Raw genomic sequence first — 54,439 nt, forward strand, 5'->3', positions numbered from 1 at the left:
ATATATGGCAGTTGATGAAAGTCAAGCAATCACGCAACAGATTGTTGAATACTATGGAGATTTTTTAAGTTATGCAAAAAGTTATTATCAGGAAGTGAAAAAGATAGCTGATTATGATGAAGTAGATATTGTTGGACATGTTGATTTATTAACGAAGTTTAATGAAAATGAAGAGTTTATTGCTTTTGATCAAGAAGATTATTTAAAACTAGCCTATGAATGTATTGATTTATGTATTGAAAAAGGAAAAATCTTTGAAGTGAATACAGGAGCTATTGCTAGAGGACAAAGACAAACACCTTATCCACATCATCTTTTATTAAGCTATATTTATAAACATGGAGGAAAAATCTGTTTAAACAGTGATTGTCATCAAAAAGAGATGTTAGATTGTTATTATGAAAAATCAATAAAATTAATCAAAGCATGTGGTTTTACATCGATGATGTTGTTGACTCAAGATGATTTTGTAGAAACAGATATAAGTGATTTTGAATAAAATGAGAGAAGATTATAATATACATACACATACAACAAGATGTCATCATGCAGTGGGAAAAGATAAACAATACATTTTAGCAGCCATAGAAGCTGATATGAAAACAATAGGATTTAGTGAACATATAGCTTATCCTCATGTAGAAATACCAGAAGAACGTATGTCTAATAGTGATGTACAAGAATATTTAAAGACAATGTATCATTGAAAGAAAAATACAAAGATCAAATTGAAGTCCTTGTTGGTTTTGAAATAGAATATTATGAAGATCAAAAAGATTATTTACTAAAGATGAAAGAATGTTGTAATTATATGATTATTGGACAACACTTTCGTTATGTTCATGGTTATAATTATGATTATTTTAATAATGATGAATATTTAATCGTTTATGCCTAACATTTAGAAAGAGCATTAGAACTTGGTTTAACACGTTATATTATACATCCCAATTTCTTTATTTTGGGCAGAAGAAAATGGACACCAGCTTGTGATGAAGCATCACAAATCATCATGAATGCTGCTCAAAAATATCAAGCGGTCTTAGAAATCAATTTAAATGGAATTAGCTATGGTAAAATCAATTATGAAGATGATTTAGCTTATGCTTATCCACATCCACATTTTTTTAACATGTGACCAATAAACATAAAGTATGTTTTGGCTATGATTCTCACCATCCTACAGCACTATTAGAAAAACATCGTATTTCTCTTTGTTTAGAGTTATTCAATCATAAAAAATTGACATTTTTAGAAGATATTCATGAAATATTGTGACTTATTTTTATAAATAATAAGTCGAAAGGTATTAAAATCTGTTTTAAAGATTTATGTGATACACTTTTCTTTCTGTTTTTATGTTTTGAATAGTCTTGATTCATTGCTTATCTATAAAAAACATTTTATAATAGTTATAAGAGAAAATGGAGGATAAGAATATGAAAATATACTTAACATTAGATGTGGGTGGAAGTGCTATTAAATACGCCTTAATCCAAGAAGATTCAACTATCTTAGAAAAATCAAGTGTACCAACACCGATGGATACAATGGATCATTTTGTAGAAACAGTGGGACAAATCTATGATCAATACAAAGATAATATTGCAGGAATGGCTATTTCTATGCCAGGAATTATTGATCCAGAAATTGGTTATGCTTTTACAGGTGGGGCTTTAAAATATATTACAAAAATGAATATTGTTGATATATTAAAAGAAAGATGTCCTACAAACATTACAATTGGAAATGATGCTAAATGTGCAGCCAATGCTGAAATTGGATATGGTAATTTACAAGATATTCAAGATGGAGCTGTTGTTATTTTAGGTACTGGTATTGGAGGATGTTTGATTAAAGATCACAAAGTGCATACAGGAAAACATTTCAGTGCTGGTGAATTTTCTTTTATTAAAACAAATTGTTTAGATGGTATTAGTTGGAATTATGCATGGTCGACACGTAATGGAATTACTGGTTTATTAGAACGTGTCCAAGAACAGTTAGAAACAGATGAAAAATATACAGGTATTGAAATCTTTGATATGGCTAATCAAGGAAATGAAAAGGTTATTGCTGGTATTAGTGCTTTTTGTAAAGAAGTAGCTATTCAAATCTTTAATGTGCATATTATTTTTGATTGTGAAAAAGTAGCTATTGGTGGAGGAATCAGTGCTCAACCATTATTGATTGAACTCATTCAAAAACATTTCGATGATATTTTTGATCATCTAGGATTTGATGTTTATAAACCAGAAATTGTTCCTTGCTATTATCGTAATGATGCAAACTTAATTGGAGCTTTATATCAACATATTCAAACTTTCCAATAATCAAAAAAGGCAATGCTTTAAACACAATGTCATTAAGTTAAGCTTAAAGAACCTCAATATTGATATTTCTAAAATATTGAGGCTCTTTTTTTATTTTTCTATTGACAAACTGTAAGGTTTGTGGGGCTAAAAATTATAATGTTCTATAATTTTTAGCCCTTTTTAGTAGATGTGTTTTTTAGGAGGTACTTATCATGTTGAATCAATCAAAATCTAACATCTACTATTCACCAAGTATTATCAAAAACAACTTGGACAAATCCATTGATTTTACTCTTGAGGGCATCCAAAACTACTGCCCTGATCCCGTTTCCAATTTTACCGCAATCGCAAGATTACTGCCAGAACACTAATCGAATGCATTATGAACTTCTCCAGTCATTCCACTGTCTGTGAAATGTCACACTTCTTTTATGACATTAAGGATATGCCTTCTCCTTCTGCTCTCTGTCAGCGAAGAAGTTTGCTGGATCCTGTCATCTTTAAGCGTATCAATCAGCTGTTTCTGTCAAGTTTTGATAATTATGCCACCATCAATGGCTATCGCATACTGGCTCAGGATGGTTCTGACATCAACATCCCTTTTGAGGATGATGATACCAAAATTCTTTATAACTCTCTTGGCAGCCCCTGCTGTCAGTATCATATCAACGCTCTATATGACTGCCTGAATCACGTCTTTCTCGACTGGAGTATTGATTCGGCAACGAAAAAGCAGGAATGCGACGCCCTCATCTCCATCATCAATAATGGGCATTATCCTAGAAATGCTATATTTACTGCTGATCGTGGCTATGAGAATTACAATCTGTTTGCCCATTTCATTGAAAACAATCTCAAGTTCGCCATTCGTGTCAAGGATATCAATACAAAAAGTGGCATCATGACAAACATATCTACACCTGAAGGCTCTTTTGACATGACTGTCACACGCACATTGACAAGACTTCAGACAAAGGAAATAAAAGCCAACAAGGAAAAATATGTCTTTGTTCCTTCTACATCCAAATTTGATTTTTGGGTCCAACTCAGGATTATTATGAAATGACACTTCGCATCGTACGTTTCGAAGCCACTGAAAACAACTATGTGACAATCATCACGAACCTTAGCGAAGATGAATTTTCGCTTGATGACTTCAGGGAGCTGTACCACTTTCGCTGGAATGAGGAAACAGCCTTCAATAAGGTAAAGAATACACTTGGAATGATTTATTTCCACGCAAGAAAAAGACAGCTGATCCAGCAGGAAATCAATGCAACATTCCTGATGTATAATGTTTCTGAAATCATCATCAATAATATTGAGATGAAACAGAACTGCAGATACCGCTACAAGGCGAATTTTGCCAATGCAGTGACAAACATACGATTGTATCTCAGGGATCTATTGGAAGAAGATGTTCTTGTTTCAAGAATAAAAAAATTTCTGGTCCCTGAACGACCAGAAAGATCATATAAACGTTCTATAAAACCGAAATCAGTCAAACCGTTTAATAATAGAACGTCCTGACATGATTCATTATAGCACGTTATTTTAGAATAACAAGAAATTTTTTTGAGCTAAATGTTTAGTTCTTTTCGAGTGCGCATGAAATAGATAAAATAAGTTTATAGTTTCGACATATTCTAAAAGGTACCAACTCTCAATTGAATTGATACCTTAACTTAATCGTTATGATTGCATACTATCCTTTAACTTAATGACATTGGCTTTAAACATTGCCTTTTAAAATCTTATAAATCAAATAACCTAAACATAGACCTAAATCATTCATCATAATATCAGTAATATCAAAAGTCCTAAAACCAATACAAAATAATGATAACAATAATTGTATTATTTCAATGCTTATAATCATAGATAAACCAATAAAATGTGTTTTGATAAAAGAATAATGATAAATCAAAGGAAATAATAAACCAAAGGGAATAAATAATAAGATATTTAAGATGACATTATAGATAGCTCCTCGATAATGATAAAAAACATCACGAAAAGGAAAAAGAAAATTATGATTATAAATATGGTTCCAGTGTCCAAATTCAAAATATTGAAAATCTAAAGGAAGAATTGTTACAAATAGGATACCGATAACATAAAAATAAAAGAGAGTGTAATAAATGAATTGTTTATGCTGGTAACGTAAATATATATAATGGTAGTAGATTGCTATAAATATAATGATTTCTATAAGAAATTGAATAATAACAAATAAATTCCATTGTTGATGTGTTATAAGCAAAAGATCACCTCGTATAAAAGGAATATTGTATTATATGTTGAAATATGTAAAATTATGGCAACAATGTAGGAAAAATATAGTATAAAAATTTATATTTGATATAATTATAAGTATAAGGAGGGAAATATCATGAAGAAGATATTTAAATTAGTTGTATGTTTATTAATGGCTATGACAATGGTCGCTTGTGGAGGGTCATCAACTGATAAGCAGGAAACTGTTGTCAAAAACTTTTTTGATTATTTGAAAGCAGGGGATATTGAAAAATTATCAACTGTTTGTACGAAAGACAATAACGATGTTGAAGATTTGACATCTATGCTAGGTGATTTAGAAGAATATAGGGATGTGGAAACATATGGACAAACATTTGTAGATGAAGCTGATAAGTTTATTTCACATGTTTTCTCAAATTATGTAACATCATATGAAATTAACAGTGTCGAAGAAGATGGGGATAATTATCTTGTTATTGCTGATGTCAAGATGAAAGATTATGAAAATCTTGATATTACTGCTGATACAACAGAAATTATAACAAAATATCAAACAGATCATTTGAGTGAATTACAGGAAATCTATTTATCAGAAGGTATGGATGCTATGATGCAAAAAGTTTATAGTGATTTAGCAACTGAACTTTTTGATGTTATGAAAAAAGAGATTGATGGTGCTGAAATGATTGATACACAATTAAGATTTACTTTAACACCTGATGGTGATAATTGGTTAATTTCAACTATTGAACAAAAAGATAAATAATAAATATAAAAATTTGGGAAGAATGATAGTTCTTCCTTTTATTATGAAATACGATTAAGAGAAGTTATATAAATCCACTAATATTTAATAAATGAGAATAGTTTGAATGATCAAAAGTTAAGCGAGTAGTATAATCTCTTAGTATGACTTATATTTCATAATATTTTTTGATTTTCTTCAATAGAAAAATTGTTTCTCTTTATTAATGAAACTGATATAATACGACAATGAGGAGGAACTCAATATGATAAAATGTATTGTTTGTGATTTAGATGGAACTTTGATCAAGAAAGATGATTCAATTGAAGAAAGAACATATCAAATGCTTAAAAAATGTATAGATAAAGGAATAGAATTTATCATTGCAACAGGTAGAGATATTAATATGGTTATTGATTTTTTAAATCAATATCAATTAGATTGTGATTTGATTTTGAATAATGGAACACAGTATTGCGATAAAAATCAAACATTCAATGAAATATATCCAATGAACCCGAAAGCTTTTCGTCAAATAGCAACAATTTTATCTTCTTATGGTTATCTTTTAGCTATTCATACAGATCAAGGGAAATATTCCTTTGTGAGTGCTGATGAATTTTGGGATTATCATTATCAGTTATTATTGTCATCACATGGAAACAAGGAACCTTTACCAAAGAAAACTTTTACAACAAGAGAAGGTTATTTAAGAGATTTTCATTACACTAAGGATGCTGATGAAATCATTGGCAAAGGAATACAAGTCTTGAAGATTGATGCAAGACATTTAGATGCTTACTCAATTCAAGGAGTTAAAGAGCAGTTAAATATTGAAGGATTAGATATTTCATCTTCTTTTGAAGATAATATTGAAATTACAAGTAATGTGACAAATAAAGGAAAATTGTTAGAAAAAATTATGAAGGAAAAAGGATATGCTAATGATGAAGTTGCAGTCTTTGGTGATGGTGAAAATGATAAGCATATGTTGAAACTGTTCAAATATTCTTTTGCCCCGCAAAATGCTTCACAATCAGCTAAAGATGCAGCTCAGTTTATTTTAAATTCAACTAATGAAGATGGAGCAGTATTTAAGGGATTAAATTATTTAAAACAGTTAGGTCTTTTAGAAATATAAAAAAATGTGATAAGAACATTGACGAACAATAGAAAATTGATTATCATTAAATATGGATAAAATAATCCATAATGAATAGGAGGAATAATTATGGCAAAATTTGTATGCACAGTATGTGGTTATGTTTATGAAGGAGATGCTGCTCCAGAAAAATGTCCTGTATGTGGCGTTGGAGCAGATAAATTTATTGAACAAAGTGGAGAAATGACATGGGCAGCTGAACATGTTGTTGGTGTTGCACAAGGTGTAAGTGAAGATATTATTAAAGACTTACGTGCTAACTTTGAAGGTGAATGTTCAGAAGTTGGTATGTATTTAGCAATGGCTCGTGTAGCACATCGTGAAGGATACCCTGAAGTTGGTTTATATTATGAAAAAGCTGCTTGGGAAGAAGCAGAACATGCTGCTAAATTTGCAGAATTATTAGGAGAAGTTGTAACTGATTCAACTAAGAAAAATCTTCAAATGCGTGTAGAAGCTGAAAATGGAGCAACTGCTGGTAAAGTTGATTTAGCAAAACGTGCTAAAGAAGCTAACTTAGATGCAATCCATGATACAGTTCATGAAATGGCTAGAGATGAAGCTAGACATGGTAAAGCATTTGCTGGATTATTAAAAAGATATTTTGGTGAATAGAAAACAAGCCCGTTAATTGGGCTTGTTTTCATTTTAAATATTCATACTAGTATGAATATATTGACTTTAGTCAGTTGAGCATACAAAGTATGCGAAACAAAAAACCACCTGCTATGCGGGTGGAGCGATAAAAAGTTATACAAAATATCACCTTTCCATTATAATGAAAGTGTTCAAGCTATCATTATAGGAAAGGAAAGGTGATAAAGTATGGCTCAAAAAACAAATTCTTTGGCACATACGAAGTGGATGTGCAAATATCACATCGTCTTCACTCCAAAGTATAGACGAAAAGTGATTTATAATCAACTAAGAAATGATATAGGAGAGATATTAAGGACATTATGCCGATATAAAGGAGTAGAAATCATAGAAGGGCATCTGATGGCAGATCATGTCCATATATTAGTGATGATACCACCAAAATTAAGTGTATCATCATTCATGGGATACCTAAAAGGAAAATCGGCACTGATGATATTTGATCGACATGCAAATCTGAAATATAAATATGGAAACAGACATTTCTGGGCAGAAGGATATTATGTGAGCACAGTGGGATTGAATGATGCAACGGTCGCAAAATATATAAGGGAACAAGAGCGACATGACATAGCGATGGACAAACTCAGTGTGAAAGAATATCAAAATCCATTTGAAGACAGAGAAATAGAAAAAGAGAAGAAAAAACAGGAGAAAAAGAAAAAGACAGTTAAGAAAGAGAAATAATCCCTTTGAGGGATAGCGAGAGTCAAAAGCGATAGCTTGAACGAAGTGAAAGCAGCGCCTTTAGACGCGAGCAAGTAACAAAGGCTTATAGTCGCAGAGAAAACCACGCCTTTTAGGCGTGGTTTTTATTTAAATATTCATACTAGTATGAATATATTGACTTTAGTCAGTTGAGCATACAAAGTATGCGAAACAAAAAACCACCTGCTATGCGGGTGGAGCGATAAAAAGTTATACAAAATATCACCTTTCCATTATAATGAAAGTGTTCAAGCTATCATTATAGGAAAGGAAAGGTGATAAAGTATGGCTCAAAAAACAAATTCTTTGGCACATACGAAGTGGATGTGCAAATATCACATCGTCTTCACTCCAAAGTATAGACGAAAAGTGATTTATAATCAACTAAGAAATGACATAGGAGAGATATTAAGGACATTATGCCGATATAAAGGAGTAGAAATCATAGAAGGGCATCTGATGGCAGATCATGTCCATATATTAGTGATGATACCACCAAAATTAAGTGTATCATCATTCATGGGATACCTAATGTTAAACCGAAAACTCTACAAAATCAATTTAGATGAAAAACCGCAGATTAATATAATCAAAAGGATATAAGATTTGCCGTTAGAAACCGCAGTTCTTATATCCTTTATCTGTTTTTTGATTTATAATATTCTATGTGTTATTTATTTTGACTGATTTTTTTAATCTTAAGAAAGGAAAAAGAGAAAAGATAGGTTCAGTTTTGCAGGCTCAATCTCATCTTTTCTCCTGGGTTCATCTTTGATGAATCCACCCGCTACTATGGTACAATCATTTTCTGTTTTAATCAAGCATATTTTTCAAACTTGTCCTATTAATTTTAACCATTCTCTCTCTGCTAGTGAATTTCAGCTTCTCGAAACCTTTTTATTAAATCATCTGGAACTCTCTGCGTTTCATATCCATGATGATCATATATGTAAGTCACCTAATTTTAAATTCTTTATCTCTTATGATCGCTATTTTATTACTTTCCGTGATAATGCCGTTGTTGAGGAAACTGTTTCGATTCCCGTGCTTTACTGTGAAAACTGCAAACATTTTCATGCTGTCCTTCCTCATCTTTTCATTGTGCCTCATTGCCAATATTCTATTCCTTTTATATTATCTGTCCTTTTTGATAAATTTTATTCTTCATTGACTGTAAATGATGTTTCAAATAAATATGGAATATCTATTTCTACAATCTACAGATGGATCAAAAAATACATGTGCTATCTACGCTACTATATGCAGCTTAGAAACAGTTACCGCATGTCTTTTTTTGTTTCAATGATTTATCTTTATGAGGATGTCATGAATGATATCTACGATTTGAGTTCCCATGCTTTATTTCAATATGACCGCAAATTATTTGCTCCTTCGTGAAATGATGATCATTAGAATATAAAAATAAATAAGATGGAAATATCTTTATCATTTTCACTGTTCTATACTTTTTTGGGAGGTAAAAAGTTATGAACAAACAGAATACTGATCGTTACGAGTACAGAAAACTCGTTGCACAGGTCAAATTTTCACTTATTGCACCTGTCGTTTCGGCTACATTTACGGATATATCCGCTGAAGCCTATTTTAGGCGTGTTTCCAAGAATGAGGTCGATTGGCCCGATGGTACCAGAAGAAAGTTTTCTGCTGTAACTTTAAAGAATTGGCTTTATATTTATAGAAATTGTGGATTTGATGAACTGATGCCTAAAGATCGTCTGGATGCCGGAAGAGTCAGGAAGCTGGACAATCGCCATAAAGATTTTATTAGCGATATGATCAAGGAATTCCCTAAAGTGACAGGCGTCATGATCTATGAAAGAATGATTGAAAAGGGGCTCCTCAACGTAGGTGATGTATCGGTAGATACTGTTCAGAGGTACATTAAAAATTCAGGATTGCGTCATGGGTCAAAACCTGTCACAAAAGAAAGACGTACATGGGAATTTGCTCATTCATGTGATGGATATGAAGCGGATACCTGTCATACCTTTTATATTTTTGATGAAGCCGGTGAGTACAGAAAAACTTATCTGATTGCCATCATCGATAATCATTCAAGAATGATAGTTGGTGCTGAATTCTTTTTTAATGATAATGCCGTTAATTTTCAGAAGGTATGGCATGATGCAGTACTAAGATATGGGAGAAGTAAGATGATCATCCTTGACAATGGATCAAGCTACAAAAATAAAAGCACCAAGGAGATAGAAGCAAGGCTGGGCACAAAAATCATCTACAATCCACCTTATTCACCGGAAGGAAAGGCCGTTATTGAAAGGTTCTTTTCTACCATCAAGATGAGATGGATGAATGGGGATCATGGAAGCCATTATCATTCATTGACCGAGCTCAATATGAGATTAAAAAGTTGGATTAACGAATATAACCGTACCCCTCATTCTTCACTGAAGGATGACATTCACGACAATCACACTCCATTGGAAAGATACATGTACGATATGAAGGACGTGGAGGTATGTCAGCTATCCAATAAATCATCCGTTGAATACAGAGCCTGGCTTGACGATGTGTTCATGCATGAAACGACACGTAAGGTAAATGGAGATTCAACCGTATTGATTGAAAATGTTTTATTTGATGTTCCGTCCATTTATATCGGGATGAGGGTAATCATTCGATATGATCCAAGAACTTTTGAAAATACCTATCTGTATGATATATCCGAAAAAAGAAAGTTCCAATCAGTAGGACAGATAAGGTTGAAAACGGAAGGACAAGAAGAGAGGAGATTATTTATTAATGGAAATGACAACGTATTACGGAATGGACAGAAATCCATTTACTAAAGATACAATGATTAAAACATTATATGAATCTAATGATTTTAAACAGATGACGAACCGATTGGAATTTATCATCAAATCAAGAGGAATCGGTGTATTTTTAAGCAATCCTGGGATGGGAAAGACCACATGTCTGAGAAAAACATTGGAATCTCTCAACCCCAATCGATATGTAGTAATCTATATCTGTATGACAACGATTACAGCCATAGATTTTTACAGAATGCTTAATGATGCACTGGGGCTTGAAGAGATGACAAAAAAGTCGAAGATGTTTCAAGCTATCCAGGATGAACTGAGAAGATTGACAGTAGAAAACAAAATGGAAGTCATTATAGCGATAGATGAAGCACAATTTCTCAGAAAAGAAGTGCTTAGAGAATTCATCATGCTTATGAATTTTGATTATGATTCAAAAGATTACTGTACACTGATATTCGTAGGGCAGAATGAATTTATAAGAACACTGCGACTTAAAGTCCTGGAACCATTTAGACAACGTATCAATATGAATTATACGTTTACAGGATTCAATGAAGAAGAAGTAAAAAATTATGTGGAATCACGTTTGGAATCGGTCGGTTGCCGAACAGACCTGTTTACAAAAGAAAGCTATCATACACTTTATACACTGATGAATACCTCCGTCAGGATACTCAATCAGATCATCAGTAAGAGCCTGATATTAGGAATGCATTATAAAAAGGATATCATTGATAGCGAACTGATCATGGAAGCAGGCAAGGAATTAATGATAGGATAGGAAAGATGGATTATATATATAAAGATAGAGAAAATAAAAAACAGGTTGGGGAGATCGACTGCATAGAAATTAGACCATATTATACATTTAACATAAAAACAGAAAAAAGTATATATAGGTGTCAGATGCACGCAATAGCGGGGGAATGGGAATTGTTTATACATTACTACGATAAAATCATAAGAAAAAACCAGGATAGATTTATACCACTGGCATATCCAACAGATATCATGTGGAATACGGAATCTGTGTATGATAATATAGATGATGAATTAGAAAGCAGAAGGATTGCATACGCGATAAAAAGTATATTTGAACAATATAACTATGAGGATGTATCGATATGATATATCCTTTTTTCATTGATCACTTACTATCCATCAGCAGGTAGCAAATAATCTGCGGTTAAAAATAAAAGGACGTGATAAATCAGTATAAATTAATCTGCAGTTAACATTATCGCAGAATTTGTGGTTTAACATACCTAAAAGGAAAATCGGCACTGATGATATTTGATCGACATGCAAATCTGAAATATAAATATGGAAACAGACATTTCTGGGCAGAAGGATATTATGTGAGCACAGTGGGATTGAATGATGCAACGGTCGCAAAATATATAAGGGAACAAGAGCGACATGACATAGCGATGGACAAACTCAGTGTGAAAGAATATCAAAATCCATTTGAAGACAGAGAAATAGAAAAAGAGAAGAAAAAACAGGAGAAAAAGAAAAAGACAGTTAAGAAAGAGAAATAATCCCTTTGAGGGATAGCGAGAGTCAAAAGCGATAGCTTGAACGAAGTGAAAGCAGCGCCTTTAGACGCGAGCAAGTAACAAAGGCTTATAGTCACAGAGAAAACCACGCCTTTTAGGCGTGGTTTTTATTTTAAAATCAAAATGGACACATTTTGTCTTTATGTATTATTCAAAAATAAATAAATCAATATTACTAAATTGCTAACTTAATGATATGGGTTATGTAAAATTATATTACATTTGGAAAAGATGTTGTTTAAAAATAGAAGTCTCTTTATTTTTTGAAGGTAGTATTGCGATATTTACTATCACAAGTATTCAATCCATCAATGTGTTCAAACAAATCAGGTTTAATAGGTGCACCAAGAGGATCAAGAATAAAATCCATTCCTTCACGTCGTGCTAATTTTGCAGCCAAAACAAAATTACTATCACCAGATATAAGAACAATTTGATTGACTTGATGTTTATATGCTAAAGAAGCAATATCTAATCCGATTTTCATATCGACACCCTTTTGGTCAACATTTAAAACACAATCTTTTTCAGTTATATCATCAAATTTTAGTGTTCTATTACATAATTTTCTAAAAGCTCTTTCTGTGAGATTGAAATGAGCTTGAGCTTCGGCTAATTTTCCATATCTCAATGCAAATTTTCTTTTTTAAACAATCAAAAAATCATTAGACCAATTAAATGTATCAGATTTACTTAAATCTATTTGTTGCTTTGTCAATGGATTATATATTTTTTTACTGCTTGGTGGACAGTCATAATAAAAGATACGATATAGTTGATGTCTATATCCTTTTCTTTCACATAGATGCCTTTTACAATATTCTTCAAGTTCATCTGCTCTTTCTTGGGGAGTTTGTATGCACGCCTTCTGTAAAAACCTCCGTCTACTAGAATTGCAGTAATAGTTTTATCTTCACATCTTGACATGATAATATCCTCCTTTACTTTTTTATAAATTAAAAACCTTGGTGTCGCCGAACCCCTTATAACGGGCGGTTACTGCCAAGGCTTTGTTAACTTTAGTGTGACTCCTATCAGGAGATACACATTTCTATTATGCCCTTGTTATTAAAAAGTCAACACTATTTATGAATTGCATTATTAAAACTTGATGATATTTAGATTTTTTATTTCAATATGTTTTTTAGTAAAAGTTTGGTAAGGATTATCTTACTTTTCTTTAAAAAGTATTTATTTTATTCTTGTCTTTTAGGTGACTATTCTATATGGTTTCTTATCTAATTGGTTTATTTCTTTATATGTAATATTATTAGAAGCTAAAATAGGTAAGTAGGTTAATCCTAAGTTTTCTTAATAAATTATTGTTATAAGGTTAGAACTCTATATTACAACATCCCTATAACCTTACCAAAACAATTAACATTCATTTCATCTTCCAATTTAATGTCAGGCTTATCATTAAGAGAAATTAATTTGTTATTTCCTAGTTTTCTAATGTGCGTTTTACCATCAACTATAAAGATACCAATTTCTCAAATTTTTATAAGTTGGTTCCATATAATGACTATCAATAACCAAAACAAAATAAATATCTTTATAAGTAAGAAAAACTTCATCTTGATCAGCTGAATAATCATCACTGATATACATTCCTTTTTTATCATTCCATTCAAAATAGTAAATAGGTTTAAGAACTGTACCATGCTTTGTTGCAAACTTTTGCATACATCTTTCATATTCAGCATTAATGATATAATCAACAACATCTCTACCATGTTCATCTAAAAATCTATACTTAGTCATCAAATCTTCTTTAATAAATGTAATGAGAAATCTATTGTTTAATGCTTTTCCACTATGTTGATAGATTTCATTGAAAAATTCTATGGTACGCATAGTTTTATCAATCTTTTCTTGTTCAAGTTCTACATTTCTTTTTTCTTCTTTTAAATTAAAGTTCATTGTCATTACCTCATTTATCTATTTTCATTATACAATAACATATCAATATATTTCTAATCTAAAGATAAAATTTGTAATAAGTATATCATTTAATAAAATAAGATATTTTTTTCAAGATTTGTTGTTTAACTTGTGAAAACTATCTATTCTATTTTATAATATATTATATGTCAAAAATATTTTAAGGGAGGAAAAAATGTGAATAAAACAAGAATGTTAGATGTAAAATATGCGTTGACACAAGTTCTTTATTTTGCATCATTTAGTGCATTGATGGGGTATGCATCTGTTTACTTATTAGCTCAAAATGTATCTAATTCATTAATTGGAACAACCTTAGCATTAGTCAGTATTATTGCAGTCTTTACTCAACCAATGGTGGCATCAGCAGTTGACAAAAAAGTTATTAAATTACAAACATTAGTTAATATGATTTTAATAGCGACAGTTATTTTATCATTATGTTTGTATTTCTTTAAAATGCCAACAATGATGTTATTATGTGTCTTTGTAGGAATCGTCACATTTATGATGACAATTCAACCATTATTGAATTCAATGGCATTCCTTTTTGAAAAGTATGGTATTCAAATCAATTATGGTCTAGCAAGAGGTTTAGGAAGTGCTGCCTATGCTTTAGCATCAGCTGTATTAGGGTATCTTGTTGAAGATTTTGGTACAGGTGTGATTCCACTATTCTATATTATTGGAAATATCTTGTTGATACTTGTTGTTTATACATATGTTGTACCAAAAACACAACAAAACTTAGTAGAAGTAGAGCAAGAGGTTGAAGAAACAGAACAAAAACAATTATCATTCTTCCAATTTTGTGCTATTTATAAGAAATTTATGATTTTTGTGGTAGGTGTTGTTTTGGTTTTCTTTACGCATACGATTATCAATAATTTCTTTATTCAAGTCATTACACCAATTGGTGGAACAGAAAGCCAAATGGGAATCGCTGTTTTTATTGCTGCAATTGTTGAATTGCCAGCCATGGCTATGTTTAATGTAATGCGTAAAAAGATTGATTGTTCAACTCTTTTAAAACTATCCGTTGTGATGTTCGCCTTAAAGCATTTCATAACTTTTTTAGCAACCAATATTTTTATGATTTATGTAGCACAAGTTTTACAAATTGGGGCTTATGCGATATTTATTCCAGCCAGTGTTTATTATGTTAATGAAGTCATTTCTAAACAAGATCTTGTTAAAGGACAATCAATGGTCACAGTTGGTATTACAGCCAGTGGAATTATTGCGAATTTTGCAGGGGGAATTTTATTAGATGCTGTGGGTGTTTATGATTTATTAATGATTGGTGTGATTGTTTCTGTTGTCGGTGGATTGATTGTTTTCTGGTCTATTGGCAAGAAGAAAACAACAGTTTCATAGTCTATAGGGGTATAGAGAAATCTATACCTTTTTTATGCTTGTAAAGCATTATAATAGATGACTTATAAGTATTAGACATCATATGTTGTTGATTATATAATAATGGCAGGAAAGGAATGAGGGAAATGTTTTCAAATAAAGATTTAAAGACTATGATTGTTCCATTATTCTTTGAACAATTATTGGTTATGTTAGTAGGTATTGCTGATACATTTATCGTCAGCTTTGTTGGTGAAACAGCTGTTTCTGGTGTGTCATTAGTCAATATGTTTAATACTATTTTTATTTATCTCTTTACTGCTCTAGCATCAGGAGGAGCAGTGGTTATTAGTCAGTATATCGGCAGTGAGAATCAAAAAAGAACAGTTCGTTCATCAAGTCAGTTATTAATGTTTTCAACTGTTTTCTCATTTGTTTTAGGTATCCTTGTTTTGATTTTTAATCAACCACTCTTATCACTTTTATTTGGACGTGTAGAAAATTCAGTGATGGAAGCCTGTGTGACTTATTTAAGAATATCAGCTTATTCCTATCCAGCATTAGCGATTTATAATGCAGGAGCAGCTTTATATCGTAGTATTGGAAAAACCAGTACAACAATGTATATTTCATTAATTTCTAATGTGATTAATGTTGTAGGTAATATTTTAGGTGTCTTTGTTTTTGATGCTGGTGTAGCAGGTGTTGCTTATCCATCATTAATTGCTAGAGTCTTTTCAGCTATTGTGATAACAGTTTTATGTTTCCAAAAGAAACAATTTGTTCACTATGAACAAAAAGATATTTTATGTTGGGACTTTCCAATGTTAAAAAGAATTTTAAATATTGCTGTACCAAATGGATTAGAGAATGGTATTTTCCAGTTAGTTAAAGTTGCATTAAGTAGTGTGGTGGCATTGTTTGGAACTTATCAGATTGCAGCTAATGGGATTGCTCAAAGTATTTGGTCATTAGCGGCTTTAATTGGTTCAGCCATGGGACCAGTCTTTATTACTGTTATTGGACAATGTATGGGAGCCAATAAAGTTGATGAAGCTACATACTATTTTAAAAAACTCATGAAATTAACAGTGGTTTTATCCATTGCATGGAATGTTCTTATCTTTAGCTTTACGTCCATCTTTATGAAATTCTACAATGTTTCTCAAGAAACAAAACAACTTGTTATTATTCTTGTTTTCATTCATAATATTTTTAATACTGTTGCTTTTCCATTTTCTGGACCATTATCTAATGGTTTAAGAGCAGCTGGAGATGTCAAATATACAATGATTGTTTCAATTGCATCAACAGTATTAGGAAGATTAATTTTCTCATTTATCTTTGCTTTAGGATTCAATATGGGTGTCATTGGTATTGCATTTGCTATGTGTTTAGATTGGACAATAAGAGCAATTATTTTCTATGTTCGTTTCCGTTCAAACAAATGGACACAATTTAAAGTTATTTAAATCTTCTTGTGATAAGAAGATTTTTCTTATACAATAAAGCATAAGAAAAGAGGGATAATATGATTCGAGATATTATAAAAGATCAATTCTTTTTACAACAAAAATCAAAAGATGCAACCAAAGAAGATGCAGCGATTATTCAAGATTTATTAGATACGATAAAAGTTCATGAAACTTGTGTTGGTATGGCAGCTAATATGATTGGTCACTTAAAAAATATTATTGTTGTTAAGGATGGAAAAGATTATTTGGTACTTATCAATCCAATCATTATAAAAACAAGTGGTAAAAAATATACTTGTCAAGAAGGGTGTTTATGTCATCAAGGATTAAAAGAAACAAAACGTTATGAAAAAATAAAGGTTGAATATTTAGATCAGCATTTTCGTCGTAAAATGAAAACTTTTGATCAACAGATTGCTCAAATTATTCAACATGAAATAGATCATTGTCATGGTATATTAATTTAAAAAACATGTTATAACTTTAATAACATGTTTTTTATTTGAATGATTCAATATAATTTCATTGTCAATATTTGTATAATATTGCTGGCTTTAAAATAATAATGTTTCAAAAGCTATCATAGTTTCACCAAAGAAAGTATTTGGATGATTTAAATCATGAGAAAATGAATCATAATGTCCAATAATAATCGGTAATGAAGAATGATGTATAATAGGGGAATTTGGATTACCGATAAAACTAATAATAGGAACATGATTATGATAAGCCATATCAATAATTTCGTTTAAGCGTGGTGTTTTGCCTGAATAGGAAATCACAATAAAAATTGTATTATCAAAAAAATGAGGACTAAACATTTCCATATGAACAACACACATAGCTTGATAACCTAAAAGGGTTAAACGTTGTTGCATATATTCAGCAACCGGTGCAGAAAAACCTAAGCCAAAGACAACAATACGTTTAGAATGGTCTTGTAAAAAGATTTGAAATTGTTCATAAAAAGAACGATATTGCTGATGAAAGTCGATAGTTTGATTATCCTTGGTAGATGTCAGGTGATAAATCATATCACTATAACCATCAAAACCAAACTTATTACATAATTTATAGATGGTTGAAGTGCTTGTATAATTGTCTTTTGCCATTTGACGTATACCAATTGACTTGAGATCAGTTAAATGTTCTTGGATGTAATGAACAATTTGTTTTTCTAAATCATTGAGTTCAAATTTTTCTGATAAATGTTCAATATTCATAAAAACACCTCCAAAACAATTATGTCATATTCATAGGAAAGGAGCAAGAATTTCATGGCTAAAAAATGTATGACCCTTGGTCAAAAATTACAACAAGAAATGGTTATGCTGGTGATGAAGTGATTTCTGCTTTACAGAAATCTATTCGTAGAGGTTTAGAGGAACAAGCATGTATGTTTGCTTATGAATTATATATCTCATCACCACAATTAGAAGAAAAATTATGGCGCAGATTACTTACAATTTCAGTAGAGGATATTGGAATGGGTAATCCAATGGCAGCAATCGTTGTCAATAATTTATATCAAATGAGTAGAGAATTTGATTATGCTGATGGGGATAGACCTATTTACTTTATTCATGCGATTAGATATATGTGTCAATCTGAAAAAGATCGTTCAAGCGATTTATTAAAAAATATTTGTATAAAATCTTTCGCAATGGGGAAATTACCAGAAATCCCAGATTATGCATTAGATAAACATACACAACGTGGACAAGCAATGGGGAGAGATTCATTCCATTTCTTAAATGAAGCAAGTAAAGTTTATCCACAAAAAGAAATTGATAATGATTATAAAGAAAGATATGCAAAAATTTTAGAAGAATACAATCCAGATGATGTTGTTGATACAGCATTCCAATTTAATGGATGGCAATTTTAATAGGGGAGAAAAATCATGATTAGTCGTTTAGAAGAGTTTTTATCACCATTTGCAAATAAGCTAGGAAATCAAAGACATTTACAAGCTATTTCTAATGGGATGATGATGTCACTTGCATTAATTGTTGTGGGTTCAATCTTTTTGATTATTGCAAATCCACCAATTAATTTAGATATTGTTGATTTAAATACAGGAAATATCTTTTTAAAAGCAATGATTGCATGGAAACAATGGGCAGTTGCGAACTATAATACCATTACAATTCCTTATACAATGACAATGGGATTGATTGGTTTAGTCACATCATTTGGTGTTGCTTATTGTTTAGCTGAAAGCTATAAAATGAAGGCTGCGATTAATGGTATTATTTCAATGTGTGTGTTCTTGATGATTAGTGCACCAGTTGCAGATGGACAATTATCAATGGCATACTTAGGAGCTGATGGTTTATTCGTGGCTTTAATTGTTGGTTTAATTTCAGTAGAAATCTGTCGCTTAGTAGGAAATAAAGTTGTCTTTACATTCCCAAGCAGTGTTCCAACAGCAGTCACAAACTTTGTCAATTCATTGATGCCGCTAGCAGTCAATATTATTGTGATTTATGGATTAAACCTTATTTTAATGACAATGAGTGGTCAATCATTACCACAATTTGTGATGAGTATTTTAACACCAGCTATTTCAGGTGTAGATAATGTATGGGCATATATGGGAATCTTTGCTTTTTCAAATATCTTATGGTTATTTGGAATCAATGGTTCATCTATTATCTTCCCAATTGTCTTTACATTAGGAATTACAAATTCAGGATTAAACGCTGAATTAATTAATGCAGGACAAAGTGCTGATCATATTATGAACTTACAAATGTATCGTTATGCAGTTCTTGGTGGTGGAGGTAACACATTAGGGCTTGTCTTATTAATGTGTTTCTCACAAGTGAAACATTTAAAAACAATTGGACGTTTAAGTGTTGTGCCAGGTATCTGTGGTATTAATGAACCAGTTATCTTTGGTGGACCAATTGTCTTAAATCCAATTCTTGCAATTCCATTTGTTTTAATGCCTTGTATTTCAATTGGGCTTGGGTATTTAGTTCAAAGTATTGGTTTGGTTAATTTAGGATATATTGTTGATCCATCATTTACACCATTCTTTGCACAAGGTTTCTTATCAGCATTAGATTTTAGAAACGTTATCTTTATGTGTGTATTAATTGGTATAAGTATGGTTGTTTATTATCCATTCTTTAAAGTTTATGAAAAATCAATCGCAAAACAAGAAGGTGTTGAAGGGAAATAATCTTAGGGTTATTTTTCTTTTTTTGTTAAATATTTTAACAAACTTGTTTTATAAATATATGGTTAGTATTGCATGAAATAAAAAAGAGAGCATGATATAATAGCTACACAAACAATATTCTAAAGAAGGAAGGAAAATACAATGATTGATACATTAGAAAAAAATGAAGTTGTTCAATTTAAAGATGGCGATTTTGTATTGGATGTTACTATTTCTCCTGATGGTGAAACGGTTTGGTTAAATCAAAAGCAAATAGCTCGTTTATTTGGTATTGATAGAACGGTTGTAGCTAGACATATTAGAAATATTTTTAAATCAGGAGAACTTGATGAAAATAGCATGTGTGCAAATTTTGCACATATGGGTCAATTAGGTGTTCAAGAATACAATGTCAAATATTATAATTTAGATGTTGTTTTAGCAGTTGGGTATAGAACAAATTCTTCCAAAGGTATTCTTTTTAGAAAATGGGCTAATAATATATTAAAGCAGTATTTATTAAAAGGATATGTTGTAAATGATAGACACTTTAAAGAAATTGAATATGTTACAAAAATGTTGGAACAATACAAAAAAGCAGGAGGTCAGTTACCAACAAGTGATGAGATGTTAGAATTTTTAAAATCTTATCAAAGAGGATTTAAAATACTTGATGATTATGATCATCATACTCTTGAAATTCCAGAAGGTCAAAAAGATGTTTATGTGATTAAATATGAGGAATGTATAAATTTAATTCATTAAACAGTGTTTGCTGATAAAACGGATTTATTTGCTGTGGAAAGAGATGACTCGTTTAAAAGTAGTATATCAGCCATCTATCAAAGTTTTGCTGGTGTAGAACTTTATCCAACATTAGAAGATAAAGCAACAGCATTGTTATATTTTATTGTGAAGAATCATAGTTTTATTGATGGAAATAAAAGAATAGGTGCGACAATATTCTTATATTTTTTAGAAAAGAATAACTCATTATATAAAAATGGCAAAGAAAGAATTAATAATGATGCTTTAGCAACTTTAACCATTTTAATAGCAACTTCAAAACCAGAAGATAAAGATATTATGATGCAGCTTATTAAAACAATTATAAAATAATGATAATGTTACAAAAGTGTAGTATGAAGTGTTAAAGAGTAAATACAAAAATAGGGTATATCAGTACCCTCAATCTTTGTTCAAACTGAAAATATTGGTAGGAACAACAGAAATAAAGAAATGAAGTCCAATCATATTATCTTATATTTTTAAATGTTTGATTTTGTAATGTCTTGATAATTTGAAAAACTTGCGTCACTGATTCTTTTTTATCAGATAAAATCCAACAATAACAGATTTGAAAATAAGGAATTGTATAATAAATCATAAAATATTCTTTATATCGTTGAATAAAAGTATTATTGGCTTTTTCTAGTAAACAGTTAGTATTATATTGTGAAATATAAGGTAATAAGTCCCATTTGTTTAATGCTAATAAAAGTTCAGTATTATCATCAAAGAAATGAATGAAATCATAGATAGCTTCATCACTTGTATAATAATTCATATCTTTATATTTATCTTGAAAGATTTTTTGATGAGCTTGTCGATAGGCTTCTTTTAGAACATCTTCAATAGATGTATAGTTATTATAAGAGGCATTTCTAGAAACTTTAACTTTTGTAACTAAAGAAGTAATTGTAATTTGATCAATGGATGTTTTTTGCAGTAAGTCAATTAAAGCTTGTGTTATTTGTGTTTTAGAATAGTTTGCTTAGTTCATATTATCACCATCTGCATTATAACAAATACCAACAAAAATGATAAATTTGTTCTTATTTTGTGGAAAAAATTGATTAATTTATAAGAAAGATTTATAGTCATTGTAAGAAGGAAATTGGATATAAAAGATTATAATATTATTATCGCAAATGGTATTACTTTTATCTTTGCATCTATCATTTTAACATACAAAATATCTCTCAACTTTGCTTTAAGGTTATGATAAAATAAACAACATGGAGGGATTTCACAAGGGGATTTTTTAAAACGAGAAAGAATAACAAGGAATCTAAAAGAATACGAGATTTACCAGGAGAAAGGCTATATTATCGCTCATTACAACATGGAGATGATGAATTAAGTTTATTACAAGAAGCAGTTGCTTTAGGAAATAGTCATGCTATGAGTGGACTTGTACGTTATTATTTTGAACATTATCCTGATGATGAAGAAAAACGTTGTCAAGTTGTTGAACTTAATGAAAAAGCTGAAGCAACTGGATCAAAAATTGACTCTTTTCAATTTGCAATTGCATACCAACGTATCAATGAATATGAAAAGAGTGTTGAAAGATTAAAAATGAGTATTGAAGAAGATCATAATGAAAAAGCATATTACTATTATGCACGCGCTCTTGAACTGGGTAGAGGGGTAGATAAAGATATAAAAAAGGCTATGAAACTTTTGATAATCAAGAATGTGGTTACTATTATGCATTGTTAAATGATGAAGGGCGTGGTATTGAAAAAGATACTTATAAAGCCATACAAATATTAAAAAATATTTATTCTTCTGGCTATACGCAGGCAAAAAGCTCTTTAGATTCTATATCTCAAAAATGGGAAGAAGAATATCTTAAGGATCATCAAAATACTTCATCTTACATTTATGATGATCCTAATAAAGCTATTTCTCTTTTTCACGATATAAGGGAAAAATATCATTGTTCTATCTTGGATGAACTTGATCAATGTAAGGAGCGACTCATAGAGATGTCCGATATTCTTATGGATAAGGCGATTAAAAAAGATGACTTTAATAAAATCAAAGAACTTGCACACATAGGAAGTTCAAAAGTTTCTTCTTACTGCCTTGAAAAGTTATATACTCACTGTTGTTTAGAAACATATACTTGTAAAGATGAATATCTCTATGATGAAATCACTTATGATGACGGAATCTCTTATTACGAAAATTGTAAGGACACATCCTATGAATTTTCTAAAGATAAATGGAATGAACTTCTTAATATCTATGATGCAAAAGCCAAGCAATTGTCTAAAGTAGCTTTGATGCTTATGAAATCTGTTTATCGATATAAACATTTATTATGTATGACGACATAATGCCAGTTATTATTAGAAAAAAGGATTATGAGGACTGTCTAGATGTCTGTTCGGATATACTTTTTCATCCTGAAATTATAAATAATGATAATTTTCTTATTTTTAAGTATATATCTGAAGTAAGGTGCGATTGTAAGAAAGCTCTTGGAAAAAATAATAAAATCAGCATTATAATTAAGAATTTGAAAATGCTCATTTCTCTGATTTGAATGAAAAAGTTTATATAAATTATGATATGAATCAAGCAATTCATGAAGCTGTTGATTTTTTAAAAACGAATAGTTTTCAAACATATATTAAAGATCAAAAAAAGCGAAAATTTTTCGCTTTTAATTTAATAAAATACTTTGATAATATTGTTTGGTTTTTTGATCAAAAGCTTGATTGATTTTTTCTTGTTCCTCAAAAATATTAACATTTGTTTCATTAACAAGTTCTTCAATGCTTTTTCCTTCAGCTTTCACATTGACAGTAGAAATTTGCACATCACTAAATTGGACTGAAAGCTGGTTCAAGAGAAGATTAATGCCTTCATGAGCCTCATCTTGATGATAATGAATGACATCATCTAAAATACGTAAAATCATATGAGTAGCAGGATAATCTTTATCCAAAACAACGAAGGCACCAAGGGCTTGTTCTTGATTTAAAGAAAATAAATTCGATTGGCGTGATAAGTCCATTTTTTCTACAAAATAGAGTGGACTATAAAAGGTTTTAGGCTCTGGTTTTGTTGAAACAGGGTGCTCACTACCAACTTGGATACAAAGGACTTCTTTATACAATGAAAAAATAATATTATCATTGTAAGCAGGTGTCACTGTCTTTAATTCCTCTATGCCTTGTGATAGAGTAGAATACATCTTTTCATCGTATTGCATTTTTTCAATATAATTTTGAATATCTTCTTGATGGATGTCATCAAGATACTGACAAAGTCTTTTCATAACCTCACCTCTTTCATGGAGTATAGCATAAATCAAGCGAATAGAAAAGAAATCTTAAAGAAATTTAAAAAATAATAGTTGACTTTAAACCCTACTTTAGCGTTATGATAGAATAGTATAAGGAGGAATTTTCATGAAAACAAAAAAATTAACATTTGGCGCAATGTGTTTAGCTTTATCTTTATTATTGCCACAAGTCTTTCATATGATTGGTATGCAACAGGCGGGTTCTATCTTCTTGCCTATGCATTTGCCTGTTTTTATCGGTGGGATGTTGTTAGGTCCTATCTATGGTTTATTTTTAGGTATCTTTGCACCATTGACAAGTTTTGTTGTGACAGGGATGCCTGCAGCTGATCGTGTTTTATTTATGATGAGTGAATTAGCAACTTATGGAATGGTTAGTGGTCTATTATTTCATCAGTTCCATTTTTCTAAACAGAAATTCGGTTCATTGTCTGCCCTTGTCATTGCGATGATTGCCGGAAGAGTGATTTATGGTATTGTGATTTCAATCGCAACTTATCTCTTTGGGATTCCACTTGGAGGTATACCAGCTGTCATCACTGCTACTACAACAGGGATTCCAGGCATTATCATTCAATTAATCTTTGTACCAACAATTGTCATGGCAATTGTTAAGGGAGGATACTTTGATGAAGTTGTCACAGCTACAAATAAAGCTTAATGAAGAAAAGCTATCATTGATTGCTGATAGAAAGGGTAACATCTATACATCTAAGTTACATGGCATTGGACCAATCATCAATCCAATGAAAGAGGATATGAATTATTTTCAGAATGCTATGGTGGTTGATAAAGTAATAGGCAAAGCCACAGCCATGTTATTGATTTTATCAAAAGTTCAATACATCTATGCCTATGTTTTAAGTGAAAAAGCAAAAGAAATACTTGATTATTATCAGATTGATTATGACTATGAAACATTGGTACCTTATATCATCAACCGAACAAAAGATGGGATGTGCCCAATGGAAAAGACAGTTTATGATATGACAGATTTAAATGAAGCCTATCAGGCATTATTATCTAAACAACAGGAATTAATAAAACAATAAAAACATCCAGTAAGGATGTTTTTATATTAAATCTTTTTTCATGTAAATGACATCATTCATGGGATTATCATAATAAGCATCAATTTCATAAAACCCAAGCTGATGATAAAGATGGATTGCACTTTTTAAGGGTTCAATAGTATCTAAAACCATTTCCTGATAGCCATCTTGCTTGGCGAGAATGAGCAATCTTTGAATCAGTTCATAACCAATCTTATGAGCACGATATTCTTTTTTCACAAACAGTCTTTTCATTTCACATCGTGTATCACTATGTTTATGTAAAGCAATACAACCGATTGCCTGATGATTATCAAATGCCATAATGATATGTCCATAAGGTGGTAAATATTTATGTGATAAATCATTGAGTTCTTGTTGAATATCTTGAAATTTTAAATCACGATTTAATTCTTGCATATATTCTTGAATTAAATCAATCATTTCATCTAAATGTTCTTGAGTATCTTGTTTATAAATCATGGCTTTCACTCCTTCATTAAAAGTAATTATACTACAAAAAAGATTTTGATTAAAGGCAATCTATTATATAATAGAATTTAAGGAGTTGTATAACGTGAAAAAGAAATATCATTATCCTCGTCCACAATTATATCGAGAAAGTTTTCAATTATTAGATGGGACATGGCTTTTGAATCATCAACTTATTCAAGTGCCTTATCCCCCTCAAGCACCTTTATCGCAGTATCAAGGAGAAATTGGGGAACATCACCATTATGAAAAGACTTTTATTTTAGATAAGCAGATGTCGGGCAAAGAAAAAAGTGTTCATTTACATTTTGGAGCTGTTGATCAAATTGCGAAAGTTTATATGAATCATCAATGTGTCGGTGAACATCAAGGAGGTTATTTGCCATTTTGGTTTGATATTACAGCTTTTATTCAAGAAGGAGAGAATCTTTTAGAAGTCGAAGTAACAGACCAATTATCGACTCTTTATCCTTATGGAAAGCAAAAGAAAAAATCCGGGGGCATGTGGTATACACCCGTTTCAGGAATATGGCAAAGTGTCTGGCTTGAAGCTGTGAATAAGCATTATATCCAAGATCTAAGAATCACACCAACTTTAGAAAAAATACATCTTCATGTTGAAACAATGGCATCAAGCTATCAGGTCAAAATCAAAGGTGATACATTCTTTTTCAGGATACATTTGATCAAAAAGATATTGATATAGAAATACCTGAAGAATATCGTCATTATTGGAGTGAAGATAATCCTTATTTATATAAGTTAATAATTGATACAGATGATGATCATATTGAAAGCTATTTTGCTTTACGTACCATTGAAATTAAAAATGAAATGATTTTATTGAATCAAAAACCAATATTTTTACACGGTGTTTTAGATCAAGGTTATTTCCATGATGGACTCTTTCTGCCATCAGATATGGATGGGTATGAAAAAGATATTATAAAAATGAAAGAACTTGGTTTTAATTGTATTAGAAAACATATCAAAATAGAACCTGAAGCGTTTTATTATGCCTGTGATTGTTTAGGTATGTTAGTCATTCAAGATCATGTTAATAATGGTAAATATCATTATATAGGAGATACTGTTTTACCTAATTTAGGTTTTAAATATCGCCCTGACTTTATGATGGGAAAACAAGTACAAAAATATATTTTTCAAAAGCATATGATGGAAACATTAAAACATCTTTATAATCATCCTTGTATTATTGGTTATACTATCTTTAATGAAGGATGGGGACAGATTCAGGCTGATGAAATGTATCAAAAATGTAAAGACTATGATTCTACTCGTTTCTATGATGCTACGTCAGGATGGTTTCATCAAAAATTAAGTAATGTACAAAGTGAACATGTTTATTTTAGAAATAAAATCATAAAAAACAAACAAAAAAGACCTGTTTTGTTAAGTGAATGTGGTGGTTATACAAGAGCTATTAAAGATCATGTTTATGCAAAGAAACAATATGGTTATGGAAAAGCTCAAAGTGAAAAAGAATTAACCAATCGTATTATTAAATTATATGAAGAAATGGTGATTCCATCTATTCCTTATGGTTTATGTGGTTGTATTTATACACAATTATCAGATATTGAAGATGAAATTAATGGTTTATATACTTATGATCGCCAAATCTGTAAAGTCAATAAAGAGCGTTTATTAGAGATTCAAAAAAAGATTCATCAAGAATTTAACTTGATTCATGCAAAAAAGATTGTTGAATAACCCCAACAATCTTTTATAATTTTTGTTCCATCATGATTTTTAATGGTGTCATACCACAGCTTTCATAGAATTTCATAGCTGATTCATTTAAACACCAGACATTTAATGTAATATGATAGAAGTTATTTTGTTTTGCATAGTCTACGACATATTGATATAACTGTTTACCAATATGTTGACCACGACTTGTTTCATCTACACATAGATCATCAATATATAAAGTTTTCTTTTGTGGATAAAGTTCCTGATAAATACAAAAGGCATATCCTAATATTTGATGTTCTTCATTTTCATAGACAAAGATTGGTCTTTTTTCATCTTTGATGACTTTTAAAAGTTCTTCATCATTGTATTTTTTACCACCATGTGAAAATAAATCTGGTCTTCCATCCGCATGGACATTATTCACTTGATATAATAAATGATTAATTCCGTCTAAATCATATGTATTGGCTTCTCTAATCATTTCAAATTCCCCTTTTTTCTATTATATAGAAAAAGCAGATGTGATGGTAGTCAAAATGTGTTATAATGAATTCAATTTTTAAAGGAGGATTGCTTATGAAACACATTGGAACGAAAAATATTGAAACATCACGTCTATTGTTAAGAAGATTTCAAAGTGATGACGTCGATGATATGTTTGAAAATTGGGCAAACGATGAAGCTGTGACATATTTTCTCACATGGCCACCACATCAAAATAAAGAAGTGACACGTCAAATCATACAAGATTGGATTCAACAATATGAAAAATTAGATAATTATAACTGGGCAATTGTTTTAAAAGACAATCAAAAAGTCATTGGAAGTATTGCAGTGACTGAACAAAATGAAAAAGCACAGTTGGCTCAAATTGGCTATTGTTTATCAAGAACCTATTGGCATCAAGGAATCATGAGTGAAGCCTTAAATGCAGTGATTGATTTTCTATTCAATCAGGTTGAATTTGAATGTATTCAAGCTCGTCACGCTGCCAATAATCTTCATTCTGGTGGTGTGATGAAAAAATGTGGTATGACATATGAAGGCACATTAAGACATTCCGATTGGAATAATCAAGGAGTCTGTGATATCTGTTATTATTCAATATTAAGAAGTGAATATATCAAAAAAGAAGTTCTATGATGCATAAAACTTCTTTATTTTTGTTGATAAAGATAATCATGATAGTATAAATGAATATTGGCAGGTAAGGAATGTTCTAAAACTCTTTTGACATTGACACCATCAGAGTTTTGATAAAATTGTTTGGCTTGATGATATGGTGTACCACCCATCATTTTTCTTTCAATTAAATGTTTTTCTAATTCTTTGATTTGCGCACTGATAAAAACAGTATCATCAAATAAAAGATGAATATCTTGCCATAGTGGCTCATCTAATAAAAGATAATTTCCTTCAATCAAGACAATATCCTGATTGACATAAATCATATCTTCTTCAGGATTATGTAAAACACGATTATAAAAAGGAAAATAGGTGTTTTGGAATTGAACTTCTTTGATTTTTGGATGAGTTTTTCAACATCAAATGTTTCTGGGCAACCTTTCACATCTTTCATACAGATTGTTTTTCCATCTCTTTCAATAAAATGAGTATCAAGATAATTTTGATAACGATGAAAACCATCCATACCAATCGTTTGAATAGGGGTTAAAGTTGAATCTTGATGAGAAAGATATTCTAAAAATAATGATAGTGTTGATTTTCCCGCTCCTGGAGGAGCAGCTAATAAGACAAGTAAGCGTGATTGTTTTTCTTTTTGCATCTGTGTCCATCTTTGTAATAGAGGAATAAAGATGTCATTGATGTTTTGTTCGTGGTACTTTACAGTGATGGGATGCCCATTGACTTGTAAATGATATGTTTTCATAAAGACTCCTTAAGGTAATATGATTTTTCTTCTTTTTTTAGAGCATGTTTTTTCAAAGATTAATGATTGTAAATTCATTTTAATTAATACTTGTTTATCAAAAGATATATGTGTCAAATGTTGAGAGATAATATCAAAACAGTAGAGTTTTGTAAGAGTATTAATAAAAATATATTGATAAAAATCATGGGGAATATCTTTTTCAATCAGGAATTGTTTTAAATCTTCTTGGGTTAAATTATGACAATGAGAGAATATATAAAGCCCATTATGTAAATAACGCTCATAGTTTTTAGCTTTGTTGAGTTTACGATTAATCGCATCATCTATCTTTTCATAAACAAATGATAAATCTTGTTGATAATGGTCAAAAGGTGTTAAATCTAATGACATATAGAGAGGTTTTTTCTTATCTTGAACAGCTTCTTCAGGTGTTAAGGCTTGTGTAACTTCTATACCATATTGAATGGAAGGAATACGCAAATCTGGACGATCAGATTGCATAATGTCATCTTCATCAATTGAAAAAAATAGACAAAGCGTTAAAGCTGCATATTTTTCAAAATAATTTTTACTATACGTTTCTCTCATAAATAAGCTCTCTTTCCATGATTTTCTATACTTATTATCTCATAATCTAGAAAAGAAGAAAACAAGAAAAGAGAAGATATGTTATAATGGAAGAAAGTGGTAAAGGTGGTGAAATCATGTGTGGGAGATTTTATATCATGCGACAAATTTATCTTGTTTTAAAAGATATGGGCATTGATGTTAAACCTGAACAGATTCTTTTGGGAGATTGTTTTCCTAAACAAAAGATTCCAGTGATTGTGATGGAAAAAGGACAATATGTTGTGAAGAATATGCAATGGGGATATCATTTCCCTTATGATTCAAGGCTTGTGATTAATGCCAGAAGTGAAACGTTATTAGAAAAGAAGATGTTTCAAAAAGATATGAAAGTAAGACGTTGTCTCATTTTTGCAAGAGGTTTTTATGAGTGGGATCATCAAAAGCATATGCTGTCTTTTGAAAATGAAGATGATTCTATCATGATGATGGCTGGACTTTATAATGAAAATAAAGAAGTTGTCATTATTACCAAACAAGCCAATGATGTGATGCGACCGATTCATTCACGTATGCCCGTTATTATCAAACCAGAACATATGCATCAATGGTTTGATATGACTTCTTCATATTTTTATTTTGATGCCATAGAGAGTGCAATTAAAATAGTGAATGGATCCCATCAGCTTTCTTTATTTGGTTAGGAGCATCTTTATACAAAAAATATTTATTTTTGATATAATAAACAAAAAGGAGTGAGTCATTATGTTAGAAACAGGTTTAAAAGCCCCAGATTTTACATTATTGAATCAAGATGGAGAAAGTGTATCTTTAAGTCAATATCTTGGTCAAAAAGTGATTTTATATTTTTACCCTAAAGATAATACACCAGGTTGTAGTCAACAAGCTTGTGGTTTTGCCCAGCTTTATCCACAGTTTCAAGAAAAAGGTGCAATTATTTTAGGTGTCAGTAAAGATAGTGTGAAATCACATAAAAAATTCCAAGAAAAATATCAGTTACCTTTTACTCTTTTATCTGATCCAGAATTAGAAGTGATACAGGCTTATGATGTTTGGAAAGAAAAGAATATGTATGGTAAAAAGGTGATGGGTGTTGTCAGAACAACTTACCTTATTAATGAAGAAGGCATGATTGAAAAAGCCTATACAAAGGTGAAAGCCGCTAAAAATCCAGTTGATATGTTGGAAGTTTTAAACACGTCTTTATAGATGTGTTTTTTATATATAGACTAGAAACAATATGTGTTTTTCTTTATAATAAATGATATAGGGGGAAAAAGAAATGATTCAATTAATTGCGACAGATATGGATGGAACTTTTTTAAATTCAGAGAAAAAGTTTGATAAGGAATTTATAGATTTATTTTATAGAATGAAGGAAAAAAGATTAAATTTGTGATTGCCAGTGGTAATCAATATTATCGCTTATATCAAAAGTTTTTACCTTTAAGTGAACAGATGTATTTTATTGCTGAAAATGGTAGCTATATTGCTAAAGGCACAACAGAACTTTATTGCAATGTGATTCATAGTCAAAATGTGAAGAAAGTCTTAGAAATATTATCTCAATTTGAAGATATATTTAGTATTTTGGCAGGGAAAAAGGGGCTTATGCCTTGAAAGATTTCTTTGATTTCAAGGACGAGGTAAAAAAATATTATTGTGCTTATTCTTTTGTGAATAGTTTTGAAGATGTGCAAGATGAAATTATGAAAATAGCGATTTTTGATATGAAACATCAGGCTAAGCAACTCGAAGAAAAAATCAAAGATCAGTTACCAGAACATTTAAAGATTGTCACATCAGGGAATGAATGGGTGGATATTCAAAACAGTGATGCACATAAAGGTGTCGGGATTCAATTCTTACAGGCTGTTTATGATATTGAACCTGACGAGTGCGTGGCTTTTGGTGATCAGATGAATGATTATGAAATGTTTAAGCAGGTCAAATATGGCTATGCTATGTCAAATGCTGTTCAAGAGATTAAAGAGGTGGCTTATGAAGTCATTGGTTCTAATGATGAACAAGCTGTTTTAAAGAAAATTGAAGAAATTCTAGATAACGACGCCAAGTGATGAGGATGAAAAAGGTTGAGTTGTTGTTAAAGATGAGAGATTGTACATTGAGGATAACATCGTGAGTGAACAGATTATAGATAAACTTAATGAAAACTATCATTTAAGTGAAAATGATCGTGTGATTGCTTTATATATTCTTGAACATTTAGAAGAGATTCCACATCTTTCATCATGTGAATTTGCGAAAAGGACTTATACAAGTGCCACAATAATTATTCGTTTTATTAAAAAACTAGGTTATAAGAATTAAATCATTTTAAATATAATATTGTTTCAATGATGAAAAATATGAATGTTAAACAATATGATATTTTATCAGATGAAGATATTTTAACACTATCCAATAAACTTCATATGATTGAATAGGAAAGTATTTCACAAATGAAAGATATGTTGAATCTTGATGAGTTTCAAGAGTTTGTACAAACTTTATCCCAATCTCAATATATTGATATTTATGCGCATGATGCCAATGCGAAGATTGCACAATATGGAGGACATTTATTAAGTAATACAGGGAAATTTGTACAGATTTATCAAGATACAGAATTACAAATTAACCATTCATTAAATGTTTCTAAGGAACATGTGATTATCATTATCAGTAAACATTTAAAAAATATTTATTTATTAGATATTGCGAAAACTTTATCCAGAAGGCATATCCCTTTTACAGTCATTACGGGTTATGAAAAAATGCCTTATCTCAATATACATCATCAGTGATTCATACACCATTTCATCCAACATCTCAAAACCTAATAAAATTATTTTTTATACATCATTAAAATATATTTTTGATATGATTTATATTGTTTTATTTTCTAAATCTTATGTAAAGATTTTAAAATATGAAGAATTGTATAATCAAATTTTCTTTAAGAATCTGTAAAAATGTTACAGGTTTTTTGTGTTTTTATAGGCATTTGGTTGACAATGTACCTGAAAACATCCAAGCTATTGATTTCTATAATGAAAGAGGTTATATTAGAATTATCAAAAGAAGGAGGAATGAAAAATGATTAGAATTTTATTAGCGTGTGCAGGAGGTATGTCAACAAGTTTGTTGATGAATAAGATGAAAGATGAAGCCGATAAGAGAGGTATTGAAGTGAGTGTGGATGCTGTGGGTGAAAAAACAATCGGTGATCATTTAGGAGAATTTGATGTCTTATTATTAGGTCCACAAGTGAGATATGTTTTAAAAAATGTGCAAGATGTGGTTGGTGACAATGCACCATTGGATGTGATAGATATGCGTGATTATGGAACAATGAATGGTGCAAAAGTTCTAGATAAAGCTTTAAAAATGTATGAAGAATTCTACAATAAAAAAGTAGGTGAATAAGAAGGTATTACCTAAAGATTTCTTATGGGGTGGTACGACAGCTACTCACCAGTTTGAGGGTGGTTATGTTGCTGATGGAAAAGGATTATGTAGCGCAGACATTGTTACAAATGGTGATGGTAGAGCCAATATTCAAAGACGTGTGACTTATACTTTAACAGATGGAACAAAGGGTTCATAGACAGTTTTTCCTTATCGTGATTTGCCAGATGGTGCGATTTTAGAGATTCATGATGATGAATTTTATTCAACACATGAAGCCAGTGATTTCTATCATCACTACAAAGAAGATATTGCTTTAATGGCTGAGATGGGATTTAAATGTTATCGTATGTCAATCAACTGGGTAAGAATCTTACCTAAGGGTGATGATAAAGAACCTAACGAGACAGGTTTAAAATTTTATGATCAGGTGTTTGATGAATGTTTAAAATATGGGATTGAACCTGTTGTGACATTAATGTACTTTGAAACACCAATCTCTTTAATTAATCGTTATGGGGCTTGGCTTGATAAAAGATGTGTGGATGCTTTTGTGCATTACTGTGAAATTGTTTTTAACAGATACAAAGATAAAGTGAAGTATTGGATGACTTTTAATGAAATCAATAATATGGAAATCTTATCCCTTTATGCTGGGGGATTATTAAAAAATGATGATCAGTCTAAAGCCACAGGCACATATCATCAATTTATTGCTAGTGCCTTAGCTGTTCAAAAAGCTGATGAAATCAATCCTTATATGAAAGTGGGAATGATGATTGCTTATACAGCTGCTTATGCTTTGACTTGTCATCCTCGTGATGAATTAGAATTAATGAAAGATAATCATATCAGACATTTCTATTGTGATGTGCAATGTCGAGGACATTATCCAAACTATAAATTAAAAGAATATGAAAGAAAAGGGATTGTTTTACCTGTTTTAGAAGGTGATCAGGAAATCTTAAAAGCAAGAACTGTGGATTACATTGGTTTTAGTTATTATTCAAGTTCTTGTGTCAGTGGTGATGAGAATCAGGAAACAACATCTGGAAATATGACAACTTCTGTTTTAAATCCTTATTTAAAAACAAGTGAATGCGGATGGCTTGTAGATCCTGTTGGTTTAAGAATTGCTTTAAATCAATTATATGAAAGATATGAATTACCTTTATTTATTGTTGAAAATGGTTTAGGAGCTATTGATACTTTTGAAGATGGTGTAATTCATGATTCTTATCGTATTGATTATTTAAAAGAACATATCATCGAAATGAAAAAAGCCGTTGAAGAAGATGGTGTGGATTTAATGGGTTATACCCCTTGGGGATGTATTGATATCATTTCAGCAGGAACGGGAGAGATGAGAAAAAGATATGGTTTTGTTTATGTGGATAAAGATGATAAAGGACATGGGACATTAAATCGTTATCGTAAAGATTCATTCTATTGGTATCAAAAAGTCATTCAATCTCAAGGGGAAGATTTATAATAATAAAGAGAAAATGGTAAAGATGATTTCTGGCATATGTTGGATGGCAAATTTTGTAGTGAAGCATGGGATTGTGTGAGTCGTTATATTTATGCTGGATTGCAAGGTGGTTCCATCATGAAAGGCTGGATGAAAGAAGAAAATGAGATGATTGCCTGTTGTAATGATGGCACACGACCAGTTATCTTTAAAATTGAAAGAATTGATGAATAATAAGTGAAAAAGATTCTGTTGATTTGCAGAGCCTTTTTGAAATTTTGTTTTTAATGAAATTTTGTATCTAAAATTATAAAAATTCTAAAAATAATGGTTATGTTTTCATAATACGAAAAGGAAATATTATTGTTTTGATAGAAAACATATAAAAAAAGATTATAATATACTTAATAAAAAGGAGGTTGGTTATATGTTTAGTCTTTTTGATATTAATCATCATTTACAAAAATTAACGTTCAAGAGAATAAAACAAATGTGTACACATAATCAGACAGATATTGATGATAATAACTTGAAAGTTATTTTAAGAATTATTAAAGATAATCCACATGCTGTAATTGATGAAGATTATCACCCATTGTTATTGGTAGAGATTAGTAAAGAAACCAACCTAGAGGTTTCCAAACGATTTAAGCCAATATTAGAAAATTATATAATGCATGAAATTAAGGAATAAAGCTCAGAAAATAAATTCTGGGCTTTTCTTTGTGAATGTATCAAAACTATGTTAAAATGCAGAAAATGCTAAAGATAAGAATGAATAAAAATGTTAATCATAGAAAAACTTCATATGAAAGATAAAATGAGTGGGGGAGAGGAAAGCATTGCTGATTTTATTTTAACTCTAGGTAAAAGTTTAGCTAAGTATTCAACAAGAAATATTGCAGAAGCAACTTATACTTCTCTAGCTACTGTTGTGCGCTTATGCAAGAAATTAGATTTTAAAGGTTTTGAGGATTTTAAGGAACAGTTTTTAAAAGAAATAGATTATTTGGATCATCAATATGGTAAGATTGATGTCAATTTCCTTTTACTTCGCAAGATAATATGATGAAAGCTGCGAATAAAATATCACAATTATATGAAGATACGATTAAAGATAGTATGCAATTATTACACCATGACGATTTACAAAAAGCCTTAAGATTAATCAAATATAGTCAATCTATTCATATGTTCTCATTTGGGACATCATTAAATTTAGCTGAGTCTTTTCGTGAAAGAATGTTGAAGATTGGCAAAAATGTCATTATTTCTAATAATATGAATTATCAGTTATATGAAGTGAATTGTATTCCTCAAGGAGATATTGCGATTTTGATTTCTTATTCAGGGGAAACAAAGAAGATTTTACAGATTGCTAGAACGTGTCAGGAAAGAAAAATACCAATGATTGCCATCTCATCATTTGGTGAAAATGCTTTATCTCAAATGGCAACTTGTAAACTTGTCATGTCAACAAAAGAAAGTTTGTTTCAAAACTTAGGAGATTTTAGTACACATTTATCTGTTCATTTGATTTTAGATATTTTGTATGCGACTTATTTCTTGATGGATTATGATGATAATTATGAAAAGAAATTAAAAAATACAACACATTTAGAAAGTAAAAGACATTCTGATAATCCAATTATTATGGATCATGAAACACCGTTTCAGTAAATAAGCTTAAAAAGATATGTCAACAAGTAACACTGTTGAAACACAATTGACAAATATAGATATGAATCCTCTTTGCGTGTATAGAAACGTGCAAGGAGGTTTTTTATATGAAGATAAGAGAAGATTTCTTATGGGGAGGAGCAACTGCTGCTAATCAGTATGAAGGTGCTTACTTTGAAGATGGTAAAGGTCTAAGCATCGCAGATGTTGAAATGGGTTCTAGACATGGTGTGCCTAGAGAAATTCATGACCATGTCCATGAGGACTGTTACTATCCAAGTCATGAAGGTGTTGATTTCTATCATCACTATAAAGAGGACATTGCCTTATTTGCCAAGATGGGATTCAAGTGCTTTAGAATGTCCATCAACTGGCCAAGAATCTTTCCTCATGGTGATGAAGAATGTCCAAATGAAGAAGGACTCGCTTTCTATGATAAGGTCTTTGATGAACTGTTGAAACATAACATTCAGCCAGTCGTCACAATTCCTCACTATGAAACACTATTATATCTCGTTCAGAATTATGGATCATGGCGTAATCGTCAGTTGATTGATTTCTTTGAAAGATACTGTGAAGTCATCTTCAAAAGATACCACAAATTTAACAATGCCTTGTATGATTGTGGCATCAGTGATGACTTCCAACACAACATCTTTAGCATTGTTTGATATTATCAAAGCAGCAATGATTCTGGTTTTATTATTACCAGTAGTGGCTTATTTATGTGTGCGTTTCTTGCCTATATCACTTAAGGGATTGTATATGTTTATGATTATGTTCCCAAATGTTGGTTTTATGGGATTTCCATTAATGCAGGTGCTTTTTGGAAATAAAGCGATTTTAAGTACAGCCATCATTAATATGGGATTTAATTTATCTTTATTTACTTTAGGTGTTTTGGTTATGAACTATGTTCAAGGCGATGGGTATCAATTCAATTATAAGAGTTTATTATCACCTGGTGTCCTTGCCTCTTTGGCAGCGATTTTGATTTATATTTTCAAGATACCTTTTCCTGAAGTGATTACCAATCCACTTATCTTCATGTGTATTCAGGATGTAATGATACAGGGGATTGCATTGATCATTTTAGCAATGCCAGTTGCGAATGGGGCTGTCTTATTTGCAAAGAACTATCATCAAGATGAGTTTCTCGCAGCCAAAACAGTTTTTATATCTACATTTATGTCCATTGTGACAATACCGATACTTGTATATTTATTGTTAGTATAGAACAGAACATTGAGGTGTTCTGTTTTTAAATCTTGCTTTTTCATTGAATCATTGTAAAATAAAGGATAAAAGAGAGGTTGTTATGGAAAAGATAGAATTAATCGCAATGGATATGGATGGTACATTACTAACAAGTCATCAAAAAATATTACCTTATACAAAAGAAGTTTTAATGAATCTACAAAAACAAGGCGTTTCATTAGTACTTGCAAGTGGGAGAGATATTGAAAGTTTAGCGTTTTATGGAAAACAACTAGAAATAGAAAAGTATCCTCAAAGTGGATATATTGTTTTGAATGGTTTAGAAATCTACAATTCTCAAAAAGAATGTTTATATAAAGGAAAAAGATTGAATAAAGATGATGTTTATATTTTAAATGCATTAGCTAAAAAATATATGTTTGATATGGTTATCTTTTTTGAAAAATGTCTTTATATTTTAACATATGGAAAAACAGGAATTATGGAAAATCATTTTATTGATCGTGATAAATATGGCATTGATGATGTAAACAAAATACCTGATGATTTGTATCAAAGTGTAAAAAAGTTGCATTTATTCAAAGTGCAACAGTTATGGATAAGGTTTTACCAATTATTCAACTGGATATGAAATCACGTTTTGAAATCTGTCGTGTTGAAAGAGATTGGGTAGAAGTCAATCCTGCCATGGCTTCTAAAGGGAAGGCTTTGATGGAGTTATCCACAATAAAGAATATTCCTTTAAGTCATATGATAGCTTTTGGTAATGGTGAAAATGATATTGAAATGTTGAAAGTGGCAGGAAAAGGTGTTGCGATGGAAAACTCTTTTGCAACAGTTAAAAGCGCTGGGGACGATGTTTGTTTAGATAATGAACATGATGGAATTGGTGTTTATTTAGAAAATTTAAAAGTATAACTTGAGTGTTAGTTTTTGATAATACAAGTGATAAGGAGAAAAATAATGATAGTTAAAAATGATTACAACGAGTGTTTAACGAATCTTGCCTGCTCTATTAGAAAATATTTTGGTTTAGATTATAAACATCATACTTTAAGTTATATTAATAATCTATTGGATGAATATAAACCTAAAAATGTAGTGACTATTTTATGTGATGGAATGGGTTCAAATATTCTAGAGAGAACACTCAATGAACAGTCATTTTTTATCAGGAATAGATTAAAATCAATAACTACAGTATTTCCAGCAACAACTGTCGCTGCTACAACTTCTATGATGACAGGATTGAACCCAGTTGAAAGTGGTATGTTAGGCTGGGATATGTATTTTAAAGATATAGATAAAACAATTACGACTTTTTTTGGTATTGAAAAAGGTGATCTTTATCGTATCCCATTAAAAGAAGCTATAGATTTTACAAATAAGCATATGAAAAGAAAGACTATCATGGATGAAATCAATGAAAAGGGCATTGATAAAGGATATACGTTATTTCCATTTGGTCCTCGTCATTATAGTAATTTGGATGATATGTTAAGAATTATAGAAAAGAGATGTAAAGAAAAAGGAAAGAAATATATTTATGCGTATGATACTGAACCAGATAGCACGATGCATAAAACTGGATGTGATTCAAAGAAATCAAAGAGATTAATTATTGAACGAAACAATAAGATTGAACAGTTGTGTGAACGATTAGATGATACAATTGTTTTTGTTGTGGCAGATCATGGACATAAGAATGTAGTTAATATAGATTTGAAGAAATATCCTGATGTTGTGGATTGTCTGATGAGAAATACTTCGTTAGAGCCTAGAGCGGTTAATTTTTTTATCAAAGATCATAAAAAAGAGGAATTTGAAAAGTTATTTGCAAAATATTTTTCAAAAGACTTTGATTTACATACAAAAGATGAAGTTATTTCATCACAATTATTTGGTGATGGTGAAGAAAATGAAATTTTTAGAGATTCTTTAGGAGATTATTTAGCAATCGCAAAAACTGATAAGACTTTACTATACATCGGAAGTGAAGTGTTGAAGTCACAACATGCTGGTCATACCGATGATGAAATATATGTACCATTAATTGTAATAAATAAATGCAAATAAAAAATCAATGAGTTAACTTTCATTGATTTTTTTAAGTTCAATTATATCTAAATCGTATGGTACCCAAATATTTCCTTGGAAATAATTTTGCCCTTCTTGTATATATAGTGATTGACGATTTTCAATATTGTGATCTTCTGTATGATATAAAATAAGATTTTGAATATTTAAAGATTGAGCTAATTGACAAGCATCTTTAACTGTAGAATGATGTTTTTCATAAGGGTGAAAAATATCAACTTGACTATATAAACAAAAAGCTTCATGTAAGAGCCAAACACTATTTTCTACATATATCTGATTCTTGGGGTTATACGGTTCATCACCACAACATGTGATTTTTTGGTCATTTACTTGCATTGAAAAACCAAATTGTTTATCTTTGGTTGAATGAATATCAAAGAAAGTGACATCATGTCCAATAATAGAAAGTGTTTGACCATCTTCTACACTTATCATATGAATACGTTGATGCAACATTTGCGCCTGCTTTTTATTTAATACAAGTTTGACAATCTCTTCTATTGTTTCAATCAATTCTTGATGGGCATAAATACGGGCATCACCAACATAACTTCCTTGATTCATATATTGTGCAATCATACGAATCATCCAAATCACACCTAATAAATGATCAATATGTTTATGTGTTACAAAAATATCTTTGATATCCATCCAATTGATACGAGCTTTTTCAAGCTGTTGGAGGATTGTGTTTCCCCCACCACCATCTACTAAGAAATACTGATTATTTTCACTGAAAACAAAACAGGTATTATAACACTTTGTCACTAATGCATTGCCTGTTCCTAACATTGTCAGTTTCATGAAATTCCCTCCATTTCTTTTAGATTGTACAAAGAATAGAAAAGAGAATCAAGATATTTTCTTTGATTTTTATAGATTTAAAAACCGTGGTAATGTTATAATGATGCAAAGGAGTCGATACATATGAAAATGGTGGTTTTTGACATAGATGGGACATTAATCAATGCACAAAATGGAATGATGCAACCAGATGACAAAACAAAACAAGTTTTACGTTCTTTTCAACAACAGGGCAATAAAATTATTATTGCATCTGCAAGAGGTGAAATTCCAGAAGGATTAAGAGATGTTGATTTTGATGGGTATGTTTTAAGTGATGGGCATTATATTATTTATAATAATGAAATATTAGTTGATGATATGATGAGTGAGGCAGAAGTACAAAAGCAATTAGACGTTTATCAAAAATATCATGGACGAGCCATGTTTTATGGACATGATGATGAATGGTGTGATTGTTTAGATGATGAACTTGTGATTAAACATCGTGTCATGTTTCAAGGAAACAATCAAAGACCAGTTGGTGTCAATGAAAAATATCAGGCGAGTGATGTTCATGCAATGAGTTGTTGTGTTTTGTTTGATACAGTTGATGAGTTATGGGGTGCGTATCATGAACTCAAAGAGGATATGACCTTGGTTGTTTATGATACGGGGTTAATACGTATGGATGTTTATCATAAAGGATTTCATAAAGGTACAGGTTGTCAATATTTGTTTCAAAAATTAGGCATTGATAGACAAGATACCTATGCATTTGGTGATGGTGTGAATGATTATGAAATGTTTAAATTGGTTGGACATGGTATTGCAATGTCAAATGCAGTGGAATCATTAAAAGAAATCGCTGAATATGTGACGGATGATGTTGAACATCAGGGAATTGTCAAAGCATTTCAAAAATATTTTGATATGAAAGAATAGGAGGAGAAGTTATGGCATTAGTACAAGTGGATTTTGTATCACAAAAATTAAAACGCACAGTGACAATTAACGCAATTATTCCAGTTGATAAAGAAAGTGGAAAAAGAAAAGAAAAGTTTAAAACATTATATTTATTACATGGTATTTTTGGGAACTATACAGATTGGGTATGTGGAACACGTATTCAAAGATGGGCACAAGATCATGATTTGGCAGTCATCATGCCTTCAGGAGAAAATAAATTCTATGTAGATAATGACAATTCGCATGAATATTTTTCGCAATTTATTGGTGAAGAATTGATTGAAGTGACACGAGCCATGTTTCCATTATCACATCAAAGAGAAGATACATTTATTGCCGGTTTATCTATGGGTGGATATGGAGCTTTAACAAATGGTTTGAAATATCATCAGACTTTTGGCTATATTGCAGCTTTATCATCTGCCTTAATGATCGATACTTTTGTAGAAGCAAAAGATGGAAAAGATGTGCCTTATATGATGAAAAGAAGTTATTTAACTTCTGTTTTTGGTGATTTAACAAAGCTCAAAGGAAGTGATAAAGATTATAAGGCATTAATAGAAAAACTGGATGTCAAAGATGTACCAGCTATTTATATGGCATGTGGAACAGAAGATGCATTATTAACACAAAATAGAGATTATCGTGATTTCTTAAAAGCACATCATATCCCTTTGACTTATGAAGAAGGACCAGGAGGACATGAATGGGATTTCTGGGATCGATATATTAAACGTGTTTTAGAGTGGTTACCAATTAATGAAAAGAATGAAGGATTAAGCAGTGGTCATGTTGAAATGGATGAGAGAAAGGGTTAACCTTTCTTTTTCTTGACCTTAAGTTGGCTTTAAGGTGTATAATAGAAAAGAATAGGAGGAGAAATTATGGCTAAGAAATTAGGGTTTGGGTTAATGAGATTACCATCACTTGATGAAAATGATCCTTCAAAGATTGATATTGAACAAGTGAAAAAGATGGTAGATATTTTTATTGAAAATGGCTTTACTTATTTTGATACAGCTTGGATGTATTGTGGTTTCAATAGCGAAAATGCTGCAAGAGAAGCATTGGTTAATCGTTATCCAAGAGATGCTTATACACTTGCGACAAAATTACATTCAGGTTTTATTAAATTTGAAAGTGATCGTGACCGTGTTTTTAATGAACAGTTAAAGAAAACGGGTGTAGAATATTTTGATTATTATTTACTTCATGATATTAATGCACATAGTATTGAAACATATAATGATTTAGATTGTTTTGAATGGCTAAAAGAGAAAAAAGCACAAGGCTTAGTCAAAACAATTGGTTTTTCATATCATGATGGTCCAGAACTATTGGATCAGGTTTTAACTGAACATCCTGAATTTGAGTTTGTTCAATTACAAATTAACTATTTAGATTGGGATAGCATTGGTGTACAATCTCGTAAATGTTATGAAGTGGCAACAAAACATCATAAACCTGTCATTGTAATGGAACCAGTGAAAGGTGGAACACTTGCGAAAGTCCCTGAAACAGTGGAAAAGATGTATAAAGACTATGCTCCAGATATGTCTGTTCCTTCATGGGCCATTCGTTTTGCGGCAAGCTTGGATAATGTCATGATGGTGTTAAGTGGAATGTCTAATATTGCACAATTAGAAGATAATATTGGCTATATGAAAGATATGAAACCAATGAATGACGAAGAATATGCATTGGTCAAAAAAGCAGTTGACGCTATCAATTCCACAATTGCAATTCCATGTACTGGATGTTCATATTGTACAGATGGTTGTCCAATGGGTATAGCAATTCCTAAATATTTCTCATTATATAATGCAGATTTGCAGGAAGTAGAAGAAAAAAATGGACACCACAAGGAGAATATTATAACAATCTTACAAAAACATTTGGTAAAGCAAGCGAGTGTATTGGTTGTGGTCAATGTGAAAGTGTCTGTCCACAACATTTACCAATTATTGAAGATTTACAAAAAGTAGCTAAACATTTTGAAAAATAAAAAAATCGAGAGTCTTTTTGATTCTCTATTTTTTCATTTCATCTTAAATAACGAATAATATCTGTAAGCGTCAAATAATAAAGCCCTATAAATAATGCTGAAGAAACACTATAATAGGACTGTAATTATTTATTGGATTTCATTTAACGACTAAAAGATCGTATTTCTACGATTTTTTAGTCAGATATATGTTTTCTGGTAATGATTTTGACCATGGCACGATCTTTTCTAGTTCCTTGTCATCATTAATATCTATTTCAGTTAATGCTGTTAAAAGATATTCAAAATAATCATATGGCTTGAGATTATTAAGTTTTGCTGTTTCAAGGAGCGAATAGATTGCTGCACTTGCTTCTGCTCCTTTAACTGTGTTTGAAAACAGCCAGTTGCGACGACCTACGCAGAATGGACGAATTGAATTTTCTGCTCTATTGTTGGATATTTCAATACGACCTTCTTCAAGATACAATCTTAAGTTTTCTTCCTGGTTGATGCTGTATGTTAAGGCTTGGCTGAGTTTGGTCTTTTCAACTGCTACTTTTGCACATTCCTTGACATCCTTGAAGAAATCATCAATGATTGGCTTTGCTTCTTTTTGCCTTGTGTCTTTGATCTCTTCATAGCTTTTGCCTTTTAATTTCTTTTCAAGCGTAAAAAGCTTATTGATCTTATGAAGAAGTCTGTAACTTGCAGTACCTTTTAGATCTGTATCAGATGGTGCACCATCAAGTGCTTCTAAATACTTTCGACGACAATGTGCCCAGCATCCCATGTGTCGGATATCATCAAGTTTGTCATAGGCCTGATATCCATCTGTCTGAAGTATATTATGATATCCTTCAAGATGTTTCTTTGCATGTTCATGACCTCTTGTGTTTTCATAAATGAAATGAACAATTTGCTTGTCTTCACTTCGTCCTGTCTTGTATACCCACATATAGGATTTTGTTGTTGGTTTCTGGTCTGGAACATTCAAAACCTGATTTGTTGTTTCATCCGCATGCAGATATTCACTTTGAAGAAGTGTCTTATGCATATAATCAGTCATTCTTTTGAAATATTCATCATGAAGCTTGATCATCCAGTTGGCCATTGTCTGTCTTGATAGTTTCAATCCAATCTGATTGAACATCACTTCCTGTCTGTATAAAGGCAATGCCTTATTGAATTTATTATCAATAATATATGATAAAAGTGATGGTGATGCAAAACTCTTATAGATAACGGAAGCTTTCATATCTGCCTTGAATATTTTTGATTTTAATGAATCTTCCTCACATCTGTCACAGGTATAGACATATTGAACATGCTCAATAACTTCATACCTTGCAGGATAATAGACAAGTTCTTTTCTGATGTTTTCACCAATCTTTCTTAATGGCTCACCACAGTCAGGACAGTTCTTGTTTTCTAGATCATAAATCTTTGTTACAGCGGGTAATGATGAAATATCAATGCCACGTTTATTGTTTTTCTTTTTTCGTTTATATGTCACTTCTTCAAGTTTTGGTTCTGCTTTGATTGGAGTTGATTCAATTTCAATTTCATCAAAAGAGAAATCTGGTCAGGAAGAACAGTTTTTTCTGATGATGAACCAAAAGCTTCTTCTGCTGAAGTCTGATCTGCTGACTGTACCAGTTTAACTGTTCACTTAAAACATTGATCTCGTTATCCTGTCTTTTGATTCTTTCTTCAAGCATATTGATTTTTTTGATTAGTTCTTCCTGACTTAGATTTCTCAGATCCATTGTATAATTCACTCCATATCTTAATAATTCAACGAATAGTATTGTACCATACTTCAATATGAATTATTAGATGAGAAGCTGTTTTTCTTTGAATTTTTCTTCAAATTCAAGGCCTTCCAAAAGCCAGTTGAGCTGAGTGGAAGTTATTTTTCTTGTATTGGAATCATCATGTTCTTCAATCTTGAACCTGCCATGTTCAAGTCTTTTGATGAACAGCCAGAAACCATTGGATTCATAATAGAGTATCTTGATCCTGTTTCTGGCTTTGTTTGTAAAGATAAACAAACTATGATCAAGAACATTCATCTGAAACTGAAGATTCACGATCTGTGTCAAACCATCAATCGACTTTCGCATATCAACATAATGGCTTGAAACATATATATTCTTGATTTCATCGGTGTTAATGATCATTTTAATGCACCAATGACTTTATCAAGCAATGAAGAATCAAATTCAACAGTATGACCATCAATATTCATCGATACAAGAGCTGGCATGTCATCAATAACTCCAACAGGCAGAAAGATATCAGTAGAAACCGAATCCTTTTGAATCTTCCTTTTATTTTTATAGAAAGAGCTGAGAGCAAGATGATGTTTATCACAGTATTTATTAACAGTGAGTCCACTGTTCAGCTGATCATCAATGATCTTTTTCCAATCATATTTCATGTAGCCAAACCTCCTTTTCAATTGGTAGTTACATTTTATATGATTTGTTTTATAAATATCAGTGCTATTTCATTTGACGCTTACAATAGAATCTAAGTATGGCTAGATAAGTTTCCTAATTTTAGTAGGAGTTGTTTCATATGTGTTTTTCCTTGGTGCTCTTTTTATATATACAGAAAATTTTGATTTTTAAAGAAACTCTTTAGAAATTTTGTTGGTAAAGACATGAGAGTATAAACGATTGTTGAAAATGTATAGATAAAAAGTATTTTTCATCATTAACAAGCATTAAGGATTTTTATGAAGATTTTTTCTTATAGAAGTCATTTTTGATATTTTTCCATATAAAGAGTTATCGTTTCATGTCGTATATTTATGGTTAAAAAGTATTTTTTGTTATAAGGTGCAAAAAAGTAGCATAAAGTATATATAATAATTCATTTTTTGATATTATAATCAATATAGAATTATTGAAAAAGGAGATGTTGATATTGAAAAAAAGAATAGGAATAACATGTAGTGAAGAATTAAAAAATGATAAATATATCTTTTTTATTAATCAAGATTATGTAGAAGCAATAAAAAAGGCAGGTGGAGTGCCTATATTATTGCCTATTGTATCATCACAGGATATAGAGGAACAATTGGCGATGATAGATGGTTTAATGGTTATTGGAGGATGTGATGTCAATCCATTACTTTATAATCAAAATCCGTTACCACTGCTTGGAGAAACAGATTATCCAAGAGATCGTTATGAAATTTCCTTGATTCAAAAAGCAAGTCAAAAGAAAATACCGACTTTAGGTATTTGTCGAGGGATGCAAGTGATGAATGTTGCGTTTGGAGGTACATTATTTCAAGATTTATCTTACACGCCTCAAAAAACCTTTTTGCATATGCAAAAAGAAAGAAGGGAATGTGCAAGTCATTTGATTCATATAAGAGAGGAAAGTTTTTTATATTCTATTTTTAAGGAAAAAGCTTATGCGAATAGTTTTCATCATCAAGCTATTGATCAGTTAGGTGAAGGATTACAAACAATAGCTTTTAGTGAGGATCAAGTGATTGAAGCGATTGAACATGAATTTTTACCAATGTGGGGTATTCAATTTCATCCTGAAAGTATGAGTGCATCAGATCAGAAAATGCAGGAAATTTTTAATAAATTTGTAAAAAATATTAATGCTTAGAAAGCATAGTGTACAATGAAAAATAGGTATTAGATATTTTTAAAAGATGGATATATAATAAAGACAGAAAAGGAGGATGAAGTATGGAAGATGTGAAAACATTATTTCCCATTGGTGAAGAAAATATAGAATATGAAAAATTCTTTATAGGAAAAAGTTATTTGCAACCTTTAGCAAAGAGTTTACCAATCAGCAATGTGACTTTTGAACCAGGATGTCGTAACAATTGGCATATCCATCATAAAGGTGGACAGATTTTACTTGTAACAGATGGTAGAGGATGGTATCAAGAATGGGGACAACCAGCGAAAGAATTGAAACCAGGTGATACAGTTGATATTCCTCCAGAAGTGAAACATTGGCATGGAGCTGCAAAAGATAGCTGGTTTGCACATATCGCAATTGCTGTACCGGCTAAGGATACTTCTAATGAATGGTTAGAACCTGTCAGTGATGAAGAATACAATCAATTGAAATAGGCATGTAAAACTCTAAAGGGCATCTCTCTTTAGAGTTTTGATATTCATATTTTAAAAATATTTGACTTAAAGTTCACTTTAACTTTTATAATGAAATTGGAAAGGAGGAAAAAATATGTCATATTCTATTAGTCAAGTCGCAAAGATGATGGGTGTGACACCTTCAACTTTAAGATATTATGATCAAGAAGGGTTGCTACCACATATTAAAAGAGTGAATGGAATAAGATTTTTTGAAGATGAAGATTTTCGATGGTTGAGAGTTTTGAAATGTTTAAAAAATACGAATATGCCTATTAAAAAGATTAGAAAATATGTTGAATTAGCACAACAAGGTGATGAAACTTTAGAGGAAAGATACCAATTAATCTTAGAACAAAAACAAAACATTCTTCATCAAATTCAAGAATATCAATATTATCTTCAAGAGATTGAATATAAAGAATGGTATTATCAACAAGCCATTGCCATAGGAAGTGAAAATGATATTAAAAAACAAGTATCACATCAGGCCACTTTGGAAGTGGATCAAATACCAGAAAATCAAAAATTTTATAGCCAAGTAAAGGAGGGGTGCATGAATAAAAAATGGATAAGTGTAATTATAGTGTTAGTGTTAGCAGTGGCAGGAATTGGTTTTTTCTAGTTTTAAAGTCAACCTCAAGAAATCATGGAAACACCAACTATCAAAGAACCAATAACTTCTCATCAAAATCAAGAAGAAAAAGTAGCGATTGTTTATTTTTCAGCAACTGGCAATACCAAACAAGTGGCTGAGTATATTCAAGAAGCAACTTAGGGAACATTGATTGAAATTGTCCCCGAAGAACCTTATAGTGATGATGATTTAAATTATAGTAATGACCAAAGTCGTACATCTTTAGAACAGAATGATGAAACATCACGTCCTGGCATTGCTAATAGTATTGATGTCTCATCTTATGATACGATTTATCTTGGTTTTCCTATTTGGTGGAACGATGTTCCAAAAATTATTTTAACGTTTTTAGATGAATGTGATTTAAGTGGAAAGACACTTATTCCATTTTGTACATCAGGTGGAACGGATATGAGTGGTTGTGAAAAAGATTTAAGAAATAGCTATCCACAATATCAATGGAAAAAAGGAAAACGTTTGATAGGACATGAGGATGCTTCACAAATTCAAAATTGGATACTTGATTAATGAAAAACCATAAGATCAATGACTTTATGGTTTTTATAAATGATATAATAATGATTTGAGTTTTATTTCATTTTCCTTTAAATACCAACAATAGAAAGTAGCTTTGGCTTCTTTATCTTCAATAGGTATAATATGACGATTTTGTGGCATGGTTTCTGTTTTCATAACATAATCTGAAGTAAAAGAAGGTAATGATGATAATTCTACAAGATCATAGAAAATAGAACGGTCATTTTGAATAATGAATTTAGTATGAGGCATAGTTCTTTGATGCATTTCATGCCAAAATCCAATATTAGACATCAATAACATTCTTTCACCATCCATTTCTTTTAATGAAATGGATTTTCTATTCGCAAAACGATGTGATAAAGGTAATGAGAAAAATAATTGTTCTTCCATGAAAGGAATGCTTTCAATATCGTAATCTTCAATATTATAAGGCATAATAATGATTATATAATCTTTTTCTTTTAATCCTTTCATCAAAATAGACATATCTTTAATTTCTGTAAGTAAGGCTTTTTGTGGATAGTATTGTGATACTTTTTGTCCCATATATAGAAGTGGGGCAGGAGCACATGAACCAATCGCAAAAGTATGCAGTTTACGTTCAAAATCTTGTAGTTGTTTTTTCATATCTTTAGTATCTTCTAATAGACGAGAAGCCAGCGAAGCAGCGAGTAGTCCTGTTTCATTAAATGAAATCTTATTTTTGGTTCTGGTAAATAATGATACTTCCAGTTCTTCTTCTAATTTTTGCATAGAGCGTGTTAAAACTGGTTGAGAGATATGTAATTGTTTGGCAGCTTTCGATAATGTTTCACATTCTTGAAATGTGATTAAGTGTTGAAGTTGTTCTAATTCTATCATTTATGACACCTCACTATTCTATTTCATTATAGCAGATTTCATTATTAATATTGTACAAAAACATGAAAAATATATACAATATCATTGAAAAGAGATGAGAACATGCTATTTTATTATACAACTACTGGAAACTGTTTGTATGTGTCAAGAAAGATTGAAAGTCAGCCATTGAGTATTCCGTAGGAATTAAAGAAAGGCCAAATGGATTATCGTGATGAAACAATTGGTATTGTCGCACCGATATATGCTGGCGAATTACCTCATACAGTCAGGTGTTTTATCGCTCAAATGAAGTTTCATACCCCTTATTTTAACTTATGGAAATGAAGCAAGTGTAGCTGGAGTATGGAGTGAAAACTTTTGTGAACAATATCATATTCATGTGAATTTGATTCAAATGGTTGATAATTATTTGCCGTCATTTGATATGGATGAACAAAAGATGGTAATAAACATGAAGAACAATAAATTCAAGAAGTTTTCAAAAAGCTATCTTTAAGAGAAAAAGAGATTCCTCAACCGACAAAAACAGGTGAGGAGATATATGATAAAGTTCAAAAAAGATTTCAAAAACATCCTGAATTCATGAATGGAGAAATGATTTGTATAATGACATCCAAGTGTATTGGGTGTACAATATGTAAGCAGGTCTGTTCAACTGGAAATATTCAAATTGTGGATGGAAAGGCTCAAAGAATAGCTGCAACATGTGATTTTTGTTTAGCTTGTGTTCATCATTGTCCTTTTCATGCGATTGGTTTAAAAACGGAAAAAATCCAAAAGCAAGATACCGTCACCCCAAAGTGACATTAAAAGATATTGTAAAAGCAAATAATTGGGAGGAATAAGAAAATGAAAAAAACACTTTATTTAATGCGTCATGGACAAACTTTATTTAACGTTCAACATAAGATTCAAGGATGGTGCGATGCTCCATTAACAGAACTTGGTATCAAACAAGCCAAGATGGCTGGAGAATATTTTAAAGAACATCAAATGACTTTTGATCATGCATATTCATCAACATCTGAAAGAGCTTGTGATACTTTAGAAATTGTGACTGACTATCAAATGCCTTATACCAGAGTCAAAGGTTTAAAAGAATGGAATTTTGGTGTTTTTGAGGGAAAAGATGAATGTTTAAATCCACCACTACCTTATGGAGATTTCTTTAAAGGTTTCGGTGGTGAAAGTGAAATGGAATTACGAGAAAGAATAAGTAAAACATTAACAGAAATCATGGAAAAAGAAGATCATCAGGTTGTTTTAGCTGTTTCACATGGGGCAGCATGTGCACAGTTCTATCGTGCTTGGGAAAAATATGCAAAAGTGAAAAAGACAGAAAGATTATATAATTGTTGTGTTTTAAAATATGAATATGAAGATGGTATTTTTACTTTAGTGGAAATTATTAATCGTAATATTACTGAATAGGAAAAAGTATGGAACAAACAAAGAAAAGACATTTTTTTCAAGCAGATGTAGATCTTATACATGGTCCTATTTTTAAATCATTAGTCACTTTTGCTTTGCCTCTACTCATTTCTAATATCTTTCAACAATTATACAATACTGTTGATACTATGGTTGTAGGAAATTATCTAGGCGATATATCACTAGCAGCGATTGGTTCATGTACTTCCATCTATGACTTGTTAGTTGGTTTTGCACTAGGAATTGGTAATGGACTAGCCATTGTCACAGCCAGAAGTTTTGGTTCACAAGATAGAGAACTTCTTAAAAAGTCAGTTGCTAGTTCTCTTGTGATTGGTATCATTGTATCCATCGCACTCACAACAATTGGGATGCTTTGTTTACATCCTTTGTTAGAACTTTTGAATACACCAGTTGATATTATTCAAGAAGCATATAGTTATATTTCTGTAATTGTTCTCTTTATCATTGTTATGTTTGCCTATAATTTATGCGCTGGATTAATGAGAGCAATTGGAAATAGTTTTATGCCACTTGTTTTCTTGATTGTTTCATCTGTGCTAAATGTTATTTTAGATATTTTATTTATTACACAACTTAATATGGGTATTCAAGGTGCAGCTATTGCAACAGTGATTTCTCAAGGAATATCAGTTGTTTTATGTATTCTCTATATTTTTAAGAAAACACAAATCTTATTACCATCAAAACAACATTTTGTAGTGGATAAAGATTTATACAAAGAGTTGTTAGGACAAGGTTTTTCAATGGGGTTTATGAGTAGTATCGTTTCAGCTGGTTCAGTGATTTTACAATATGGTATTAATAATTTGGGCTATTTGATTATTGCGGGACATACAGCCGCCAGAAAACTCTATATGTTCTTTAATATGCCTTTTACAGCAATGGCTCTTGCGATTTCAACATTTGTCTCTCAAAATAGAGGAGCTAATCAAAGAGAAAGAATCAAAAAGCAATGAAATACGCATATATTTATGATGTGATTATGGCTGCAGTAGTCACTGTGATTATCTTGATTTTTGGTTCTTCACTTGTAAAATTAATTTCAGGTTCAAGTGAAAGTGTTGTTTTAAATAATGGAACTTTATATTTAATGATAGTTGGCCCATTTTATGCCATACTTGGTATTTTGATGCAGACACGTTATGCTTTGCAGGGATTAGGTCAAAAATTGTTGCCACTTGTATCAAGTGTGATTGAATTTGTAGGAAAAATTATTTTTGTTTTTGTATTCATTCCACAATTTCAATATATGGCAGTTATTTTCTGTGAACCAGTCATCTGGTGTGTCATGTGTGTTCAATTGGTTTATTCACTCTATACAAATGCTTATATGCAAAACAAAGAAGAATCATGAATTTAAAAATGTCGAATTGATTATGTCAATTCGACATTTGCTTTAAGTGAGAAAATAGATTCATTATTTATAAATGCAATATTCTGATTTTGAAATCTATTGAAATAAAACAAGAATATTTTTATATTTATGAGCATATCAAAAAGGTATTTTTAATTTTTTGTAAAAAGTTGGAAATAAAAAAAGAAAAATGGAAAAAAATTGCATATATAAATAATAGGAGGGTTCTTATTAAAGATGAATATATTTACAATAAGCAAATATTGTTGTATAATGTCTATGAACCCTCCTGAAATATATAGAAAGGAGGTTGTGATAATGAGCATGCAAACAGATCACATCATTAAGGATTTCTTCAAGGACACCAGTCGTTTTGCTGACTTGATGAATGCTATTTTATATGGTGGTCAGGATGTCATTAAACCTGATGAACTACAAGTCATGGATTCCAATGAGATCTTTGTAGGCAATTATATCTCCAAGGAACGTAGACGTGATACCATTATGTTGTGGAAAGGAAAAGAGGCACAGGCTATTCTTGCGTTGGAGGCACAGAATCAGGTTGACTTTACAATGGTGTCAAGAACACTTCTCTATGATGCATTGACTTATAATATGCAGGATAAAAAATCCAAGAACCATATGCTTCCATATGTCATGAGTATTGTCTTGTTTCATGGTGAAGGAAAATGGACAGCCAAGACATCCTTGTTGGAAAGAGTCAATATTCCTGAAGGCATCAAGCATGAAAGCAATGACTGGAAGATGAATGTGATTGACATCAAGGACTTGGATTATCACCTACTCAAAAATGAGGACAATCATAATGTTGTCAAAGCAGTAGGGAAGATATGGAGAAAAGAGAAAGAAGATTTTAAAGGAATGAAAGTATCAAAAGCGGCTCCAAGAGTGATAGCGATACTTACAGAAAAATTTGATATTTTGGATTTAGTGGAGGGAGATGAAGAAACAGTGGCAATGTGGTCATTTTGGCAGGACATTGAAGATTCGGGATTTCAAAAAGGAAAACAAGAAGGTATTCAAGAAGGTAAATTGGGATTAGTTATTTCACTACTTAAAAATGCATTAGGAAAACTTAGTCCTGAATTAACAGTAAGAATAGAAAAAAGTACTGAGGAAGAATTGTTTAATATTGCAATACACATATCAGATATACATAATGAAAATGATGTTTATCAAATGCTTAGTTAGTCAAAAAAAGGAATTTCGTAAAAATAAACGAAATTCCTTTTATAATAATTTTATAATTTCATCTTCGATTTCATACGGTGTCACCAGTGGTTCAAATCTTTCTATCACATGTCCATCTCTATCTAATAAGAATTTTGTAAAATTCCATTCAATTCGTTTTGATAATTGAGGATTTTGATGTTCTTTAAGATATGTGTATACTGGAGATTCCAAAGAACCATTAACATCAATCTTGGCAAATTGAGGGAAACTGACGCCATAAGTATCAGCGCAAAAAGACATGATTTCTTCCATCGTGCCTGGTGCTTGTTCACCAAATTGATTACATGGGAAATCAAGAATCGTGAATCCTTGATCATGATATTTTTCATATAAATCTTCTAAATGATCATATTGTTCAGTAAATTCACATTCTGTAGCTGTATTCACGATTAAAAGAACTTGACCTTTGTATTGAGATAAAGATTCTTTTTGATGATGACTATTCATCACTTCTATATCATATAAATTCATTATTATCACCATTACCACTATAACAATTTACTTATCAAAAGTCAAAGAATGTGCAAAAAACACCATCCATAAGTATGATATCTAACTACCATCATCGTTTTGAAAGAGT

74 protein-coding genes and 8 pseudogenes (1 of these 82 only partly in view) are annotated in these 54,439 nt (G+C 30.9%); 63 read left to right on the forward strand and 19 right to left on the reverse strand.

Annotation, left to right across the window (positions count from 1 at the left end; all coding sequences use genetic code 11):
* From NMU03_RS07170 to NMU03_RS07205, 8 genes are all read left to right on the forward strand, one after another.
* A protein-coding gene (locus NMU03_RS07170; protein WP_290141951.1) for a histidinol-phosphatase HisJ family protein crosses the window boundary here: on the forward strand, nt 1-499 show its 3' portion. It extends 326 nt beyond the left edge of the window; only the last 499 of its 825 coding nucleotides appear in the window; its start codon lies beyond the left edge, outside the window; it ends in the stop codon at nt 497-499.
* Nucleotide 500: 1 nt separating this feature from the next.
* Nucleotides 501-707 carry a PHP domain-containing protein gene (locus NMU03_RS07175; protein ID WP_290141953.1) on the forward strand — a complete coding sequence of 69 codons (207 nt, stop codon included), beginning with the start codon at nt 501-503 and terminating at the stop codon, nt 705-707.
* Nucleotides 704-898, forward strand: a complete 195-nt coding sequence (locus NMU03_RS07180) for a PHP domain-containing protein (protein WP_290141955.1) — start codon at nt 704-706, stop codon at nt 896-898. The genes NMU03_RS07175 and NMU03_RS07180 overlap by 4 nt, the downstream gene beginning before the upstream one ends.
* 63 nt (nt 899-961) lie before the next feature.
* A complete protein-coding gene (locus NMU03_RS07185) occupies nt 962-1,138 on the forward strand; it encodes a PHP domain-containing protein (RefSeq protein WP_290141956.1) in 177 nt (58 codons plus the stop codon).
* Between the two features lie 301 nt (nt 1,139-1,439).
* A complete protein-coding gene (locus tag NMU03_RS07190) occupies nt 1,440-2,333 on the forward strand; it encodes an ROK family protein (protein ID WP_290141957.1) in 894 nt (297 codons plus the stop codon).
* 194 nt (nt 2,334-2,527) lie between these two features.
* A complete protein-coding gene (locus NMU03_RS07195) occupies nt 2,528-2,686 on the forward strand; it encodes a hypothetical protein (protein ID WP_290138942.1) in 159 nt (52 codons plus the stop codon).
* 110 nt (nt 2,687-2,796) lie between these two features.
* Nucleotides 2,797-3,381 (forward strand): transposase, encoded by a 585-nt coding sequence (locus NMU03_RS07200; RefSeq protein WP_290138940.1) that lies wholly within the window; start codon nt 2,797-2,799, stop codon nt 3,379-3,381.
* On the forward strand, nt 3,378-3,845 hold the full coding sequence (locus NMU03_RS07205; protein ID WP_290138938.1) for a transposase: 468 nt from the start codon (nt 3,378-3,380) through the stop codon (nt 3,843-3,845). The genes NMU03_RS07200 and NMU03_RS07205 overlap by 4 nt, the downstream gene beginning before the upstream one ends.
* A gap of 202 nt (nt 3,846-4,047) precedes the next feature.
* On the opposite strand, the gene NMU03_RS07210 is transcribed toward NMU03_RS07205, so the two are convergent.
* Nucleotides 4,048-4,578 (reverse strand): VanZ family protein, encoded by a 531-nt coding sequence (locus NMU03_RS07210; RefSeq protein WP_290141958.1) that lies wholly within the window; start codon nt 4,576-4,578, stop codon nt 4,048-4,050.
* 129 nt (nt 4,579-4,707) lie between these two features.
* On the opposite strand from NMU03_RS07210, the gene NMU03_RS07215 reads away from it, so the two are divergent.
* From NMU03_RS07215 to NMU03_RS07260, 10 genes and pseudogenes are all read left to right on the forward strand, one after another.
* A complete protein-coding gene (locus NMU03_RS07215) occupies nt 4,708-5,340 on the forward strand; it encodes a hypothetical protein (RefSeq protein WP_290141959.1) in 633 nt (210 codons plus the stop codon).
* Nucleotides 5,341-5,584: 244 nt separating this feature from the next.
* Entirely contained in the window at nt 5,585-6,460 is an 876-nt protein-coding gene (locus NMU03_RS07220) for a Cof-type HAD-IIB family hydrolase (protein WP_290141960.1), read from the forward strand.
* 90 nt (nt 6,461-6,550) lie between these two features.
* Nucleotides 6,551-7,096 carry a rubredoxin-like domain-containing protein gene (locus tag NMU03_RS07225; RefSeq protein ID WP_290141961.1) on the forward strand — a complete coding sequence of 182 codons (546 nt, stop codon included), beginning with the start codon at nt 6,551-6,553 and terminating at the stop codon, nt 7,094-7,096.
* A gap of 210 nt (nt 7,097-7,306) precedes the next feature.
* On the forward strand, nt 7,307-7,825 hold the full coding sequence (gene tnpA / locus NMU03_RS07230) for an IS200/IS605 family transposase (RefSeq protein ID WP_290141321.1): 519 nt from the start codon (nt 7,307-7,309) through the stop codon (nt 7,823-7,825).
* A 306-nt stretch (nt 7,826-8,131) separates the two neighbouring features.
* Nucleotides 8,132-8,377 (forward strand): annotated as a pseudogene (gene tnpA, locus NMU03_RS07235) (IS200/IS605 family transposase); the annotation flags it as partial.
* Nucleotides 8,378-8,620: 243 nt separating this feature from the next.
* On the forward strand, nt 8,621-9,244 hold the full coding sequence (locus NMU03_RS07240; RefSeq protein ID WP_272595462.1) for a DUF6431 domain-containing protein: 624 nt from the start codon (nt 8,621-8,623) through the stop codon (nt 9,242-9,244).
* Between the two features lie 89 nt (nt 9,245-9,333).
* Nucleotides 9,334-10,674, forward strand: a complete 1,341-nt coding sequence (locus NMU03_RS07245; RefSeq protein WP_290137768.1) for a TnsB C-terminal domain-containing protein — start codon at nt 9,334-9,336, stop codon at nt 10,672-10,674.
* On the forward strand, nt 10,628-11,434 hold the full coding sequence (locus NMU03_RS07250; protein WP_272595460.1) for an ExeA family protein: 807 nt from the start codon (nt 10,628-10,630) through the stop codon (nt 11,432-11,434). Before NMU03_RS07245 ends, NMU03_RS07250 begins: the two co-directional genes overlap by 47 nt.
* A 5-nt stretch (nt 11,435-11,439) precedes the next feature.
* Nucleotides 11,440-11,781, forward strand: coding sequence for a hypothetical protein (locus NMU03_RS07255; RefSeq protein ID WP_290138108.1), 342 nt, complete (start codon nt 11,440-11,442; stop codon nt 11,779-11,781).
* A gap of 134 nt (nt 11,782-11,915) precedes the next feature.
* Nucleotides 11,916-12,194 (forward strand): annotated as a pseudogene (locus tag NMU03_RS07260) (transposase); the annotation flags it as partial.
* 274 nt (nt 12,195-12,468) lie between these two features.
* Here NMU03_RS07260 and NMU03_RS07265 read toward each other — a convergent pair.
* The 3 genes from NMU03_RS07265 to NMU03_RS07275 form a co-directional block, all read right to left on the reverse strand.
* Complete coding sequence (locus tag NMU03_RS07265; RefSeq protein WP_290141962.1) at nt 12,469-12,843, reverse strand: NYN domain-containing protein; 375 nt, start codon at nt 12,841-12,843, stop codon at nt 12,469-12,471.
* 83 nt (nt 12,844-12,926) lie between these two features.
* Complete coding sequence (locus NMU03_RS07270; RefSeq protein ID WP_290141963.1) at nt 12,927-13,139, reverse strand: hypothetical protein; 213 nt, start codon at nt 13,137-13,139, stop codon at nt 12,927-12,929.
* 543 nt (nt 13,140-13,682) lie between these two features.
* Nucleotides 13,683-14,135: a hypothetical protein gene (locus NMU03_RS07275; protein ID WP_290141965.1), complete on the reverse strand. Its 453-nt coding sequence runs from the start codon at nt 14,133-14,135 to the stop codon at nt 13,683-13,685.
* A gap of 198 nt (nt 14,136-14,333) precedes the next feature.
* Here NMU03_RS07275 and NMU03_RS07280 point away from each other — a divergent pair, with 198 nt between their 5' ends.
* From NMU03_RS07280 to NMU03_RS07290, 3 genes are all read left to right on the forward strand, one after another.
* Entirely contained in the window at nt 14,334-15,533 is a 1,200-nt protein-coding gene (locus tag NMU03_RS07280) for an MFS transporter (protein WP_290141966.1), read from the forward strand.
* Nucleotides 15,534-15,649: 116 nt separating this feature from the next.
* Nucleotides 15,650-16,984: an MATE family efflux transporter gene (locus NMU03_RS07285; protein ID WP_290141967.1), complete on the forward strand. Its 1,335-nt coding sequence runs from the start codon at nt 15,650-15,652 to the stop codon at nt 16,982-16,984.
* A gap of 59 nt (nt 16,985-17,043) precedes the next feature.
* Nucleotides 17,044-17,454 carry a peptide deformylase gene (locus NMU03_RS07290; protein ID WP_290141969.1) on the forward strand — a complete coding sequence of 137 codons (411 nt, stop codon included), beginning with the start codon at nt 17,044-17,046 and terminating at the stop codon, nt 17,452-17,454.
* A gap of 87 nt (nt 17,455-17,541) precedes the next feature.
* On the opposite strand, the gene NMU03_RS07295 is transcribed toward NMU03_RS07290, so the two are convergent.
* On the reverse strand, nt 17,542-18,210 hold the full coding sequence (locus NMU03_RS07295) for a MurR/RpiR family transcriptional regulator (protein WP_290141971.1): 669 nt from the start codon (nt 18,208-18,210) through the stop codon (nt 17,542-17,544).
* A 65-nt stretch (nt 18,211-18,275) separates the two neighbouring features.
* Here NMU03_RS07295 and NMU03_RS07300 point away from each other — a divergent pair, with 65 nt between their 5' ends.
* The 4 genes from NMU03_RS07300 (at nt 18,276) to NMU03_RS07315 (ending at nt 21,275) form a co-directional block, all read left to right on the forward strand.
* Complete coding sequence (locus NMU03_RS07300) at nt 18,276-18,875, forward strand: AAA family ATPase (protein ID WP_290141972.1); 600 nt, start codon at nt 18,276-18,278, stop codon at nt 18,873-18,875.
* A 15-nt stretch (nt 18,876-18,890) separates the two neighbouring features.
* Nucleotides 18,891-20,177, forward strand: a complete 1,287-nt coding sequence (locus NMU03_RS07305) for a PTS sugar transporter subunit IIC (protein WP_290141973.1) — start codon at nt 18,891-18,893, stop codon at nt 20,175-20,177.
* A gap of 141 nt (nt 20,178-20,318) precedes the next feature.
* Nucleotides 20,319-20,921 carry a RhuM family protein gene (rhuM, locus tag NMU03_RS07310; RefSeq protein ID WP_290141974.1) on the forward strand — a complete coding sequence of 201 codons (603 nt, stop codon included), beginning with the start codon at nt 20,319-20,321 and terminating at the stop codon, nt 20,919-20,921.
* A gap of 33 nt (nt 20,922-20,954) precedes the next feature.
* A complete protein-coding gene (locus tag NMU03_RS07315) occupies nt 20,955-21,275 on the forward strand; it encodes a type II toxin-antitoxin system death-on-curing family toxin (RefSeq protein WP_290141975.1) in 321 nt (106 codons plus the stop codon).
* Nucleotides 21,276-21,411: 136 nt separating this feature from the next.
* On the opposite strand, the gene NMU03_RS07320 is transcribed toward NMU03_RS07315, so the two are convergent.
* The gene (locus NMU03_RS07320) at nt 21,412-21,723 is read right to left on the reverse strand and encodes a hypothetical protein (RefSeq protein WP_290141976.1); all 312 of its coding nucleotides are present in this window, start codon (nt 21,721-21,723) and stop codon (nt 21,412-21,414) included.
* Between the two features lie 617 nt (nt 21,724-22,340).
* On the opposite strand from NMU03_RS07320, the gene NMU03_RS07325 reads away from it, so the two are divergent.
* Nucleotides 22,341-22,661 (forward strand): hypothetical protein, encoded by a 321-nt coding sequence (locus NMU03_RS07325; RefSeq protein ID WP_290141977.1) that lies wholly within the window; start codon nt 22,341-22,343, stop codon nt 22,659-22,661.
* The gene (locus NMU03_RS07330) at nt 22,655-23,284 is read left to right on the forward strand and encodes a hypothetical protein (RefSeq protein WP_290141978.1); all 630 of its coding nucleotides are present in this window, start codon (nt 22,655-22,657) and stop codon (nt 23,282-23,284) included. Before NMU03_RS07325 ends, NMU03_RS07330 begins: the two co-directional genes overlap by 7 nt.
* Nucleotides 23,285-23,613: 329 nt before the next feature.
* On the opposite strand, the gene NMU03_RS07335 is transcribed toward NMU03_RS07330, so the two are convergent.
* Complete coding sequence (locus tag NMU03_RS07335; RefSeq protein ID WP_290141979.1) at nt 23,614-24,231, reverse strand: hypothetical protein; 618 nt, start codon at nt 24,229-24,231, stop codon at nt 23,614-23,616.
* Between the two features lie 133 nt (nt 24,232-24,364).
* On the opposite strand from NMU03_RS07335, the gene NMU03_RS07340 reads away from it, so the two are divergent.
* Nucleotides 24,365-24,919, forward strand: a complete 555-nt coding sequence (locus tag NMU03_RS07340) for an ECF transporter S component (RefSeq protein ID WP_290141980.1) — start codon at nt 24,365-24,367, stop codon at nt 24,917-24,919.
* Nucleotides 24,888-25,310: a DUF1893 domain-containing protein gene (locus NMU03_RS07345; protein WP_290141981.1), complete on the forward strand. Its 423-nt coding sequence runs from the start codon at nt 24,888-24,890 to the stop codon at nt 25,308-25,310. Before NMU03_RS07340 ends, NMU03_RS07345 begins: the two co-directional genes overlap by 32 nt.
* Before the next feature lie 21 nt (nt 25,311-25,331).
* Here NMU03_RS07345 and NMU03_RS07350 read toward each other — a convergent pair whose 3' ends face one another.
* Nucleotides 25,332-25,793, reverse strand: coding sequence for a GNAT family N-acetyltransferase (locus NMU03_RS07350; RefSeq protein WP_290141983.1), 462 nt, complete (start codon nt 25,791-25,793; stop codon nt 25,332-25,334).
* 94 nt (nt 25,794-25,887) lie between these two features.
* Between NMU03_RS07350 and NMU03_RS07355 the strand changes: the two genes are divergently transcribed.
* Both NMU03_RS07355 and NMU03_RS07360 read left to right on the forward strand, forming a co-directional pair.
* The gene (locus NMU03_RS07355; RefSeq protein WP_290141984.1) at nt 25,888-26,508 is read left to right on the forward strand and encodes a sugar-binding domain-containing protein; all 621 of its coding nucleotides are present in this window, start codon (nt 25,888-25,890) and stop codon (nt 26,506-26,508) included.
* A 128-nt stretch (nt 26,509-26,636) separates the two neighbouring features.
* The gene (locus NMU03_RS07360) at nt 26,637-27,536 is read left to right on the forward strand and encodes a glycoside hydrolase family 2 TIM barrel-domain containing protein (RefSeq protein ID WP_290141985.1); all 900 of its coding nucleotides are present in this window, start codon (nt 26,637-26,639) and stop codon (nt 27,534-27,536) included.
* 13 nt (nt 27,537-27,549) lie between these two features.
* Here NMU03_RS07360 and NMU03_RS07365 read toward each other — a convergent pair whose 3' ends face one another.
* Nucleotides 27,550-28,002, reverse strand: coding sequence for a GNAT family N-acetyltransferase (locus tag NMU03_RS07365; RefSeq protein WP_290141986.1), 453 nt, complete (start codon nt 28,000-28,002; stop codon nt 27,550-27,552).
* A 95-nt stretch (nt 28,003-28,097) separates the two neighbouring features.
* Here NMU03_RS07365 and NMU03_RS07370 point away from each other — a divergent pair, with 95 nt between their 5' ends.
* Nucleotides 28,098-28,664, forward strand: a complete 567-nt coding sequence (locus NMU03_RS07370) for a GNAT family N-acetyltransferase (RefSeq protein ID WP_290141987.1) — start codon at nt 28,098-28,100, stop codon at nt 28,662-28,664.
* 14 nt (nt 28,665-28,678) lie between these two features.
* Here NMU03_RS07370 and NMU03_RS07375 read toward each other — a convergent pair whose 3' ends face one another.
* The 3 genes from NMU03_RS07375 to NMU03_RS07385 are packed head-to-tail and all read right to left on the reverse strand — an operon-like array spanning nt 28,679 to nt 30,003.
* On the reverse strand, nt 28,679-28,972 hold the full coding sequence (locus NMU03_RS07375; protein WP_290141989.1) for a nucleoside/nucleotide kinase family protein: 294 nt from the start codon (nt 28,970-28,972) through the stop codon (nt 28,679-28,681).
* Complete coding sequence (locus tag NMU03_RS07380) at nt 28,969-29,412, reverse strand: nucleoside/nucleotide kinase family protein (RefSeq protein ID WP_290141990.1); 444 nt, start codon at nt 29,410-29,412, stop codon at nt 28,969-28,971. Before NMU03_RS07380 ends, NMU03_RS07375 begins: the two co-directional genes overlap by 4 nt.
* A gap of 9 nt (nt 29,413-29,421) precedes the next feature.
* Nucleotides 29,422-30,003: a hypothetical protein gene (locus NMU03_RS07385; RefSeq protein WP_290141991.1), complete on the reverse strand. Its 582-nt coding sequence runs from the start codon at nt 30,001-30,003 to the stop codon at nt 29,422-29,424.
* A gap of 86 nt (nt 30,004-30,089) precedes the next feature.
* Between NMU03_RS07385 and NMU03_RS07390 the strand changes: the two genes are divergently transcribed.
* The 17 genes and pseudogenes from NMU03_RS07390 to NMU03_RS07470 all read left to right on the forward strand — a co-directional run bounded on the left by NMU03_RS07390 (nt 30,090) and on the right by NMU03_RS07470 (nt 39,859).
* Nucleotides 30,090-30,686, forward strand: coding sequence for an SOS response-associated peptidase (locus NMU03_RS07390; RefSeq protein ID WP_290141992.1), 597 nt, complete (start codon nt 30,090-30,092; stop codon nt 30,684-30,686).
* A 61-nt stretch (nt 30,687-30,747) separates the two neighbouring features.
* The gene (bcp, locus tag NMU03_RS07395) at nt 30,748-31,212 is read left to right on the forward strand and encodes a thioredoxin-dependent thiol peroxidase (protein ID WP_290141993.1); all 465 of its coding nucleotides are present in this window, start codon (nt 30,748-30,750) and stop codon (nt 31,210-31,212) included.
* A gap of 97 nt (nt 31,213-31,309) precedes the next feature.
* Nucleotides 31,310-31,623: pseudogene (locus tag NMU03_RS07400) on the forward strand (HAD hydrolase family protein).
* A complete protein-coding gene (locus tag NMU03_RS07405; RefSeq protein WP_290141994.1) occupies nt 31,620-32,081 on the forward strand; it encodes an HAD-IIB family hydrolase in 462 nt (153 codons plus the stop codon). Before NMU03_RS07400 ends, NMU03_RS07405 begins: the two are co-directional and overlap by 4 nt.
* A 61-nt stretch (nt 32,082-32,142) precedes the next feature.
* On the forward strand, nt 32,143-32,334 hold the full coding sequence (locus NMU03_RS07410) for a MurR/RpiR family transcriptional regulator (RefSeq protein WP_290141995.1): 192 nt from the start codon (nt 32,143-32,145) through the stop codon (nt 32,332-32,334).
* A gap of 131 nt (nt 32,335-32,465) precedes the next feature.
* Complete coding sequence (locus tag NMU03_RS07415) at nt 32,466-32,810, forward strand: SIS domain-containing protein (RefSeq protein WP_290141996.1); 345 nt, start codon at nt 32,466-32,468, stop codon at nt 32,808-32,810.
* Nucleotides 32,811-33,102: 292 nt separating this feature from the next.
* Nucleotides 33,103-33,432 carry a PTS sugar transporter subunit IIB gene (locus tag NMU03_RS07420; RefSeq protein WP_290141998.1) on the forward strand — a complete coding sequence of 110 codons (330 nt, stop codon included), beginning with the start codon at nt 33,103-33,105 and terminating at the stop codon, nt 33,430-33,432.
* Nucleotides 33,425-34,906: pseudogene (locus tag NMU03_RS07425) on the forward strand (family 1 glycosylhydrolase). The gene NMU03_RS07420 and the pseudogene NMU03_RS07425 overlap by 8 nt, the downstream one beginning before the upstream one ends.
* A gap of 30 nt (nt 34,907-34,936) precedes the next feature.
* Nucleotides 34,937-35,119, forward strand: a pseudogene (locus NMU03_RS07430) (TIGR04076 family protein); the annotation flags it as partial.
* Between the two features lie 193 nt (nt 35,120-35,312).
* Nucleotides 35,313-35,579: a DUF2624 domain-containing protein gene (locus NMU03_RS07435; protein WP_290141999.1), complete on the forward strand. Its 267-nt coding sequence runs from the start codon at nt 35,313-35,315 to the stop codon at nt 35,577-35,579.
* Nucleotides 35,580-35,669: 90 nt separating this feature from the next.
* Nucleotides 35,670-35,954: a MurR/RpiR family transcriptional regulator gene (locus tag NMU03_RS07440; protein ID WP_290142000.1), complete on the forward strand. Its 285-nt coding sequence runs from the start codon at nt 35,670-35,672 to the stop codon at nt 35,952-35,954.
* Nucleotides 35,954-36,565 (forward strand): MurR/RpiR family transcriptional regulator, encoded by a 612-nt coding sequence (locus NMU03_RS07445; protein WP_290142001.1) that lies wholly within the window; start codon nt 35,954-35,956, stop codon nt 36,563-36,565. Before NMU03_RS07440 ends, NMU03_RS07445 begins: the two co-directional genes overlap by 1 nt.
* A 107-nt stretch (nt 36,566-36,672) precedes the next feature.
* A pseudogene (locus tag NMU03_RS07450) lies at nt 36,673-37,161 on the forward strand (family 1 glycosylhydrolase); the annotation flags it as partial.
* A gap of 22 nt (nt 37,162-37,183) precedes the next feature.
* On the forward strand, nt 37,184-37,801 hold the full coding sequence (locus NMU03_RS07455) for an AEC family transporter (RefSeq protein ID WP_353956690.1): 618 nt from the start codon (nt 37,184-37,186) through the stop codon (nt 37,799-37,801).
* A gap of 82 nt (nt 37,802-37,883) precedes the next feature.
* Nucleotides 37,884-38,414 carry an HAD hydrolase family protein gene (locus NMU03_RS07460; RefSeq protein ID WP_290142003.1) on the forward strand — a complete coding sequence of 177 codons (531 nt, stop codon included), beginning with the start codon at nt 37,884-37,886 and terminating at the stop codon, nt 38,412-38,414.
* On the forward strand, nt 38,378-38,701 hold the full coding sequence (locus tag NMU03_RS07465) for an HAD hydrolase family protein (protein ID WP_290142004.1): 324 nt from the start codon (nt 38,378-38,380) through the stop codon (nt 38,699-38,701). The genes NMU03_RS07460 and NMU03_RS07465 overlap by 37 nt, the downstream gene beginning before the upstream one ends.
* Nucleotides 38,702-38,746: 45 nt before the next feature.
* Complete coding sequence (locus NMU03_RS07470; protein WP_290142005.1) at nt 38,747-39,859, forward strand: alkaline phosphatase family protein; 1,113 nt, start codon at nt 38,747-38,749, stop codon at nt 39,857-39,859.
* A 12-nt stretch (nt 39,860-39,871) separates the two neighbouring features.
* Here the strand turns inward: NMU03_RS07470 and NMU03_RS07475 are convergent, their stop codons facing one another.
* Nucleotides 39,872-40,687: an MBL fold metallo-hydrolase gene (locus NMU03_RS07475; protein WP_290142006.1), complete on the reverse strand. Its 816-nt coding sequence runs from the start codon at nt 40,685-40,687 to the stop codon at nt 39,872-39,874.
* Nucleotides 40,688-40,810: 123 nt separating this feature from the next.
* Between NMU03_RS07475 and NMU03_RS07480 the strand changes: the two genes are divergently transcribed.
* The 4 genes and pseudogenes from NMU03_RS07480 (at nt 40,811) to NMU03_RS07495 (ending at nt 43,640) form a co-directional block, all read left to right on the forward strand.
* On the forward strand, nt 40,811-41,611 hold the full coding sequence (locus tag NMU03_RS07480) for a Cof-type HAD-IIB family hydrolase (protein WP_290142007.1): 801 nt from the start codon (nt 40,811-40,813) through the stop codon (nt 41,609-41,611).
* Between the two features lie 11 nt (nt 41,612-41,622).
* Nucleotides 41,623-42,453 carry an alpha/beta hydrolase gene (locus NMU03_RS07485; protein WP_290142009.1) on the forward strand — a complete coding sequence of 277 codons (831 nt, stop codon included), beginning with the start codon at nt 41,623-41,625 and terminating at the stop codon, nt 42,451-42,453.
* 93 nt (nt 42,454-42,546) lie between these two features.
* A pseudogene (locus NMU03_RS07490) lies at nt 42,547-43,290 on the forward strand (aldo/keto reductase); the annotation flags it as partial.
* 260 nt (nt 43,291-43,550) lie between these two features.
* Nucleotides 43,551-43,640, forward strand: coding sequence for a hypothetical protein (locus tag NMU03_RS07495; protein ID WP_290142298.1), 90 nt, complete (start codon nt 43,551-43,553; stop codon nt 43,638-43,640).
* 166 nt (nt 43,641-43,806) lie between these two features.
* Here the strand turns inward: NMU03_RS07495 and tnpC are convergent, their stop codons facing one another.
* The 4 genes from tnpC to tnpA (NMU03_RS07515) all read right to left on the reverse strand — a co-directional run bounded on the left by tnpC (nt 43,807) and on the right by tnpA (NMU03_RS07515) (nt 46,062).
* Nucleotides 43,807-45,135: an IS66 family transposase gene (tnpC, locus tag NMU03_RS07500; RefSeq protein ID WP_290142010.1), complete on the reverse strand. Its 1,329-nt coding sequence runs from the start codon at nt 45,133-45,135 to the stop codon at nt 43,807-43,809.
* 52 nt (nt 45,136-45,187) lie between these two features.
* Nucleotides 45,188-45,388 carry a hypothetical protein gene (locus NMU03_RS07505; RefSeq protein WP_290142011.1) on the reverse strand — a complete coding sequence of 67 codons (201 nt, stop codon included), beginning with the start codon at nt 45,386-45,388 and terminating at the stop codon, nt 45,188-45,190.
* Between the two features lie 66 nt (nt 45,389-45,454).
* Nucleotides 45,455-45,802, reverse strand: a complete 348-nt coding sequence (gene tnpB / locus NMU03_RS07510) for an IS66 family insertion sequence element accessory protein TnpB (RefSeq protein WP_290140619.1) — start codon at nt 45,800-45,802, stop codon at nt 45,455-45,457.
* Nucleotides 45,799-46,062 (reverse strand): IS66 family insertion sequence element accessory protein TnpA, encoded by a 264-nt coding sequence (tnpA, locus tag NMU03_RS07515; RefSeq protein ID WP_290142012.1) that lies wholly within the window; start codon nt 46,060-46,062, stop codon nt 45,799-45,801. Before tnpA (NMU03_RS07515) ends, tnpB begins: the two co-directional genes overlap by 4 nt.
* Nucleotides 46,063-46,553: 491 nt before the next feature.
* Between tnpA (NMU03_RS07515) and NMU03_RS07520 the strand changes: the two genes are divergently transcribed.
* From NMU03_RS07520 to NMU03_RS07540, 5 genes are all read left to right on the forward strand, one after another.
* The gene (locus tag NMU03_RS07520) at nt 46,554-47,255 is read left to right on the forward strand and encodes a gamma-glutamyl-gamma-aminobutyrate hydrolase family protein (protein ID WP_290142013.1); all 702 of its coding nucleotides are present in this window, start codon (nt 46,554-46,556) and stop codon (nt 47,253-47,255) included.
* An 83-nt stretch (nt 47,256-47,338) separates the two neighbouring features.
* Nucleotides 47,339-47,734, forward strand: coding sequence for a cupin domain-containing protein (locus tag NMU03_RS07525; protein WP_290142014.1), 396 nt, complete (start codon nt 47,339-47,341; stop codon nt 47,732-47,734).
* A gap of 115 nt (nt 47,735-47,849) precedes the next feature.
* Entirely contained in the window at nt 47,850-48,380 is a 531-nt protein-coding gene (locus NMU03_RS07530; RefSeq protein ID WP_290142015.1) for a MerR family transcriptional regulator, read from the forward strand.
* A 24-nt stretch (nt 48,381-48,404) separates the two neighbouring features.
* A complete protein-coding gene (locus tag NMU03_RS07535) occupies nt 48,405-48,533 on the forward strand; it encodes a flavodoxin family protein (RefSeq protein ID WP_290142016.1) in 129 nt (42 codons plus the stop codon).
* 6 nt (nt 48,534-48,539) lie between these two features.
* Nucleotides 48,540-48,920: a flavodoxin gene (locus NMU03_RS07540; RefSeq protein WP_290142017.1), complete on the forward strand. Its 381-nt coding sequence runs from the start codon at nt 48,540-48,542 to the stop codon at nt 48,918-48,920.
* Nucleotides 48,921-48,953: 33 nt separating this feature from the next.
* On the opposite strand, the gene NMU03_RS07545 is transcribed toward NMU03_RS07540, so the two are convergent.
* A complete protein-coding gene (locus NMU03_RS07545; RefSeq protein ID WP_290142018.1) occupies nt 48,954-49,793 on the reverse strand; it encodes a LysR family transcriptional regulator in 840 nt (279 codons plus the stop codon).
* A gap of 201 nt (nt 49,794-49,994) precedes the next feature.
* Here NMU03_RS07545 and NMU03_RS07550 point away from each other — a divergent pair, with 201 nt between their 5' ends.
* The 5 genes and pseudogenes from NMU03_RS07550 (at nt 49,995) to NMU03_RS07570 (ending at nt 53,817) form a co-directional block, all read left to right on the forward strand.
* Nucleotides 49,995-50,120 (forward strand): hypothetical protein, encoded by a 126-nt coding sequence (locus NMU03_RS07550; RefSeq protein WP_290142019.1) that lies wholly within the window; start codon nt 49,995-49,997, stop codon nt 50,118-50,120.
* A gap of 270 nt (nt 50,121-50,390) precedes the next feature.
* Nucleotides 50,391-50,600 (forward strand): 4Fe-4S dicluster domain-containing protein, encoded by a 210-nt coding sequence (locus NMU03_RS07555; RefSeq protein WP_290142021.1) that lies wholly within the window; start codon nt 50,391-50,393, stop codon nt 50,598-50,600.
* A 45-nt stretch (nt 50,601-50,645) separates the two neighbouring features.
* Nucleotides 50,646-51,227, forward strand: a complete 582-nt coding sequence (locus NMU03_RS07560) for a histidine phosphatase family protein (protein WP_290142022.1) — start codon at nt 50,646-50,648, stop codon at nt 51,225-51,227.
* A gap of 149 nt (nt 51,228-51,376) precedes the next feature.
* Nucleotides 51,377-52,605: pseudogene (locus tag NMU03_RS07565) on the forward strand (MATE family efflux transporter).
* 318 nt (nt 52,606-52,923) lie between these two features.
* Nucleotides 52,924-53,817 (forward strand): Rpn family recombination-promoting nuclease/putative transposase, encoded by an 894-nt coding sequence (locus tag NMU03_RS07570; protein WP_290142023.1) that lies wholly within the window; start codon nt 52,924-52,926, stop codon nt 53,815-53,817.
* Nucleotides 53,818-53,856: 39 nt separating this feature from the next.
* On the opposite strand, the gene NMU03_RS07575 is transcribed toward NMU03_RS07570, so the two are convergent.
* A complete protein-coding gene (locus NMU03_RS07575) occupies nt 53,857-54,330 on the reverse strand; it encodes a glutathione peroxidase (protein ID WP_290142024.1) in 474 nt (157 codons plus the stop codon).
* Nucleotides 54,331-54,439: the final 109 nt, after the last annotated feature.

Source organism: Allocoprobacillus halotolerans (assembly GCF_024399475.1).
GTDB classification, from domain to species: domain Bacteria; phylum Bacillota_I; class Bacilli_A; order Erysipelotrichales; family Coprobacillaceae; genus Allocoprobacillus; species Allocoprobacillus halotolerans.

Excerpts from the sequence above, each read along its gene's own strand:
- NMU03_RS07245 (WP_290137768.1), top strand. The coding sequence starts at position 9,334 with ATGAACAAACAGAATACTGATCGTTACGAGTACAGAAAACTCGTTGCA.
- NMU03_RS07215 (WP_290141959.1), top strand. The coding sequence starts at position 4,708 with ATGAAGAAGATATTTAAATTAGTTGTATGTTTATTAATGGCTATGACA.
- NMU03_RS07375 (WP_290141989.1), bottom strand. The coding sequence starts at position 28,972 with ATGATTTATGTCAATCAGGATATTGTCTTGATTGAAGGAAATTATCTT.
- NMU03_RS07530 (WP_290142015.1), top strand. The coding sequence starts at position 47,850 with ATGTCATATTCTATTAGTCAAGTCGCAAAGATGATGGGTGTGACACCT.
- NMU03_RS07460 (WP_290142003.1), top strand. The coding sequence starts at position 37,884 with ATGGAAAAGATAGAATTAATCGCAATGGATATGGATGGTACATTACTA.
- NMU03_RS07550 (WP_290142019.1), top strand. The coding sequence starts at position 49,995 with ATGGATTATCGTGATGAAACAATTGGTATTGTCGCACCGATATATGCT.
- NMU03_RS07370 (WP_290141987.1), top strand. The coding sequence starts at position 28,098 with ATGAAACACATTGGAACGAAAAATATTGAAACATCACGTCTATTGTTA.
- NMU03_RS07350 (WP_290141983.1), bottom strand. The coding sequence starts at position 25,793 with ATGATTTATAAACAAGATACTCAAGAACATTTAGATGAAATGATTGAT.
- NMU03_RS07250 (WP_272595460.1), top strand. The coding sequence starts at position 10,628 with ATGGAAATGACAACGTATTACGGAATGGACAGAAATCCATTTACTAAA.
- NMU03_RS07440 (WP_290142000.1), top strand. The coding sequence starts at position 35,670 with ATGTTAATCATAGAAAAACTTCATATGAAAGATAAAATGAGTGGGGGA.
- NMU03_RS07480 (WP_290142007.1), top strand. The coding sequence starts at position 40,811 with ATGAAAATGGTGGTTTTTGACATAGATGGGACATTAATCAATGCACAA.
- NMU03_RS07545 (WP_290142018.1), bottom strand. The coding sequence starts at position 49,793 with ATGATAGAATTAGAACAACTTCAACACTTAATCACATTTCAAGAATGT.
- NMU03_RS07360 (WP_290141985.1), top strand. The coding sequence starts at position 26,637 with ATGATTTTATTGAATCAAAAACCAATATTTTTACACGGTGTTTTAGAT.
- NMU03_RS07435 (WP_290141999.1), top strand. The coding sequence starts at position 35,313 with ATGTTTAGTCTTTTTGATATTAATCATCATTTACAAAAATTAACGTTC.
- NMU03_RS07175 (WP_290141953.1), top strand. The coding sequence starts at position 501 with ATGAGAGAAGATTATAATATACATACACATACAACAAGATGTCATCAT.
- NMU03_RS07415 (WP_290141996.1), top strand. The coding sequence starts at position 32,466 with ATGAAAGATATGTTGAATCTTGATGAGTTTCAAGAGTTTGTACAAACT.
- NMU03_RS07320 (WP_290141976.1), bottom strand. The coding sequence starts at position 21,723 with ATGAATTATTATACAAGTGATGAAGCTATCTATGATTTCATTCATTTC.
- NMU03_RS07505 (WP_290142011.1), bottom strand. The coding sequence starts at position 45,388 with ATGGATCTGAGAAATCTAAGTCAGGAAGAACTAATCAAAAAAATCAAT.
- NMU03_RS07270 (WP_290141963.1), bottom strand. The coding sequence starts at position 13,139 with ATGTCAAGATGTGAAGATAAAACTATTACTGCAATTCTAGTAGACGGA.
- NMU03_RS07455 (WP_353956690.1), top strand. The coding sequence starts at position 37,184 with ATGATTGTGGCATCAGTGATGACTTCCAACACAACATCTTTAGCATTG.
- NMU03_RS07190 (WP_290141957.1), top strand. The coding sequence starts at position 1,440 with ATGAAAATATACTTAACATTAGATGTGGGTGGAAGTGCTATTAAATAC.
- NMU03_RS07555 (WP_290142021.1), top strand. The coding sequence starts at position 50,391 with ATGATTTGTATAATGACATCCAAGTGTATTGGGTGTACAATATGTAAG.
- NMU03_RS07365 (WP_290141986.1), bottom strand. The coding sequence starts at position 28,002 with ATGATTAGAGAAGCCAATACATATGATTTAGACGGAATTAATCATTTA.
- NMU03_RS07340 (WP_290141980.1), top strand. The coding sequence starts at position 24,365 with ATGAAAACAAAAAAATTAACATTTGGCGCAATGTGTTTAGCTTTATCT.
- NMU03_RS07345 (WP_290141981.1), top strand. The coding sequence starts at position 24,888 with ATGAAGTTGTCACAGCTACAAATAAAGCTTAATGAAGAAAAGCTATCA.
- NMU03_RS07385 (WP_290141991.1), bottom strand. The coding sequence starts at position 30,003 with ATGAGAGAAACGTATAGTAAAAATTATTTTGAAAAATATGCAGCTTTA.
- NMU03_RS07525 (WP_290142014.1), top strand. The coding sequence starts at position 47,339 with ATGGAAGATGTGAAAACATTATTTCCCATTGGTGAAGAAAATATAGAA.
- NMU03_RS07285 (WP_290141967.1), top strand. The coding sequence starts at position 15,650 with ATGAGGGAAATGTTTTCAAATAAAGATTTAAAGACTATGATTGTTCCA.
- tnpB (WP_290140619.1), bottom strand. The coding sequence starts at position 45,802 with ATGATCATTAACACCGATGAAATCAAGAATATATATGTTTCAAGCCAT.
- NMU03_RS07420 (WP_290141998.1), top strand. The coding sequence starts at position 33,103 with ATGATTAGAATTTTATTAGCGTGTGCAGGAGGTATGTCAACAAGTTTG.
- NMU03_RS07275 (WP_290141965.1), bottom strand. The coding sequence starts at position 14,135 with ATGAACTTTAATTTAAAAGAAGAAAAAAGAAATGTAGAACTTGAACAA.
- NMU03_RS07535 (WP_290142016.1), top strand. The coding sequence starts at position 48,405 with ATGGAAACACCAACTATCAAAGAACCAATAACTTCTCATCAAAATCAA.
- rhuM (WP_290141974.1), top strand. The coding sequence starts at position 20,319 with ATGATTGATACATTAGAAAAAAATGAAGTTGTTCAATTTAAAGATGGC.
- tnpA (WP_290141321.1), top strand. The coding sequence starts at position 7,307 with ATGGCTCAAAAAACAAATTCTTTGGCACATACGAAGTGGATGTGCAAA.
- NMU03_RS07290 (WP_290141969.1), top strand. The coding sequence starts at position 17,044 with ATGATTCGAGATATTATAAAAGATCAATTCTTTTTACAACAAAAATCA.
- NMU03_RS07335 (WP_290141979.1), bottom strand. The coding sequence starts at position 24,231 with ATGAAAAGACTTTGTCAGTATCTTGATGACATCCATCAAGAAGATATT.
- NMU03_RS07465 (WP_290142004.1), top strand. The coding sequence starts at position 38,378 with ATGGATAAGGTTTTACCAATTATTCAACTGGATATGAAATCACGTTTT.
- NMU03_RS07390 (WP_290141992.1), top strand. The coding sequence starts at position 30,090 with ATGGAAGAAAGTGGTAAAGGTGGTGAAATCATGTGTGGGAGATTTTAT.
- NMU03_RS07575 (WP_290142024.1), bottom strand. The coding sequence starts at position 54,330 with ATGAATTTATATGATATAGAAGTGATGAATAGTCATCATCAAAAAGAA.
- NMU03_RS07475 (WP_290142006.1), bottom strand. The coding sequence starts at position 40,687 with ATGAAACTGACAATGTTAGGAACAGGCAATGCATTAGTGACAAAGTGT.
- NMU03_RS07295 (WP_290141971.1), bottom strand. The coding sequence starts at position 18,210 with ATGAATATTGAACATTTATCAGAAAAATTTGAACTCAATGATTTAGAA.
- NMU03_RS07470 (WP_290142005.1), top strand. The coding sequence starts at position 38,747 with ATGATAGTTAAAAATGATTACAACGAGTGTTTAACGAATCTTGCCTGC.
- tnpA (WP_290142012.1), bottom strand. The coding sequence starts at position 46,062 with ATGAAATATGATTGGAAAAAGATCATTGATGATCAGCTGAACAGTGGA.
- NMU03_RS07570 (WP_290142023.1), top strand. The coding sequence starts at position 52,924 with ATGAGCATGCAAACAGATCACATCATTAAGGATTTCTTCAAGGACACC.
- NMU03_RS07220 (WP_290141960.1), top strand. The coding sequence starts at position 5,585 with ATGATAAAATGTATTGTTTGTGATTTAGATGGAACTTTGATCAAGAAA.
- NMU03_RS07380 (WP_290141990.1), bottom strand. The coding sequence starts at position 29,412 with ATGAAAACATATCATTTACAAGTCAATGGGCATCCCATCACTGTAAAG.
- NMU03_RS07205 (WP_290138938.1), top strand. The coding sequence starts at position 3,378 with ATGACACTTCGCATCGTACGTTTCGAAGCCACTGAAAACAACTATGTG.
- NMU03_RS07560 (WP_290142022.1), top strand. The coding sequence starts at position 50,646 with ATGAAAAAAACACTTTATTTAATGCGTCATGGACAAACTTTATTTAAC.
- NMU03_RS07240 (WP_272595462.1), top strand. The coding sequence starts at position 8,621 with ATGAATCCACCCGCTACTATGGTACAATCATTTTCTGTTTTAATCAAG.
- NMU03_RS07255 (WP_290138108.1), top strand. The coding sequence starts at position 11,440 with ATGGATTATATATATAAAGATAGAGAAAATAAAAAACAGGTTGGGGAG.
- NMU03_RS07445 (WP_290142001.1), top strand. The coding sequence starts at position 35,954 with ATGAAAGCTGCGAATAAAATATCACAATTATATGAAGATACGATTAAA.
- NMU03_RS07325 (WP_290141977.1), top strand. The coding sequence starts at position 22,341 with ATGAGTGGACTTGTACGTTATTATTTTGAACATTATCCTGATGATGAA.
- NMU03_RS07305 (WP_290141973.1), top strand. The coding sequence starts at position 18,891 with ATGATTAGTCGTTTAGAAGAGTTTTTATCACCATTTGCAAATAAGCTA.
- bcp (WP_290141993.1), top strand. The coding sequence starts at position 30,748 with ATGTTAGAAACAGGTTTAAAAGCCCCAGATTTTACATTATTGAATCAA.
- NMU03_RS07300 (WP_290141972.1), top strand. The coding sequence starts at position 18,276 with ATGTATGACCCTTGGTCAAAAATTACAACAAGAAATGGTTATGCTGGT.
- NMU03_RS07225 (WP_290141961.1), top strand. The coding sequence starts at position 6,551 with ATGGCAAAATTTGTATGCACAGTATGTGGTTATGTTTATGAAGGAGAT.
- NMU03_RS07485 (WP_290142009.1), top strand. The coding sequence starts at position 41,623 with ATGGCATTAGTACAAGTGGATTTTGTATCACAAAAATTAAAACGCACA.
- NMU03_RS07195 (WP_290138942.1), top strand. The coding sequence starts at position 2,528 with ATGTTGAATCAATCAAAATCTAACATCTACTATTCACCAAGTATTATC.